We start from the raw sequence: 55,094 nt of genomic DNA, 5'->3' as shown, positions 1-55,094 counted from the left end.
GGCGCCGCGGTCGCGCTCGTCCACGGCGTCACCGCGCTACGCCGACGTGGGACGGGCGGCACGCCGTCGACTGCGGCTGAGGGGCCCATCGGCGAGGATGGGCGCAATGACACTCTCCGACGCTGTGTACCTGGCCGTGGGAATCGGCGCGCTCGGCGCGGCCGTCATCCCCCGGCTCGTCTTCCGGCAACCGCTGTCCATGCCCATGGTCTTCCTCGCCGCGGGCGCCCTGGCGGCCCTCCTGCCGGTGCCGATCGTGGAACCGGGGCGCGATCGGCTCTGGATCGAGCACGCCACCGAACTGTGCGTCATCGTGTCCCTGATGGGAGCCGGACTCGCCCTGAACCGGCCGGTGGGACTGCGCCGCTGGCAGGGCCCGTGGCGGCTCCTCGGTATCAGTCTGCCGCTGACGATCGCCGCGATGACCGCCGCCGCCGCACTGCTGCTCGACTGGCCGCTCGCCCCGGCGCTGCTCCTCGCGGCGATCCTGTCGCCGACGGACCCGGTGCTGGCGGCGGAGGTGCGGGTGGGCGAGCCCACCGACGTGGAGGACGACGAGGACGAGGTCCGCTTCTCGTTGACCGCCGAGGCGGGTCTCAACGACGGGCTCGCCTTCCCCTTCGTACTCGCCGCCCTCGCCATGGCCGCGGCCGGCGGCGCCTCGGGGGCCGGTTGGATCGGGCACTGGTTCCTGGTCGACGTACTCGCCCGCATCGGCATCGGCGTCGCCGTCGGCATCGTCACGGGCCAGCTGCTGGGCAGGATGTTCTTCCGGGCGCGGCCTGACGCACTGCGCCTGTCCGAGCACATGGAGGGGTTCGTCGCCCTCGGCGCCACGTTCGTGGCGTACGGCGCCACAGAGCTGCTCCTGGGCTACGGGTTCCTCGCCGTCTTCGTCACCGCCTGCACGATCCGGGCCGCCGAACGCAACCACGGCTACCACAAGGTGCTGCACGAGTTCACCGAGCAGATCGAACGGTTGCTCACCGTCTTCCTGCTGTTCCTCCTCGGCGCCTACCTCGTCGAACACGGTCTGGCCGCACTGACCTGGCAGGGCGCCCTGGTCGGTGTCCTGCTGGTGCTGGTCGTCCGGCCGCTCGCCGGCTGGGTGGGCCTGCTCGGGGCCGCCACCGGGCCGCGCGAGCGCGTGGTCACGGCCCTGTTCGGCATCCGCGGCATCGGCTCGCTGTTCTACCTGGCCTACGCGCTCGGCCACAGCGACCGCTTCGCCGGCTACGCGGAGCAGCTGTGGTCCGTCGTCGCGTTCACCGTGCTGCTGTCCGTCTTCCTGCACGGCGCCGCCGCCACACCCGTCATCCGCCGCCTGGACCGGATGCGGCGCGACTCGCCCACACCGCCGTGACCGGGCCGGCGAACGGCCCGGCCCGGCCCGCGCGCGCGGGCGCGGGGTCCGTCCGCCGACGGTTCAGCCGCCGGACATCGTCTCCTGGAGCCAGTCGAAGACGACCTCGCAGTGGAGTTGGGGCGCCATCGGCGAACAGTGGAGCTGCGCGCCCTGGGCCGCGGTGAGCTTCACGTAGTCCTTGGGCGAGGTGAGCTTGTCGTACAGCTGTCGTGGCTGGCCGGGGTAGAACTGCTCGCCCTCGTAGTCCAGGACCAGGGTGGGTGTCTTGATCCGGCTGACGACGGAGGTGATGGCCAGTGCCCGGATGCGGGTGGCGGGCGTGTAGAAGTCGGTGAACAGTTTGCCCCGGCGGGCGTCGAGCATCGCCGGGATCGAGAAGGGCTCGAAGCGCTTCTTCATGACGGCGGCGGCGTCCGGCGGGAGTTCGGGGACGACCTCCTTGTTCCAGATGTTGTTCGTCTCCTCCTTGTTCGGTGTGAGGATCTGCCGGATCTCGGGCGGGAAGCCCAGCCAGGGCTCGACGCAGCCGGGCATCGCCACCAGCGCGGCGAGCCGGTTCTCGAAGGCCGCGGCCCGCGGGGCGAGGTCCCCGGCCATGCTGAGGCCCGTCAGGGCGATCCTGTCGCTGTCCACGTCGGGTCGGGCGGACAGCCAGTCGATGAGCGGGCTGACGACCTTCTCCCAGGTGGGGGTGAACACCACTTGGTCGACGAAGAGGAGCTGTCCCTGCCCCGGACCGTCGTAGACGAGCGCGTTCCAGCCGCGTTCGAGTGCGGCGGGGACGCCGTAGGTCCACATGTCGACGTTCTGGCCGTCGCTGCCGTTGGTCAGGATCACGGTGGGGCGCGGGGTGTTCGACGTGTCGGGCCGGAAGAACCACACCGGCAGCGGCGTCGAGCCGTACGGGACGTTGGCCTTGACCGGGGCGGGTTCGCACAGGTCGCAGAAGGTGTCCCAGGCCCTGCGGCCCGATCGGTACAGCTGCTCCTCGCTGCTCGGATCGTCGGATCCGAGGACGAAGAACAGTGCCTGGCCGTAGTACTGGGCGGCGCGCAGCGCCCGGAACCGTTTGGTCCGGTCGTCGGCCGGCGCGCCCGGTGGTGCCTGCAGGAGTTGATCGCCGAGTGTGCGGAAGGTCTCCACGTACGTCTGCGCGGAGAGGCCCGCCCGGTTGATCGTGTTCACCGCGGTGAGGACCTCGCCGACCTCGGCGGAGCCGGCGCCGGAGCCGCCGAGCGCGAGGAGTCCGTTGAAGTTGTAGCCCGGGTCCTTGAACAGCGTCATCGCGCCGGGGGTCAGGTCGGCGCCGGCGGCGGAGGCGGACGCGCTCGGTGTGGGGGTGGCGCGCAGCACGGGTGCGGCGGCGCCGGACGTACCGCCGGGGGCGCACCCCGCGGCGAGGGCGGTGCCCGCGCCGGCGAGGAGGAGGGCGCGGCGGGTGGGACCGGATTCCCGGTCGCCTGATATGGACGTCATACCAACGGAACGTAGCCCCGCCCGGGCCCGCCCACCTCTCACCTTGCTCCGAACGGACGACGAGCCCGCCCGCGCCGGGCCGCCCATCCGCTCGTCCACTTCGAGCTGTACGGCAACGTGACGTACTGGGTCCTGCCCATGTCCACGGTCGGAGCGGTGTTCCGGCGCTCGGGGAAGGCGACACGACCCTGGCCGCCGTCCTGTCGTCCCTCGGTTTGTGGGCCTTCTTGAAGCCGCCGTCGGTACCTGGGGCAAGGTGCTGATCAGCATCGGACTCTTCGTCTCCGTCCCGGGGGTCTACCCCGCCTGGACGTTGATGGCCGCCGAGGTCCTGTTCGTGGCCGCCAAGGACAAGGACATGCCGCGCTTCCTCGGCCGCGCCACCGCCCAGGACGTACTGGTACCGGCCCTCGTGATGACGACCCCGCTGTCGCAGATCGTGCTGATCGTCACCGGTGGCCCGTCGTACGTAGCAGGATGTTCACGAACCGGGTTGCCGAAGCCGCTGGTGCGGGCCCTTCCACTGTGGTTCTCTGAGGCCATGACCGTACTTGTGACCCGCCGCCACGTGGACTACGTGCGTGTCACGACGACGGCCTGTACCGCCGCCCTCTGACGCGGCGCCGCGACCCCGGTCGCCCCTCTCCCCGCACCGTGCGCACCGTGCGCTGATGCCGTCCCGTCACGGCACCGGCTCCCGCCGTGCTGCCCGGCGGTGACCCCTCCCGCGCCGTGGTCACCCGTGCGTACCGGCCGCTCCGTACGTCGGGCTCCCCCGTCATGCCCCGCCACTCATCCGGCACCCCATTGCCCCGCCCCACCCCGCCCCGTCCGGCGGGCTCCGTACGCGTACCGAGGAGAAGCATGAGCCAGCCGATCGACGCCGTCACCGCAGGCCACACCCCCCAGGACGAGGCGGGCGGACCCGACACCTCCGCCTGGTCGTTCGAGACGAAGCAGCTGCACGCGGGGGCCGCCCCCGACCCGACCACGGGCGCCCGGGCGGTGCCGATCTACCAGACCACCTCGTTCGTCTTCCGCGACACCCAGCACGCCTCCGACCTCTTCTCCCTCGCCGAGCCGGGGAACATCTACACCCGCATCCACAACCCCACCCAGGACGTCTTCGAGCAGCGGATCGCCGCACTCGAAGGCGGTGTCGCCGCCGTCGCCGTCGCGTCGGGCCAGGCCGCCGAGGCGCTGGCCCTGCTGAACGTGGCCGGTGCGGGCGACCACATCGTCTCCAGCGCCTCCCTCTACGGAGGCACCTACAACCTCTTCCGGCACACGCTGCCGAAGTTCGGCATCGAGGTGTCCTTCGTCGACGACCCGGACGACCTCGATGCCTGGCGGGCCGCCATCCGGCCCACCACGAAGGCCCTGTTCGCGGAAACCCTCGGCAACCCGCGCGGCAACGTGCTCGACGTCCGCGCCGTCGCCGATGTGGCGCACGGGGCCGGGCTGCCACTGATCGTCGACAACACCGTGCCCACGCCGTTCCTGCTGCGCCCCATCGAGCACGGGGCCGACGTCGTCGTCCACTCGGCGACGAAGTTCCTCGGCGGTCACGGCACGACCCTCGGCGGTGTAGTCGTCGACGCCGGAACCTTCGACTTCGGCGCGCACGCCGAGCGTTTCCCCGACTTCAGCGAGCCGGACCCCAGCTACCACGGCCTGCGCTACTGGCCCGCGCTGGGGCCGGGCGCCTACGCGGTCAAGCTGCGCGTGCAGTTGCTGCGCGACCTCGGCCCGGCCATCGCGCCGCACTCCGCCTTCCTCCTCCTCCAAGGGGTGGAGACGCTGAGCCTGCGCCTGGAGCGCCACACCTCCAACGCCCAAGCCTTGGCCGAGTGGTTGGAGGCGCGCGACGAGGTCGCGGTCGTGCACTACCCCGGCCTGACCTCCAGCCGCTGGTACGGGGCCGGGCGCCGCTACCTGCCGCGCGGCGCCGGCGCCGTGCTCTCCTTCGAGTTGGCGGGTGGCGCCGAGGCGGGCAAGCGCTTCGTGGACGCGGTCGAGCTCTTCAGCCACCTCGCCAACATCGGTGACGTGCGCAGCCTCATCATCCATCCCGCCTCCACCACCCACAGTCAGCTCGACGAGGCGCAGCTCGCCGCCACCGGAACCTCGCCGGGGTTGGTGCGCCTCTCCGTCGGCATCGAGAACCTCGCCGACCTCAAGGCGGACCTGGAGGCCGGCTTCCGGGCGGCGAAGGAGGCGTCCTGAACCCCGGGGGGCCGATCCCGTCGAGGGCGGGCGTCCCGGCGGGTCCCCCTCCGGCGAGCGGCGCGTGGCGGGAGGGGGACCCGCCGGGACGCCGGCAGTGGCACCGCCCGGTACGTGACCTGCCGTTGGAGGCGGGCGGTCGGCTGCCGGGCGTGACCCTGGCGTTCGAGACGTGGGGCCGGCTCGCGGCAGACGCCTCGAACGCGGTCCTCGTACTGCACGCGCTCACCGGCGACAGTCACGTCGCCGGTCCGGCCGGGCCCGGGCACGCCACGCCCGGGTGGTGGGACGGGCTGGTCGGTCCGGGCCTGGCGCTGGACACTGACCGCTGGTTCGTCGTGGCGCCGAACGTCCTCGGGGGCTGCCAGGGCAGCACCGGGCCCGCCTCGCCGCGCCCCGACGGGCGCCGCTGGGCGGGTGCGTTCCCCCGGCTGACGCAGCGCGACCAGGTGCGCGCCGAAGCGGGGCTCGCCGAGGCGTTGGGGATCGACCGGTGGGCACTGGTGGTCGGCGGGTCCATGGGCGGGATGCGCGCCCTGGAGTGGGCCGTGTCGTTCCCTCGGCGGGTGGCGGCGTTGCTGCTGCTCGCCTGCCCCGCGGCGGCGAGCGCCGACCAGATCTCCTGGGCCTCGGCGCAACTCCACGCGATCCGCGCCGACCCCCATTGGCGGGGCGGCGACTACCACGACGCCGGACCGGGGCGCGGACCGCACACCGGTCTCGGCGTCGCCCGCCGCATCGCCCACACCACCTACCGGGCCGCCGGGGAACTCGAAGCCCGTTTCGGCCGGCGCCCGCAGGACGGGGAGGACCCGTGGCTCGGCGGCCGTTACCAGGTGGAGTCGTACCTCGACCACCAGGCGGCGAAGCTGGTCGGGCGCTTCGACGCGGCCAGTTACGTCGTCCTGTGCGAGGCGATGAACGCCCATGACGTGGGCCGCGGCCGGGGCGGTACGCGGGCCGCCCTGGGCCGGGTCGCGGCGCGGACCCTGGTGGCGGGGGTGGACTCCGACCGCCTGTACCCGCTGTCGCAACAGGAGGAGCTGGCGGCGGGAATCCCCTCGGCGGACCGGGCCCGGGTGATCGCCTCCCCGTTCGGCCACGACGGGTTCCTCATAGAGACGGAGCAGGTCGCGGCGCTCGTACGGGAACTCCTCGACGGCGGCGACGCCGCCGGGGAGGTGCCGGACCCGCGGCACGGGCAGGGCTCGCGGGAGCGCCTGAACTCGAACATTTGATCGAACGGATGAGTCGGGTGGGCGGTACTCTGCCGAGCGTGATCGGCAGGGTGCGCGCGGACACCCGACTGGAGGCCGTCCCGGTCGACGTCCACCGCGAGCCGAGGCGCTGACGTACCTGGTCCGTTCAGGAGGGGCGGCGGGAGCCGGCCCTCTTCTTCCACGAGGCGATCAGTAGGGCGACCACGGTGGTCACGGCCAGGCTGCCGATGAGGATCATGCCGACGCCGATCACGAAGAGCCCGCTCCCGTCGTCCGACCAGTCGTAGAAGGCGGCGCCGGCCAACCCCAGGCTCGTGCCGAGCACGGCGGCCGCGATGTACTGACGGGAAGCCGCCCCGTACACAGCCACCAGCAGGGTCAGCACGAGCCCGATCACCTGCCAGGCCTCGTACGGGCCGGTCGTGGAGCCGTCCGCCTGCACGTCACGTTCCTGGTCCCACCCCAGCCACCCCGCCCACGCGGCCACCGCCACCACGACGAGCAGCAGGGTCACCAACAGTTCGTGTGCGGGCTTCCGCATGCCGTTGCTCATGGCCCCAGTCTCGGCTCCCCCGTCCGTCCACGGCAGAGCGGGCGTACTCAGATCCACTTGAGTACCCGCCCGCACCGGGCGGGAGCGGCGAGGACGCCGAGGTGTGCGCGTGTGCGGGTCGGCGGGGATGTCGATATCGTCGATTGTGTGCGATCCGCATCGTCGGTTGTGTGCGATCCGCCCGCGTCTTCGCGGGGAGTCCGCTCGCCGGGCAGCCGTGAATGACGGCAGAGGAACACGATCACATGGCACATCACCACATCCCCCCGAATCGTGCCGGCGTCCGCGTCGGTGCGACCGGCGCGGCCACGCTCCTGGCGCTGATGACCGGGCTCGGCCCGGCGCTCGGCGGGGGTGCGACGGTGCCCGGCGGGGACGGGCAGCAGCATCCGGCCGGGAGCCGCGCGGCCGCCGCCGGCTCGCGGTTCGTGCCCGGGGCCTGCCCCGGGACGAGCGAGCCGGTCGCGGCGCTGGAGAAGGCGCGCTGCGGGTTCCTGGAGGTCCCCGAGAACCGTGCGCGTCCCGACGGCCGGACCATCCGGTTGGCCGTCGCGGTCGTACCGGCCACCTCCGCCACACCGGCGCGGGACCCGGTGGTGTTCATGGCGGGCGGCCCCGGCGGCGACGCGTTCGACGACATCCCCTTCCTGGTCGACGCCGGTCTGAACCGTGACCGGCCGCTGATCGTCATGGCCCAGCGCGGGAACCTCCACTCGCAGCCGAACCTCGCCTGCCCCGAGATCGACCGGTTCGCCGCGCGGGCGGTGGGCCTGCGCTACGACGACCCCGCCACGGAGCGGCTCCAACTGGCCGCCACGCGGGAGTGCCGGGACCGCCTCACCGCCGACGGCACCGACCTGAGCGCCTACAACACCACCGCGAACGCGGCCGACTTCGCCGACCTCCGGACGGCGCTGGGCATCCCCCGGTGGAACGTGTACGCGTACTCGTACGGCACCGACCTGGCCCTCACCTACCTGCGGGAGCACCCCGGGGGCGTCCGCGCGGTGGCGCTGGACTCGGTGACGCCGCCGCAGACCGTCAGCCTTCCGTGGACGTGGAGCAGCGCCCGGGAAGGCTTCGACGCCGTCGTGCGGGCGTGCGCGGCGCAGCCCCGCTGCAAGGAGCGTCACCCGGACCCGTACGGCACGCTCACGGAGCAGGTGCGCGAGCTGGAGGCGCAGCCGCTGACGGTCTACGCCGCTCCCCCGGGCGGCGGGAAGCCCGTCAAGGTCGTCCTCGACGGCGGCGCGCTGGTGAACCTGTTGGTCGGCAACGCCGTACCGGCGGCCGAGGTCCCGGCCGCCCTCGACGAGTTGGCGCGCGGGAATCCGCAACGGTTCGCGCGGGCGCGGGCGGCCGGCGCGCAGCCCGATGTCGGTGCGGTCGCGCACGGGCTGACACAGTCGGTGGCCTGTGCCGAGTGGGTGCCCGGGCACACCCGCTCCGCCGTGTTGGCGGCGGGGCGCGAGGCCTTCCCCGGGTGGCCGGACAGTGTCCTGGCCGAGGCGCCGCAATTGCCGTTCCAACACGAGGCGTGCGGCGTCTGGAAGGTCCCCGACCGGACCGCCGTCCAGCGGGTGCCGACCGTCAGTTCCGTGCCGACGCTCGTCGTCTCGGGGACGTTCGACATGAAGACCGGGGCGAGTTGGGGCGCCCGTACGGCTCGTACGCTGTCCCGTTCGACCATCGTGCGGATCCCGGGGATCGGGCACTTCGTCGTCCCCCAGTCGCCGTGCGCGCAGGAGGTGCTGGCCTCGTTCTTCGCCCGTCCCACGGCGCCCGACACCCGTTGCGTGAAAGGTGTCGAGCCGAAGCCGTTCGCGATCGTCCCGAAGTGAGCGGGAGGCACGATGTCATCGTCCGACGCGCCCCGTCGCACCGTACGCCGCCGGCCCACCGGTGCCACGGCCGTGCGCCGCCGTACCGGCGCCGGCCCTGCCGTAGGTCGCCCGCGTGCCGTGCCCGCCGGATGGGCGGCCGGCCTCCTCCTCGCCGGTCTGATGGCGGCGCCCGCCCAGGCGGCCGGCAGCGGCTCCGGCCCGGGGGCGACCGCCGACGCGGCGATCGGGACGGTCGCGCGGGCCGTCGGCGACGCCCGCTACGATCCCGGCGCCTGCCCGAGGACACCGGAACCGGTGGCCGCCCTCAAGGGGGCCCGGTGCGGCACGCTCAGCGTGCCCGAGGACCGCGCCGAGCCCGACGGCCGGAGGATCGAGCTCGGTGTCGCGATCGTTGCGGCGGAGGCGGAACGGCCGAAGCCCGACCCGATCGTCTGGTTCGCGGGAGGTCCCGGGGACGACGCCGTCGGCGAGGCGCAGATGGCGATCGACGGCGGCCTGAACCGCGACCGCGACGTGATCTTCATGTCGCAGCGCGGTACGTACTCGGCGGACCCGGCACTGACCTGTCCCGTCGTCGACGAGTTCACCGCGCGCTCGGTCGGCCTCGCCTACGACGCGGCGTCCACCGGCCGTCTGCACGTCGACGCCACCCGGACCTGTCGGGAGCAACTCGCCACCCGGGGGGCGCTGCTGAGCGCCTACGACAGCGCCGCGAGTGCCGCCGACTACGCGGACCTGCGGCTCGCGCTGGGCATCGACCGGTGGAACGTGTTCGGCATCTCCTACGGCACCGATCTCGCTCTCATCTACCTGCGCGACCACCCCCGGGGCATCCGGTCCGTCGGCATCGACGGCGTCCTGCCGCCGTCGACGGCCGGGGCGGCCCTGACGTGGGCGAGCGCCCGGCAGGGTTTCGACGGCCTCTTCCAGGCGTGTGCGCGCCAGCCGGCCTGCGACGAGCGGTACCCGAAGCTGTCGGCGACCTTCGACCGCCTCGTCGGAGAACTCGAAGCCCGGCCGGTCACCACCTCCGTGAAGGTGCCCGGGCGCATGGAGCCGGTCGAGGTGGTGCTGGACGGCGGAGCCCTGGTCAACTGGCTCACCTCGGCAACCCATGTGGCGGCCGGTGTGCCCCGCTCCCTCGACGAGCTGGCGCACGGCAAGCCGCAACGGATCGCCGAACAGTGGGCGGCCGGCAAGGTCAGCCCCCAGGCCATCGGCCGCATTGCCCACGGCCTCGCCTACGGCGTCTTCTGCCGCGAGTGGGTGCCCTACGAGAGCCGGGCCGACGCGGTGCGGGCAGGGCAGAAGGCGTTCCCGTCGTTCCCCCGCTCGGTCCTGGCCGAGGCTCCGCAACTCCCGTTCCTGCACGAGGACTGCGCGACCTGGCGGGTGCCGCCGGCGCCGCGCTCGATCCGCGACGTCACCCGGAGCGACGTCCCGACCCTGGTCATGTCGGCCGGATTCGACGCCCAGACCGGAGCGTTCAACGGCCCCTGGGTCGCCCGCACGTTGAGCCGGTCCACCGTCGTCACCATCCCGTACGTGGCCCACGTGGCCTTCGCCGCCTCGCCGTGCGCACAGGAGATCACCCTCTCCTTCTTCGACACCCCGACGGCTCCGAAGACCGGCTGCGTCACGAACCTCAAGCCGCCGCAGTTCGAGATCGGCCCGAAACCCTGACCGCACCGGACCACACCGGACCGCACCGCACCGGACCGGACCGGACCGGACCGGACCGGACCGGACCGGACCGGGCGTCCGCGCGGCCGTAATTGAGGGGCCCTCCGACCACCCCTCGGCCTAGGGTGGCCGGATGAACGTGATGGAGATCGCGCCCGACCGGAGCGCATGGCGAGCCGGGTTCGATGAGCGGGTGCTCGCGGGGTACCGGGCCGCGGGGTGCTCGGAGCCGCTCGCGCGGGCCCTGCTGGAACGAGCCCTGGAGAACGTCGACCGTTGGACGGTGGCCACGGACGGCTCCGAGTGGATCGCCGTCGAAGTCAAACAGGACAACGGCAGCACGGTGGGCCGCATCCACGACCTGACGGCTCCCGAGGGACGCGCCTGGGCCGAGCAGTGGTGCGCCGAGCAGGGCGCGCAACGGGTGGAGGTCCGCCTCACCGGAGGAGCCGCAGGGTTCGCCGACTACCCCGTACGCCAGCAGATACGGATGCGCGCCTCGGCCGAGCGGCCGGAGCTGCCCGCCGGCCTGACGGTGCGTCCGCTCTCCGAGGAGGAGTACCCGGCCTGGTACGCCGGCGAGGAGGCCGGGTACATCGCGGACATCGTCCGGGCCGGCGTCCTGACGCCGGAACAGGCCAAGGAGAAGTCCGACCGCGACTTCGCCCTCCACCTCCCGCAGGGGTACCGGACCCCCGGTCACGCCTTCTACGCGTTGGAGGCCGAGGGACAGGTGGTCGGCACCGGCTGGGTGCGGCACGGATACCTGCCGGGGGTGACCTTCGGCTTCTCCTTGGAGGTGTACGAGGAGCACCGCGGCAAGGGCTACGGCAGGGCCGCGATGGCCGTCGGCGAATGGGCGTCCCGGCACGGCGGCGACGAGGCGATGATGTTCAACGTATTCGGCGGCAACGAGGTCGCCATGAGCCTGTACGACAGCACCGGTTACGCCGTACTGGACGAGTACCGATCACTCAACGTCCAGGCATCGAACGACTTCTAGCATGCCGGCACAGGCACCCCGCGCCCTGCCGACGGGCGACCCCACCCCGCCTCCCTGCCCTCATCGGGCAGCGGCGAGGATGCCCCTGTGGCGACAAACCTTGAACTCTTCGCGGACTACCACCAGATTCACGTCATGGACGAGGAAGGCGAAGGCGACTTCGGCGATGCGTGGACCGACCAAGCCGTCCAGGACGGGCTCTGTGTCACCGACGGCGGCTTGGCCGTCGGTACCGCCGTCAACGTCACCGTGGCGGTCAGCGTGCACATCCTCGGTGAACGGCCCGCGGATGACAGGGAGGACTTCGACCACGTCGTCGAGGCCGGTCTCCACCTGGCTTCGGGACGCCTCGTCGTGATGGGCTGCAGCGAATACTTCCCCGACTCGGCACGCTTCGACATGCCTGCCGACTGGGTTCGAGTACGAGCTTCTCGGCGGAACCTCGCTGCCGCCGTCCATGCGGACATCGACTCGTACGAGTCACCGGAGACCACCGAGCACCTTCGACTGCAAGCCTGGCCGGCCCCGTTCTCCGCGCCGGACATCATCAAGCGGTGGGTACAGCCCGAGACGTAGTCGCCCGTCGCGCGTCGGCTCTTCATGCTCACCGTGTCGTGATGGGGTGGCACAGGTTCCCGGCCGTGAACACGGGGAACTGCGGGCGCGGTACGACGCCTGTGCGTGTTCCGGGCGCTCCTCGCGTCGTCGAGGCCGAGTCGACCGGTCCGCCGGGTGCTCCGCTCAGAGGTCGGGACGGAAGCTGAGGGGCGGGAGGGGCCGGGCATGGGGCGCCGTATCCGCTGCGTACGATGGGGGCAGGGGGCGGAGGCGTAGCGCAGAGGTCGTCGCGCGCGGTCTCCAAAACCGTGAGGACGCCGGTTCGAATCCGGCCGGCTCCGCCTCTCCCCCTGCCGCGGACCCCCGCTCCGTCGGGCGCGGACCGGGCTCAGGCGTCGTTCGTGGGGGCGGACCGGCGTGCCCGGAACAGGGCCGGAAAGGCGACGCCGATCCCGCTGCCGATCGCCAGGCCGAGGGCCAGGCCGAGTCCGATGTTGTCGAACACGAAGAGTCCCAGGAGCAGTCCGACGGAAACGCCGAACGATACGCCCGCCGCCAGTCCCCTGGCGGCGGCCGGGTCCTGGGGCACGACGGGCGCGGACGCGGACGCCGGCGCCGGAGTCGACTCCGGCGCCGACTCCGGGCCCTCGGAACCCGGAATGGCAGGCTCCGGATGCCCGGGCCCCTGCGTCGTCGACTGCCCTTCCACGGAACGGTGTTCATGTGTCATGCACACAGTCTGGCAGACCCCGGCTCCCGACCCGCCGCCGGCCGGCCCGCCGCAGGTCATCCCTGGTCGAGGACCTCACGGAGGGTCGCCGCGAAGGCCTCCGGCTCACCCTGCTGACCGTACTCGCCGCCGAGGAAGCCCCCGTGGTGGCTGGGGAAGAGGAGCGTTCCGCCGCCCAGCGCCTCGGCGGCGCCGGCCGCGGCGCGCGCGGGGAACTGGCCCTGCGACTCCTTGCCCTCCCCGATGACGATCCTCGTCCCCGCGGCCCGGAGCGCGGCGAAGTCGGGCCGGTGGGCGGTGCAGCCGCGCATGTTCTGCCCCAGCAGGGGGTCGCCGCGCGTGCCGTCGTCCTCGGCGGGCAGGCCGAAGGCGGCCGGGTCCGGCGCGGGCTCGTCCCGCCAGTTCGCCGGGATCGCTCCCGTCCGGGTCGCCATGACCAGGAACTTCGCCATGGCAGGGCCCATCCCCTCGCGCAGGTACGTCGCATGGATGTCGGCGCACACCTCCAGGGCCGCCGCCCGGTCGGGCAGCACCTGCGCCAGCGGCGGCTCGTGCGCGACGAGGGTGCGGACCAGGTCCGGGTGGCGGGCCACCAGGGCCAGCCCGTTGACGGCGCCGCCGCTGCTGGCGAACACGTCGACGGCGCCGACGCCGGCCGCCTCGATCACCCGTCGCAGGTCCTCGGCGTGCTCGTCGGGCATCGTCTCGGCGGCGCCGTCCGTGCGGGTGCTGCGGCCCGTGCCCCGAGGGTCGTACGTGATCACGGTCCGGTCGGTGAAGTGCGCGGCCAGGCTCACGAACCCGGCGGCGTCCATCGGGGAGCCGATCAGGAACAGGGCCGGTCCGGTCCCGCCCCCGGTACGGTCGTCCGCGCCGTGGACGTCGTACGTGACGGTGGCGCCCGTGGATTCCAGCGTGCGGGTGACGGTCGAGGTCATGGGTTCCTCCTGCGGGTGAGTGCTGCCGAAGGGTTTGACCGTCGGCGGCGTCGGAACTCATCGCTCTGCGGCGCACGAGTTCCGGCAGCGCCGCGAAACACCGAAACACCGGAGCCCACCCCACCGCGAGGGCGGTGGGGTGGGCTCCGGAAGGGTCGAACCGTGCGGTCGGTCAGCCCGCCGCGGCGGCCAGCAGGACGTCGACGAGCCGCTCGGCGGCGTCGGGCCGCCCGTGCGCCCGGGCGCGCTCCGCCATGCCGTGGCGGAGGGCCGGGTCGGTGAGGAGCGGACCGAGGGCGTTCCAGAGGGTCTCCGGGGTGACGTCGCCCAGCAGGGCGACGGCCGCGCCCGCGTCGGCGAGGTGCTTCGCGTTGTGGGCCTGCTCGTTGCCGGCGGAGGTGGCGAGCGGCACGAACACGGCCGGCTTGCCCAGCGCGGTGAGCTCGGCCAGCGTGCCGGCGCCACTGCGGGACACGACGACGTCGGCCAGGGCGAGGACGTCGGGCAGTTCCGGTCCGACGAAGCCGGTGAGGTGGTAGCGGCCGGCGAGGACGGGGTCCAGGCCGGCGGCGGCCGCGCGGAGCTCGTCCACGTTGGCCGGGCCGCACTGGTGGATCACGTTCGCGTGGCCGAGGAGCCACGGCAGGACGTCCCGGACGACCCCGTTGATCTGCTGCGCGCCCTGGGCGCCGCCGGTGACGTAGACGGTCGGCAGCCGCCGGTCGAAGCCGACGAGGTTGAGCGCGTGCACCGCCTTGTCGGGGTGCCCGGTGAGCACCTCCGGCCGGACGGGGTTGCCGGTGACGACGGCGGCACCGCGCAGCTCGGCGGGGAGCAGGTCCAGCGAGGAGTCGGAGGACAGGGCGATCCGGGTGGCGGAGCTCGCCAGCTTCCGGTTGGCCAGTCCGAGGCGGACGGTCTGCTCGTGGAGGACGAGCGGGCGGCGGCACAGGCGCGCGGCGAGGCCGGCCGGTACGGCGACGTAGCCACCGGTGGCCAGGACGACGTCGGGCTCGAACTCGGACACGATGGAACGGGCCTGGGCGACGCCCAGGGGCACGCGCGCCATGTCCTTGACGTTCGCCGCGGACAGCATCTTGAGGGGGTTGGCCGAGCGGCGGATCTTGCCCGTGGCCACCGTCTTGAACGCGATGCCCTCGGCGGGCGCGACGCGCGCTTCGAGACCGTCGGCGGTGCCGATCCACAGGACGTCGAGCGTGCTGCCCTGGGCCGCGAGGCGACCTTGCAGTGTCCGGATCGCCGTCAGGGCGGGATACGTGTGACCGCCGGTCCCTCCGCCCGTCACGAGCAACCGGAAGGAACGCGGGAGTGCGGAAGTGTTCACCCTGCACACCCTACTGGCCTCGTACGCGCGTCCTACGATCGCGGGTCGGCGCGGGGTACCGGAGCCGATCGAAGCCCGCCGCGGAGACCGCTGCGAGGGTCGCCGCGGAGACCGCTGCGAGGGTCGCTGCGGAGACCGCTGCGGGGGCCGCACAACGCGAAGGTCCCGACCCCCTCGGGGGGCCGGGACCTTCGTTTCGGAGCGCTGGGCAAGCCTTGCACTTGCATTTCCCCACGGGAAGTGGGGCGTCTTTCCTTGGACCACCAACGCGCGGGCCGCTGCCGTGATCACGGCGGCAAGCTCAAGATCGACTGTAGCGCATCCGGCGGGCTACTCGCAAAGACGCCCGAGGTGGGCGTGGAGGACGTCCTGCGCCGCCTGCCGGCTGAGGTGGCCGATGAGGACGTGGGTGGTGAGCCCGTCGGCGAGGGCGAGGAGCGTGCGGGCCTCGCGGTGCGCGTCGAGGAACTCCACCGGCCGGCCGCCCCCCGCGCCGCCCTCCACCGCCGCGCCGGTGGCCGGACCCGCGTCCGCGTGCGCCTCCGCGATCAGGCGGGCGAACGCCTCCTGGAGCTCGGCGTAGTTCGCCCTCAGCGGTGTGGCGAGCGCCTCGCTCACGGCGGCCTGCGCGACGAACGCGAGCCAGACCCTGGCTTCGGCCCGGTGTTCCTCGCGCAGCAGCGCGACCTCGGTGGCCGCGTGCCCCAGCGCCGTACGGGCCGACTGGGCCGGGCTCCTGACGAGGCGGGCCTGGACGCGTTCGCCGATCACCTCCCCGATGTGCCCGAGCGCGAACACGAGCATCTCCTCCTTGGTGCGGAAGCACCGCTGGACGGCGCCCATCGACACCTGCGCGCGGGCGGCGACGTCGCGCAGCGACACGCCCTCCAGCCCGTGCTCGTCGGCGAGCTCGCAGACGGCCTCGGCGATGAGCCGCCGCCGGCCCGCGTGATCCACCTGTCGGGGCATGTCCGGCCGCCTCCTGTTCCCGGGTGTCCGTCGTACCGCGCGCTCCGCACGACGCGCGCGCTCCGCTCGCCAGGCTACAAGTTCCGATGCGTTCGCATTGCTTGCGGGCGGCGGTGCGGACCACTGGCGCTGTTCCCGGTCGTCCGCGGGGCCGGCTTCGGCGACGATCACGGCATGACGATGCGAAAGGGCGTACTGCGCCCGGGCCCATGAGGCCCGAAACGCCGGTCCTCCACGGTCCGGCCGATGCCGATCCGCCCGCCCGGCCCGAGGTGTCCTCCCTGGTGGTGCTCGCCGCGCTGTACCGGGGTCGGGACCCGTACGCGGTCGCCGAGGAGTTCGGCGACGGCGGGACAGCGGCCCTGGAGCGGGTGGTCACCGAGGCGCTCAACGCGCACCTGGCTCCGCTCAGGGCCCGCCGGGCCGCGTACGAAGAGGATCGGGCGTATGTGCGGGAGGTGCGGCGGGCTGGCAACGAGGGGGCCGAAGCGGTGGCCGGAACCACCTCGGACCGGGTGCGCGAGGCGATGGGAACCCGGTACCGACCTGCCGCCCGCTCCCCCGGGCCCGCCGGTCGACGGCGCCCCCGACGCACGGAAGAGCGGACCCGTGGGCACGGGTCCGGCCCGCCCGGTCGGGCGTCCACCGGGGTCAGACGCGGTCGGCCGCGATCAGCACGTACTGGAAGGAACCGTCCTTGTACGAGTTGATGAACGCCTCCTCGATGCCGGTGACCAGGGAGGACGTGGCCCGCAGTTCCCAGTAGGGCAGGGTCGCCGGGGTCAGGTCGATGACGGCCTGCGGTACGAGGCGGTTGTCGGCCAGCGCCCTCATGTACTCGCGCCGGGAGTGGATGTTGCACTCGAAGTGCGCGTTGATCTGTGAGACCCACTTCGAGGGCTGGCCGTAACGGGGGTTCCAGCAACCGGTGATGGTCACGTAGCGGCCGCCGACGGCGAGCACCCGGGAGTGCTCGGCGAACAGGTCGTGGAGGTCGACGTACATGCTCGACTCGTTGTTCCACGAGCCCGCGGCCTGCCCCGTCGCGAAGGGCATGTCGAGCATGTTGCAGACGCGGGCGCGGACGGAGTCGGCGATGCCCAGTTCGTGGGCGCGTTGGTTCGCGAACTCGGCCTGCTTGGCCGACAGGGTGACGCCCTCCACCGTGCAGCCGAAGCGCTGGTGGGCCATGACGGACGATCCGCCGCGGCCGCAACCGGCGTCCACGAGGGTGTCCTCGCGGCCGATCGTCCCGAGGTAGTCGAGCAGGACGTCGGCCTGGGCCGACTCCAGGCGGTGCAGCTCGGCGATCAGCTTCTTCTCGTACTCGCTGTCGGCGGTGTCCCCGAGCGCGGCGTGGTCGACGTCGCCGATGCCGTAGTGGTGGTGGTAGAGCCCGTCGACGTCGCCGAGACGCAGATTCACCGGCCGGGCCTCGTGGTCCCAGTAGCGGGCGATGTCACCTTGGTAGGGCGTCGCCGGGGTGGGGATGAAAGCCGAGGGGGTCGCGGTGGTGAGCTCGGTGTTGGTCACAGATGTGTCCGTCCTTACCAGAAGTCGGGGAGGCTGTAGCGGTAGGTGTTGGTCTGGTGCCAGTGGTGGTTGCCGTCGACCCACGCGGCCACGCCCTTGAGGAAGCGCAGTACGTTCGGGACGGGGCAGGCCGCCGCCAGGTCGGCGGCCGCGGCCTCGAAGGCGTGCATGAGTTCGTTGTGGACCTCGACGCCCTTGAGGTACGCGTCGCGGACGGAGCAGTCCTCGCGTGCGGCGATCACCACGGGCAGGTTCAGGTGCGTGCCGGGACTCGCCAGCTCCTTGGTGTAGGAGTACAGGTCGTTGACGATGGTGGTGGCGTTCCCGGCGAGCGCGAGGACGCGTTGCATCGCCGGTTGGGCGTGCAGGTCCGCCGGCAGTTCGTAGCCGCCGACGGTGTCGGTGATGGTGGGACACGGGCGGAAGTTGTTGAACTGCCGCATCGAGAGGTACTCCCACACCTCCGGGACGTACTCGGTTTCCGCCCAGGAGGCCTCGGCGAGGTAGCCGAGGTGCAGGCGGGCCATGTCGTGCCGGTACCGGTCGGCCTGGGAAGGGGTGGCCTCCTGGAGGAAGTACTCCATGGCCGATCGGTAGGCGCGGCGGGGTGCGTCGGAGTGCAGCGACCGGGCCCAGTCGGGCTGGTACTCGGCCGTCGTGTGGAGGGGGTCGAGCGCGGTGTGCGCCAACAGGAGGCGCCCGCCGAGGCCGATGGGCGAGCCGCCGTGGTCCTCGCAGTAGTAGTCGTCGACGGCGTTCTCGGCGGCCATCAGCCGGGTGGCGATCATCAGGTGCTCGATGGTGGGGGCGTCCGGATGGCAGCCGACCATGTACCGGCCGAGGGAGAAGCCGTCGAACTGGTCCTCCCAGTCCGGGGGGAACAGCTCGACCTCGTCGACCGCCCAGTCCTTGATGCGGCGGCTGATCTCCTCCGCCCGTACGGGGTCGGGTTCCGCCACCGGGTGGTGGTAGAGGCCCGGGATCGGGTTGCCGACCGGCGGCGTGGACGGGTCCACGGGTACGAGGGGTTCCTCGCGCGGCCGGGTCAGGTAGAGGCCCGCCGTGCCCAGTCCGCTCGGACCGCGCAGGATCCGCTCCAGGGCGGGACTGGACGCGGCCGCCGCGGCGGGGGCCGGGGCGTCGGGCGGAGCGGGTACCCCGACGGGCAGCGGCACCACCGGCGCCAGGGGGGCCACCGGCGGCACGGGGAGCGCGGGCGGGGCGGGGGTCTCGGACGGGGCGGGGACGGCCGGCGCCGCCGCCCCGGGGGGCGGGGCCGGCGGGGTCGGGCGTACGCCGCCGAAGGCGTCGATGCCCCGGTGGTGGCCGTGGGCCCCGAAGCGGGCCGCCGCGCCGGGCAGGCTCGACTGCAGGGGGGAAAGCCCGGGATCGGGCATCCGTGGCTCCTTGCTGGGTGGTTGGGCCGTCCCGGATCCCGGGCGTGGTGGGCGGGCCCGGGCGACTCCCGGGGCGGTGCGGCCCGTCCGGCCGGACCGGCCGGTGCGGCGGATGGGACCGGTGCGGCGGATGTGCCGGGTCGCGGGACCCGGCACGGACGACCTGCCTAGTCGGGCCGGCGGGCGATCTGCACGTTCTCCAGCACCCCGAGCGCGTCGGGCACCAGGATTGCGGCGGAGTAGTAGGTGGTGACCAGGTAGGAGATGATCGAGCGCTCGTCGATGCCCATGAACCGCACCGACAGGCCCGGCTCGTACTCCTCCGGCAGGCCGGTCTGGCGCAGGCCGATGACGCCCTGCTTGTCCTCGCCCGTGCGCATCACCAGGATCGAGCTGGTGTTGTCCTTGTTGATGGGGATCTTGCCGCAGGGCAGGATCGGGACTCCGCGCCAGGCCGGGACCTGCTGGCCGCCGAGGTCGACGTGGTCCGGGTAGAGGCCGCGGGCGTTGAACTCGCGCCCGATGGCCGCGATCGTCTTGGGGTGGGCCAGGAAGAAGCGTGAGCCGCGCCGGCGGCAGAGCAGTTCGTCGAGGTCGTCCGGGGTGGGCGGGCCGGAATGGGTCTGGATCCGCTGCTTGAACGCGGCGTTGTGCAGGAGCCCGAACTCCCTGTTGTTGATCAGCTCGTACTCCTGGCGCTCGCGCAGCGCCTCGATGGTGAGCCTGAGCTGCTCCTCGGTCTGGTTCATCGGCTGGTTGTAGAGGTCGGCGACCCTTGAGTGGACGCGCAGCACCGTCTGGGCGATGGAGAGTTCGTACTCGCGCGGGTTCAGCTCGTAGTCGACGAACGCGCCGGGCAGTTCCGCTTCGCCTGTGTGGCCGGCGGACATCGCGATCTCGGCCTCGCCGTGGCGGTTCTGCCGTTGCAGCGGGAGGGTGCCGAACCGCTCGACGTGGGCCCGGAGGTTGGGCGCCGTGGACAGGACGGCCTCGAACTCGGCGCGGGTGAGGGTGAGGAGGGTGCCGGAGGTGGCGGCGGTGGCGGTGTGGTCCCACGTCGCGTCGGTGTCCAGCAGGGCGTTCTCGCCGAAGCGGTCGCCTTCGGCGAGGACGGCGACGGCGACTTCGTCACCGTACTTGCCGACGGAGGTCTGGTTGATCCGGCCGTGGGCGATCAGGTGGATCCGCTCGGCGGGCGTGCCCCGTTCGACCAGCACCTCGCCGGCGCGGAAGTCGCGCTGCACGCACCGGTCGGCCAGCGCGGTCAGCACGCCGACGTCGTCGAAGCCGCGCAGCAGGGCGAGTTCGCCGAGTTCGCGGGGGATGACCCGGACGCGGGCGCCGTCCTGGACGAACTCGACGCGCCCGTCGCCGACGGTGTAGCTGAGCCGACGGTTCACCCGGTACGTGCCGCCCTGGGTCTCCACCCAGGGGAGCATCTTCAGCAGCCAGCGGGAGCTGATCTCCTGCATCTGCGGGGCGGACTTCGTCGTGGTGGCGAGGTTCCGGGCAGCGGCCGTGCCGAGGCTGCGCTGCGGGGGCGGTTCCAGCTGCGCCTCGGGGCTGGTGTCCACGGTCATCGGACAGGTTCTCCTTCGTAGCGGTGGTGATCGGCGCACGTGTACGCCCCCCGTGGGAAACGAGGGGGCGAATATCCGGGCAATCCGTCCAGATCCGGAAGCACACTAACCACGGCGAAGGACGGTCGGCCCCACGATCCCGGGGCCATTACCTCAATGCGGTGATCTTGTCGGTTGGGGTGTTTGAAGCCCGTTCAGACGATATTCGGACACGCCAAATACCCTTTGCCGCAATTGACTTGGGACACTTCGACAGCAGGAACGATTAACCCGGGCCCTCCCGGGTGACGGTCCAACACATCCGTCCCGTCGCACCGGCCGGGTGCCCTCGTCCTCGGTTCCTGATCGAACTCACCGCCGAGGACGGGCTGTGCGTCGTCACGGCCCCGAGCACCGCCGCCCCGCCGCTCCGCCGGGCTGGCGCCCGCCCGGCGTCCGACGCCGTGACCGGCGCGGAGTTCCGCCGTCAGGTGATCCGAGCGTGGCCCATGCAGGACTTCCCGGCCGACGGCAACGGGAACCCCCCGCTCCGCCCGTGACCAGAGCGGGCGGGGCCGCCACCACCGGCCCCCTCCGTCTGGCGCCCGCCGCGAGCCTCCCGCAGCATCGGATCATGGCCGACGGTGACGAGTGGGCGGGCCAGGTCGGACGGGAGGCCGCCGCCCGGCAGCTGCGCCGGGGCGTGGACGTCGTCCAGGACGTGAGCAGGCGCGGCGCCGAGCTGCCGTGGCGAACCCTGGTGATCTTCCTGGTGGTCGTCGCGGTGGTGTGCGGCGCGGGGATCGCCCTGTACTTCGACGAGCGCAACACCCGTCAGCAGACCGTGGTCGTCGGCCCCCAGCAGGCCGCGGACCGGATCGACGTCCACGCCGACGTCCAGCGCACCGACCCGGTGCTGCGCCAGATCACCCTGCGGGTCACCCTCACCCCGTTCGGCCGGTACGAGGGTCCCGACGGCTACCCCACCCAGGACCTCACCCTGTACGCCAACACCACCGGTGAGCAGGAACTCCAGTTCCCGGCGGGCAGCGGGCTCCGGGTGCGGGACATCCAGGTACCGCTCTCGAACGGCGCGTCCTCGGACTACCCGTTCGACAAGTACACGGCCGACTTCGCGTTCGCCGCGACGGCAGGCTCCCTGGACACCCGGGTGCCGGTCGTCCTGCGCCTGCACGACCAGGACCCGAACTTCGCGTACAAGAACGGCGACGGCTCCTACGAGGGGCAGGCGGTGTACCTGACCAGTGAGGTCAAACGTTCGCGCAGCACCTTCATCCTCGCCTGGTTCATGATCGCCGCCATGTGGGCGGTCGCCCTCGCGATCGTCACCGCCTGCTGGCTGGTGGTCGGCCAGCGGCGCGGGCTGCTCTGGCCGGCGCTCGGCTGGATGGCCGCCAGCCTCTTCGCCCTCGTCGGCCTGCGCAACGCGGCGCCGGGCTCGCCGCCCAACGGCTGTCTGCTCGACTACCTCGCGTTCTACTGGGCCGAGGCGCTGATCGTCCTCAGCCTCACGGTGCTCGTCTTCCACGGCATCCGCATCGAGCACGGCCTCGGCGGCCCGGTCACCGACCCCGGGCGGGCGGCGGTGTCCCGCCGGCGCCGGCCGCCCCGCAGGCGTACCGTCCCGGCGGGCCACCGCCGCCGCCGCTCCTGACGTCCGCGCCGCCCGGTGGTACGGGAGCGGACGCCGATGTCGACGGCCGGCACATGAGCACCCTGTTGCTCACCTTCCTGTTCCGCTGCATGCGGCCCCTCATCGAGGCCGGGCACGTGTACCTGTCCCGCCCCCCTCTACAAGATCAAGTGGAGTCGGGACGACATCCGGTACGCGTATTCCGACGGACACCGCGACAGCCTGCTGGACGACGGCCGGCAACACGGCGAGCGACTGCGCGACGACACCGTCCAGCGTTTCAAGGGGCCAACTGCTGCTGTGCCCGATGCGCCCCGAGCCGTGTCGCGCTCGGCGTGTTCAGCTGCCGAGGACCTCGCGGATGACGTGGCGGGCGTTGGCCGAGATGGTCGGATTGGTCGTCCGGTAGTACGGCAGCTGGATGACCGCCATGGACAGCGCCCAGCCCCGGCCGCGCGCCCACGTCGCGTCGTCCGCGTCCACCGCCTCGCGGTAGGCGCGGCGCGCCGGGGCGGGCAGCAGGTTCCAGGCGGGGATGAGGTCGGTGGCCGGCTCGCCCAGGCCCACGGTGCCGAAGTCGATGACGGCCGAGAGCCGGTCGCCCGCGAGCAGCAGGTTGCTCGGCATCAGGTCGGAGTGCGTCCAGCAGGCCGGACCCGTCCAGGGTGGTGCGGCGAGCGCGTCCTCCCAGGCCTCGGTGATCTCGTCGGCGTCGAAGGGTTCGTCGGTGCGCCGCAGGGCTTCGATCGCGGCCCGGACTTCCTCGTCCTCGGTGATCAGCGGCGCCCCCCGGTGCGCGGGTGGGCCATCGGGAAGGCCGACCTCGCGGAAGGCGACGGCGAACTCCGCGAGGTCACGGGCCACGGGGTCGGGCGCCGCCAGGTCGCCCTCGACGGGGTGGTGGCCGTCGATCCACCGGTACACGGCCCACGGCAGCGGATACCCCTCCCCAGGGGCGCCGGTCACCACCACCTCCGGGATCGGCAGCGGCAGCAGCGGCGCCAGCCGGGGCAACAGTCGCGCCTCCGTGGCGATGGCTTCGGCGCCGCCGGGACGCAGCGGCAGCCGGACGGTCAGGTCGTCGCCGAGCCGGTAGATCGCGTTGACGGTACCTGCGGAGGCGATCCGGGTGACCGAAAGGTCCGCCCACCGGGGGAACTGGGCGCGCAACAGCCGCCGGACCAGGTCTGCGTCGATATCCGCTTCGTCTGCGTGCATCCTGCTCATGCGCGACCCCCGCCCGCCCGTCGATCCCGTTCCTGCTGTGATCGTCGCACGGGCGCGGCGGGGCCCGGAACGGGTTTTCCCCGTAGCCGGTGCTTACGTGGGGCCGGCCGAGCCGCGGTCGCCGGTCCGACCGGGCGGCGAGGGGCATCGCGTTCGCTCGTCGGCGGAGCTCGCCGTCCGGCTCGGACGGTGGCGTGGGAGGAACTGGCCGAGCCCTTCACGTTCGTCATCGACGCCGGCGGCGTACTGCGACCAGTCCGCCGACTACTGCCCGGACGTCGGCTCCTGGCGTGCCGTCGCACAGGCCCTGGACTCCGCGGAATCGAGCACCCGTCCGGGTTCACCCATACCGTGGTGTTCCGTCGCTGTACGGTCTGCGGCCGGATCGGCATCGTGCGGGAGGACCACGTCGTCCGCGTCTTCTGCGACGCGGCGCTTCCCCACCAGTGGACCATCGAGACGGAGAACTCCCCATGGAACGCGTGATCATCGCCGGGATCTCGGGATCCGGCAAGACCACGACGGCGACGGCGCTCGCCGGTCGCCTCGGGTTGCCGCGAACCGAACTGGACGGCCTGTACCACGGTCCGAAGTGGGTGAAGCGTCCAGAGTTCGAGGACGACGTGGCCCGGTTCACCGCGGAGCCCCGTTGGGTGTGCGAGGAACAGTACTTCTCCACGCTCGGCGGCCTGTTGTGGGACCGAGCGGACACCCTGGTCTGGCTCGACCTGCCCCGACGGACGGTGATGTGGCGGGTCGTCCGCCGATCGGTCCTCCGGGTGGTCACCCGACGTCGACTGTGGAACGGTAACCGCGAGACGCTCCGGGAGTTCCTGTTCGACCCCGAACATCCGATGCGCTGGGCCTGGACCCGGCATGCGGTGAGGCGTGCGGCCATCGGCGAACGACTCGCGGCCCATCCCCACCTCGTCTCCGTCCGACTGCGCAACCCCCGCGAGGTACCCCGCTGGCTCCGCGCCCTCTAGCCCGGCTCCGCACGATCGGTCGGTTCCCGGCCGAGGGCGGCGGGCCGGTCCGCACCGTGTCCCGCTGCTGGGGACCTACCGCGGGCCGCTCCCACCGGAGCGACGGCGTCGGTACCGGATGCCGACGAACAGGCTGACAAGCGGCATCGAGGATCAGCACACTGACGGCATGCGATACGAGGAGAAGGCGAAGCTCACCCTGGTGAGAGCCCTGGTTCCGGTGGCCGTCGTGGCCGCCTCCCCCGTGCTGCTGACAGCCGGAGCCCCGATCCGCCGCCGCTACCTCCGCCACGTCTACCGCGATGAAGCCCCGCCCCTCCTGGACAAGGAGCGGGGGCGCATCAGCGTCCACTGGTTCGTGGTCAACAGCCTGCTCTTCGCGTTTCTCTGCCGGCCCACGGAGGCACTCTCCCGACTCATCGCCCGTTGAACGGCATGCCGAGGTCGTTCCGGCCGTGGGGGGAGGCGCCGTCGGCGGCGGGCGGCGGTCACGGCGTCGGGAGCCAGCAGCCGTGCAGGCCGAGCGGGACGCGTACGGGGATGCGGGCGCGGGCCACCGGGCCGGAGGCGGGGTCCTCGGCGGGGATGACCAGGAACCAGCTCGACCCGTCGGTGCGGTCGGTGGCGAAGGCCAGCCAGTAGCCGTGCCCGTCGGAATCCTGGCTGGTGGGATCGTGACCGGTGGGATCGTGACCGGGGTCGGGGGCGAAGACCGGCTCGCCCACGGACAGGTTCCCGGCCGACCAGACGCGGGAGGTGCCGGTCTCGGTGTCGTACCAGCGCACGGCGTCGTACTCGCCGGTCAGCAGGTCGGTCCGACCGGTGCCGGTCGCCAGTGCGACGTGCCGGTGGCGACGTCCGATGCGGCGGTCGTCGATCCGGGGGAACTCCACCCGTGTGTCGTCCAGCATGGTGCGGGCCATGCTGCCCGCGGCCGGGTCGATGCGCGCCCGTACGAGTCCCCCGCTCACGGGGTCCGACGCGTCCTCGGGGCCACCGCCGAGGAGCAGCCGGCTCCACTGCACGTAGTCGAGGATCACGGCGGCGTCCGCGTCCGGGCCGTCGTCGTAGGCGTTCACGGTGTGCCAGAGCCAGAAGGCCTCGTCGGTGGCCCAGCGCGGGGGTCCGCCGTCTCGGGGGATCAAGGCCACGCGGGTGCCCCGCTCCGGCCGCCAGGCCAGGAGGGAGCCGCCCGACAGGGCGGCTCCCAGGTCGAAGAAGGCGGGGGCGAGGACGAGGACGGCGTAGCGGGCGGTGAGGGCCATGTCGTGGATCATCATCGGTTCGTCCACCCCGTCGATCGGGGTGGGGCCACGGGTGACCGTCCCCTCACGGTCGATGACCGACCAGGTCAGGTAGGGCGGCTCCAGGCCGTAGCAGAAGACGACCATCTCGCCCGAGACCGGGTCGATCTTCGGGTGCGCGGTGATGCCGGCGGGCAGTGCCCCGGCGAAGTCCTCCTTGCCGAGCGTCTCCAGCTCCGTCCCCACCCGGTAGGGGCAGGCCGACTCGGCGAGCGCCAGCAGGCGTCCGCCGTGCCGGACGACGTTGATGTCGGGGAGGTCCCGGAAGGTACCGGCGAGTTCCGGGCCGACCTGGTCGACGTCCGGCGTGATCATCGATTCGAGGCCGCCCCACAGGGCGCGGCCCGCCCGCTCCTCGGCGAGCAGCGCCGGGGTGCGCACGAAGCGGTTCCGGTAGCGGGCCCTGCCTCCGGAGAGCCGGATGCCGTGCAGCATGCCGTCCCCGTCGATGGGATAGAGGTAGGAGCCGATCGGCGTGAACCGCGGATTGGGCCCGTTGCGCAGGTAGAGGCCGTCCAGGGCGGCCGGCAGTTCCCCGGTCACCTCCAGGTCGGCGACCTCGACCTCCTCGGTCACCGGCGTGAACGAACCCTGCAGGTGGGGCACCCGGGTGGGGTCGAAGCGGGGTGGTGTGTGCGTGTTCACGGGACCTCCCGGCATGCGCTCGTGGCCGGAGGGCTCCCTGCCCGCGGTGAGCCCTCCGCGGGCACGCTTGTGCGGCACCTTCCAGTGAAACGCCGGCCCGGCGCGGGCGCCACGCGACCGGACGCCGCGTCGGGGGCGGGAACGGCTCCGCTGCTCACGGGGTGGGGGAGCCCCGGGGAGGTGTGCCACGGCGGGCGACAAGTACGGTGAACTGTTCGGGCGTCATGTCCGGCCCCACGTAGGTACGGAGATCTTGCGCGGGCACGGAGCAACTCGTGCCCGAGCGGAGCACCTCGTGCGCGTACGGGCCGTCCGTCCGGGCGACCCGTCCCCCCACCAGGCCCATACGACCGAAGCGACCGAAGCGACCGAAGCGACCGAAGCGACTCATGACTGTGAACGACATGGACCGAGCCCCCATCGACGACACGCGCTTCGGCGCCGTCACCGTCCGCCAGGACGGTCAGGACCGCATCGAGGTCGCGGGCGACGTGATCCCCCGAGCGGTCCTGGAGCGTTCCCCCGCGAAGGATTCTCCCGCGACGGAGGCCGACCCCCAGATCGCGATCGGCACCCGGGACCCGGCTCTCCTCACCCTGCGCGTCGACGGCCGCGAAGCCGAGCTGAGGCCGGCGAAGGGCGGACTGAGCCGGCGTTCGTACCGGGTGGACGTGACGTACGCCGGGGCCGTCTACCGGCTGGTCCCGGACTCCGTGCCCAGTAGCAGGCTGACCCGTGACGGCACGCACATCGGCGACTTCTCCTGCGACGGTGACGAGCTGGTCATCGCGGAATGGCAGGAGGGCGCCGAGGTCCGGCCGGTCGACGCCTCGATCGGCTACGTGCTGGCGTCGGCGTTCGGTACGGGCGGTCAGCCGATGTGGATGATGATCGTCGACGGGGTCACCGACGCGCTCCCGTAGCCCGCGCCCGGGCCGGGAAGCGGCAGCAGCCGCAGCGGTTCAGTCCCCGTGGATGCTCGGGGTGCGCAGTGGGCCCGTCGGCGTGTCGGTCGGCTCCACCTGGCGGAGTTCCTGGAGGAGTTCGTACTGGCCGGCCAGGAGTTCGGTCAGGATGCGGCGTGCCGCGCGCAGCAGGTCGGCGACGTCCCCGCCCGCCAGCGCATAACTGACCGTGGCTCCGTCCCGTATGGAGACGACGATGCCGGACCGCCGCAGCACGGCCAACTGCTGGGAGAGGTTGGACGGTTCGATGTCGATCTCGGCGAGGAGTTCCCGTACGGGGACGGGACCGTTCTGCAGCAGTTCCAGCACACGGATGCGGACGGGGTGGCCCAGCATTCGGAAGAACTCGGCCTTCGCCTGGTACAGGGGTACCTGCATTCCCACGCATGCTCCCGCCGTGTGCGTGGAACGGTTCGTGCCGTTCCGGGGGTTCGGGGTCGGACAGCTGTCGGAACCCATCTTCCCGTTCCGTGGGCCCACGCATGTCTGAGGTTGACCGGTTTCAGATGTGTCGAGTTGAAGAATCTTGCAACTCGTGGGCATGCGTGGGCCCGTGAATCCGGGCTACAGCTCCAGCGCGGCCTCGATGCGCTTCAACTGGTGCCGGGCCATGGCGAGGTTGGAATTGCCCTTGTCCAGCACGACGTACAGGAAGAGGCCGTCCGTCCCCCGCCCCCTGAGCAGCCGGATCAAGTGGTACTGGCTGCCCAGCGTGATCAGCAGGTCCTCGATCTCGTCGCGGAGCCCCAGCATCTCCAGCGTGCGGACCTTCGCCCGGATCACATCGGTGTTGCCCGCCGCGGCAACGACCAGGTCAAGGTCCTTGCCGCCGCCGAGAGTTCCGAGTGCCATGCCGCTGGTGTAATCCACCAGCGCCGCCCCCAGCGCCCCTTCGATCGAGGTCATCGTCTCCTTCAAGGACACTTCCACGTTCGCCATCGGTCCAGCTCCCTCACGTGCCGTTCACCACCGGGGCCCGACACCCGCGTGCGCGAAGTCGGACCGATTTCGAAGGTCACGCTACTGAGGACGCCCGACGGTGGGCGGGGAATGACGAACATGGCGGAAACCGCTCCCCCTGCGGATCGGCTGCCCCATGTCCCCGTCGAGCGCGGCCCGTCGTCGGCGCGGAAGACCCGCAAGTCCCCGATCGAGTGCTTCGGGGAGCCGTCCACTCGAACGTGTGAGTTCGGAATCCGGCGGTCCCGAGACGACCGCCCGGCGCCACACTTGCGCAATTCCGTTCGAAAAACTCGCCGCCGAGGGCCCGTTACGGTGCCCTGTGGTGAGGGGTCGTTCGAGTGCCGCTCGGTTCCGCGTCAGCCAGGGAGGACCCATGCAGACAGCGTTCAGCCGCCGCCCCAGGGGTGGGGGAACCGCACAGGATGCCGCCGCACCCGCCTCCACCGACCCCGGGACCGGACGGTGAGCGGCCGTGAGCGCTACGCGCTGACGGTCGACGTCCATCTGATCCTGGCCCGCGACGCAGCGACCGGTCCGGAAGTGCTGCTGTCCCGGCGGGCCGGCCCGGTGTACGCCTCCGGGTTGTGGCACCTGCCGTCGGGGCATCTGGACGGGCCGCACGAGGACGTGGTCGAAGGCGTCGTCCGGGAGGCCGCCGAGGAGACGGGCGTCGTCATCGACCGGCAGGACGTGGCCCTCGCCGCCACGGTGCACCACCGGAGCCCGCACGGCCGCGCCCGGATCGGGTTCTTCTTCGAGGTCCGGAACTTCACGGGCGAGCCGGCCATCATGGAGCCCGCCCTCTGCGACGCGATGGGCTGGTACTCCCTCGGCGCGCTGCCCGCGCCGATGGTGGCGTACTGCCGCGCCGGGCTGGACGCCTATCGCGACGGCCGTCCGGGCGCCGTCCACTTCCAGCGACCCGGCGACCCGGTCCCCCACGACGGCGACGGTCCGGTACGCACCCGGCTCCTGAAGGGACCCCGCGCACGAGCAGTCACCGACCCCGCCCGGACAGCGCGCAGCGGCTTCCCCGGGGGTCGGTAGCGTGGCCCGCGGGCTCGTGGGAAGCGCGGAGACCCGGCTCGTGGTCGTGCGGGGGAACTCGGCCTCGGGCAAATCCTCGGTGGCGGCCGGAATCCGCGACCGGTTCGGCCGTGGTGTGGCCCTCGTCGGCCAGGACAACCTGCGGCGGATCGTGCTGAAGGAGCGCGACGTGCCCGGCGGCGCCAACATCGGGCTGATCGACACGGTCGCCCGCTACGCGCTGGACGCGGGCTACCACGTGGTGATCGAGGGCATCCTGTACGCCGACCGGTACGGCGACGTGCTGACCGACCTGCTCGACGACCATCGCGGGCTCTCGCGCTGCTACTACCTCGACATCCCGATCGAGGAGACGCTGACCCGACACGGTACGAAGGTCGACCTCGCCTACCGGGCCCAGGTCACCGAGCGCGAGCTGCGCAGCTGGTACCGCGAGCGCGACCTGCTCCCGGGCGCTCCGGAAACCGTCATCGGAACGGACAGCGCCCTCTCCGACACGATCGACCGCATCATGAACGACACCGGGCTCGCTGCCCCTTGGTGCCCGGTACCACTCGCGCACGGCGGCCCCGACGCGGGTTCCGACGCCGGTTCCGGTTCGGCCGCGGTGGCGCCCACGGCGATCCCGCACCTGCCCGTTCCGCTCCCGAGGAATCGAGAGGACCCGTCCGCCGTGCCCTGCCCCGATGTCCTCGCGGTGTACGCCCATCCCGACGACGAGTCCCTGTCCGCCGGCGGGATCCTCGCCCGGCACGCCGCGGCGGGAGCCCGTACCGGCGTCGTGACGGCCACCTGGGCCCCCGACAGCCACCGCGCCGCTGAACTCGCCGACGCGTTGCGCCTCCTCGGGGCCGGGGAGCCCCGCATGCTCGGCTACGCCGACCACCGGGTCCCGGAGTCCGCCCCCGGGCGACCACGCTGGTGCGACGCGCCGCTCGACGAGGCGGTCGGGCGGGTCGTCGCCCACGTACGCGCCTTCCGGCCGGGCATCGTGGTCACCCACGACGCCCACGGTTCCTCCGGCCACCCGGACCACGTCCACACCCACCGCGTGACCCTGCTGGCCGTGCACGCCGCCGGACTCGAAGGGTTCCTGCCCGAGGCCGGTCCCCCGTGGCGGCCGAGCGCCCTTTACCTCTCCTCGCATCCCCGCTCGGCCTCGGGCGAACTGGCCGAACTGCTCGGCGGGGCCGGCAAGCGGCTGCACACCGTGCCGGACGACACGCTCGACGCGAGCGTCGACGTCCGGCCGTGGGTCGAGCAGAAGTGGGCCGCGATCCGGGCGCACCGCTCCGAGGCGGCCCGGGCGGGCTCGCTGCCCGCGCTCCTGTCCGCGGTGCCGGAGGCGACGCGGGAACGGATCCTGGGGACGGAGTGGTTCCTCCGGCTCGACCTCACCGCCCGCTCCGGCGATCCGAAGGCGCTGAACGGCTGAGCGCCCGGCTCCGTACCCGGTACCGGGACCCGGGCCGTGGAGCCCGACCCCGAGCTACACGGCCTCGCCACCGGCTCGGATCGCCCCCCGTTCCGAGCCCCGGATCGGGCCCGATCCGCGTCCGTCCGAGATGCGGTTTTGCATGACCATGCATTATTGCGCATACTCTTCCCATGTCTAAGGTTCTCACCTCCCTTCCCGCCGGCGAGCGCGTCGGCATCGCCTTCTCCGGCGGCCTCGACACCTCCGTCGCGGTCGCTTGGATGCGCGACAAGGGCGCCATCCCGTGCACCTACACCGCCGACATCGGCCAGTACGACGAGCCCGACATCGCCTCGGTGCCCGGCCGCGCGCAGACCTACGGCGCCGAGGTCGCGCGCCTGGTCGACTGCCGGGCGGCGCTCGTGGAAGAGGGGCTGGCCGCGCTGACGTGCGGAGCGTTCCACATCCGCTCGGGCGGGCGCGCCTACTTCAACACCACGCCGCTGGGCCGCGCCGTCACGGGGACCCTCCTCGTCCGGGCGATGCTCGAGGACGACGTCCAGATCTGGGGCGACGGCTCGACCTTCAAGGGCAACGACATCGAGCGGTTCTACCGCTACGGCCTGCTCGCCAACCCGCACCTGCGCATCTACAAGCCGTGGCTCGACGCCGACTTCGTGACCGAGCTCGGTGGCCGCAAGGAGATGTCGGAGTGGCTGCTGGCCCACGACCTCCCCTACCGCGACAGCGCGGAGAAGGCGTACTCCACCGACGCCAACATCTGGGGAGCCACCCACGAGGCCAAGACCCTCGAACACCTGGACACCGGCGTGGAGACCGTCCAGCCGATCATGGGCGTCCGGTTCTGGGACCCCTCGGTCGAGATCGCCACCGAGGACGTGACCATCGGCTTCAACCAGGGCCGTCCGGTGACGATCAACGGCAAGACCTTCGGCTCGCCCGTCGACCTGGTGATGGAAGCGAACGCCATCGGCGGCCGGCACGGCATGGGCATGTCGGACCAGATCGAGAACCGGATCATCGAGGCCAAGAGCCGGGGCATCTACGAGGCCCCCGGCATGGCCCTGCTGCACACGGCGTACGAGCGTCTCGTCAACGCGATCCACAACGAGGACACCCTCGCCCAGTACTACAACGAGGGCCGGCGCCTCGGTCGCCTCATGTACGAGGGCCGCTGGCTGGACCCGCAGGCGCTGATGGTCCGCGAGTCGCTGCAGCGCTGGGTCGGCGCGGCCGTCACCGGCGAGGTCACGCTGCGGCTGCGGCGCGGTGAGGACTACTCGCTGCTCGACACCACGGGCCCGGCCTTCAGCTACCACCCGGACAAGCTGTCCATGGAGCGCACCGAGGACTCGGCGTTCGGCCCGGTGGACCGGATCGGCCAGCTCACCATGCGCAACCTCGACATCGCGGACTCGCGCGCCAAGCTGGAGCAGTACGCCGTCCTTGGCCTGATCGGCAGCGACAACCCGGCGATCGGCGCCGCCCAGGCGGCCGCGACCGGGCTCATCGGCAGCCTCCAGGAGGGCGGCGCCGAGGCGATCGCCTCGCGCGGCGAGGTGTCGGCCGACGAGGAAGTGCTGGACCGCGCCGCGATGGAGTCCGGCACGGACTAGCCCGGAACACCGGGCGAACGGCTCGGTACTCCCAGGGACGCACCACAGGAGGGGCCGTCCCGGCGTCCACGGCGTCGGGAGGGCCCTTCCTGTCGTACGGAGCCCGGCGGCCAGGGGGCGGCCCGGGGTGCGATCAACCCCGGGCGGGGGTGCGATGGAAGCCCGGCGCCGAACCGTCGCCCCCGATCGGCGGTCCGCGACCGGCCGGCGATCGGCGACCTCCGGTCGCCGGAGATCGGCGGTGATCACCGTGTACGAGTCCTCCGGAGCCCTCCACCGACGTCCCGCGCGCCGTCGCCGGGGCACGCGGCGGCGGGCGGGGCCGATGCGCGATCCCGGCGCCGCGTGGCCGGGCCTCGTCCTCGCCTTCGCCCTGGCCCTGGCCCTCGCACTCGCCCCCGCGAGCCTGGCGGCCCCCGCCGACCGGTGCAGCCCCGGCTGGGTCTGCGGTTGGACGGATCCCGGCTGGACGGGTGTGGTGAGCCTCGTGGCGAACGACATGCGGCGCTACCCCGAGACGACCGCGTACGTGGGGTTCAACGGCGGCTCGTCGGTGTGGAACGGCGGCAGGACGTGGCGTGCCGACGGCCGGCTCTGGGGGCGCTGCGTCACCGTGTACAGCGGCGTCGACTACTCGGGTCGGCACCTGACCATCCGTCCCGGTCAGGGGGTGTCCCAGCTCCCGGCGGACTTCGGAAACATCCGTTCCGGCCGGTTCCAGGTCTGCCGGATGTCCTGAACCCCGCCCACGCCCGGCACCGGCCGGCCGGCCCCGCCGCTACCGGACCGGGAAGGTGAAGTGGTAGCCCTGGGCGGAGAGCCAGGGGAGGTACTGGCGCAGGGCGGCGACGGTTTCGCTGCGGTCCCCGCCCCCGTCGTGGAACAGCACGGTGGGCTGGGCGGGCAGGCCCTCCTCCACGGCCGCGACGATGGCGTCGAGGCCGGGCTTGCTCCAGTCCTTGGGGTCGACGGTCCAGCCGAGGGGCCGCATGCCGTTCGCGGCGGCGATCGCCCGGCTCTGGGGGGTGAAGGCTCCGCCCGGCGCCCGGTAGTAGTCGACCGAGGCCCCGGGAGCCGCCGTCTCGATCATCTTCTTGCCGTCGAGGATCTGGCGGCTCTGATAGTCGACGGGCTTGTGGTCCATCGTCACGTCGTGGTCCACGGAGTGGTCGCAGAGCCGGTGCCCGGCGGCGGCGACCTGCCGGACCAGGTCGGGGTGCGCCCGGGCCTGCGTACCGATCATGCAGAAGGTGGCCTTGACGTTGTTCTCCTTCAGCACCTCCAGCACTTGCGGGGTCCAGCGCGGGTCCGGGCCGTCGTCGATCGTGATCGCGATGTCACGGCCGGCTCCCTCGGCGAGCCGGGATATCCCGGCCGGCGTCTGCGCGGGCTCCGCCCCGGGTGCCTGCGGCTGCGCCTGTACGGAACCGGAACCGGGTGCCTCCGGTGCCTGGTCCGGGGTGCCGGTGCCGGCGGCGAGGGCCGGTGCGCCGGCCGCGGCCAACAGGCCGAGGACGGCTGCCGTCACGGTGATGCCCGTACGACGGCGACGGCTTCCGGAGGTGGTGCTGCCCATGGATGTGCTCTTCCCTTGCACTCGGCCCCCCTGGACTCGCGTTGCCCGTCCAGGCTAGGCGGGCGGTACGCCGGCGCCCATGGGCCGAACGGCCCGTGCCGGCCGTCCGGGACGTGACAACGCCCACTCGGAACCCGGGAATGGCCGTGGCCGACCGGGCGGTCTCCGCGTATCGGTGCCGGCCGGCGCTCCCCCTCCCCGCGCGCCCCGGGCGGCGGCCAGTCGGGTCGATTCGGGAGGCCGTCCGTGGGCGGGCCGGGCGGTAGGAGCATTTTTTCGGCGCCTGCGGGCATCCGGACCGTCATGACCGTCTACGTCGTCACCGTTCCCGGGACCCTGCTGACCGAGCTCACGCCGGACGCCCGCGCCGTGCTGCTCCGATCCCTCCGTCCGGCCGACCCGCGCACCACGGACGTCGGCGTGGAGGAGGACCTGCACCTCCTCTCGCTCTATCCGGACTCACCCGGATTCGCCCTTCACCTGGAAGTGGAGGCCGCCGACACCCGCGGCGCCGAGCAGAAGGCGCGCGAGCTGGCCACGGAAGCGCTGGGGCGCGCCGGGCTGGGCGGGGACGGGGCCCGGCTGGGCGATCCCGTCATCACGGGCATCGCCACCGAGTAGGCCGGCCCGGGCGGGCGCCACCGCGCTTCCTGCCGGCGACGTATCCGCGTACTGCTCAGGTCGGAGCGCTCCGCTTCGCAAATCATCATCCAGGCGCATCGGTTGGCGGTTCGCCACCGTCATGATTCGAGCATGGATCAAGAACTCGCTGCCCTGGGCACCCTGGCCCAACAGACCGCCGACCGGCTCGGACAGCAGCGCGTGGGCGTGGTGGTGGCCGCCGTCTCCGGGGACCGCGTGGAGATCAGGGGCGCCGGCAGCACCGGCGGCGACCTCGGCCGCACCCCGGGGCCGGACACCCTGTTCGAGATCGGTTCGGTGACGAAGTCACTGACGGCCCTGGCCCTGGCCCGCATGGCGGTGCTCGGCTCGGTGGATCTGGACGAGCCGCTGCGCGACCTCCTGCCGGGCGGGGTGGTGGTGCCGTCCCGCGGGGGCGAACAGATCTCGCTGCGGCATCTCGCGCACCACACGTCCGGCCTGCCGCGCCTGCCCCGCGGCATGCTCCTCCAGGCCCTGCTGCACCCGTCGAAGCCGGATCCGTACGCCGACTGCACCGCCGACGTCCTCCTGGCCGGGCTCGGTCGGACCCGGCTGCGGGCCACCCCGGGGCAGAAGTTCCACTACTCGAACCTCGGAGCCGGACTGCTGGGTCTGGCCCTCGCCCGCCGGGCCGGTACGGGCTACGAGGACCTCGTCACCCGGGAGGTCTGCGCGCCGCTCGGCATGCGCGACACCTCGGTGACGGTGGACAGCGCCCGGGCGGACCGTTGCGCCCGGGGGCACGGCCGGCGCGGGCGCCCCGTACCGCCCTGGCACCTCGCCGACCTGGCGGGGGCGGGTGGACTCCGGTCGACCGCGAGCGACATGGTCGCCTTCGTCCGGGCCCAGCTCGACGGCGGACCCGAGGAACTCGCCGAGGCGATCGTCCTGACCCGCGCCGATGAGCACCGTACGAGCCCCTTCGGCTGGGTGCACCTCGGCTGGACGGCCCACCGTCTGCACGCCAAGCAGGGCTCCCACCTGCAGATCTGGCACAACGGGGGAACCGGCGGCTTCTCCTCCTTCGTCGGCTTCGATCCAGAGACGCGGTGCGGCGTCGTCGCTCTCGCCAACACCGCGCGTCCGGTGGACCGTCCCGCCTTCGACCTGCTGCGCACCTTGCAGTCGCAGGCCGCCGGGAGTGCGCCGGGGCGGTGACGACACCTCGGCAGCTCTCGCACACCGGTCGGGCCCGGGGCGGGCCTGCGCGTCCCTGTCCTTCGGCACCTTCGCTCCGGAGGAGGCCGTGATCGAGGACTCTTGGCCGACGGCAGCTTCGCGGCTTTCACCGACGCGGTCGCGCCGCGCGTCGTCTCCGCCCAGGACGACATCGTCCTCGGCCACGCCCTGGTCCGGCGGTTCATGGTGGGCGAGGGGCGCCGGCCGGAGGAAGCCTGAAGGGTCCCCCGCCGGCGGCCGGGCAGCGGTCCACCGCGTCCGGGCGGGCGTTCGGATTTCCGTGCGGGGGTTCGGACTGTACCGCGCACGGGCGGTTCGCCGTACGGGAATCGGCGGATCCTGAGCGCCGCCCCGGCCGGCGGCGCCAGGATGGGGGGATGGACCCTGGGAATGTGGAGCCGGGCGGATCACGGCCGATCGTGGTGCGGGTGCCGGTGGAACCGGTGGAGGCCGTGGTGGAGGCCGACGCGGTCGACGCCGTGGCCCGTGCGGGTACTCCGGTGGTGCGCGGCCCCCTCTTCGGGGTGGCGGAGCAGCGGGCGGGGGACGCGCCGCGGTGGCGGGTGGTGATCGAGGTGACGTCCAGCTGTCCGCAGCAGGCCCGTGACGGGTTGAACTCCTGGCTGTGGTTCCGCGCGAAGGACCACGCACAGGACCGGGCGGAACGCCGGGCCCTGCTGGCGGCGGTCTCCCGGCTGGAGACCGAGCGGGTCGACGAGCTCTCCGTCGCCGGGGTCCGGTACCGGATCGTGCGCGCCGAGGAGTCCGCCGGTGCGGGCCCGGACGGCGTCGAACAGCCCCGGCCGACCGACCCGGAGCCCTTGGTCCCCGACTGGGACCGTACGGCCAAGGTGCCGGGGATCGACGAGGGACTGGTCGTGGACCCGGACGCGCCGGTCACCCCGACGCAGGCGGTGGAGCAGCTGGCGATGCGTGGGCTGTGCTACACCGGTGCGCGGTTCCCCGACGACGTGCGCGCCGATGCGCGGCGGGCCCTGGAAACGCATCCGGACGTACTGCTGTTGCCGGCGACGTTCACCGTCGCGGAGCGGAGCGGGACGGGCTGGAGCCCGGTCAGCGGTCCGCACGCCACCGCCCACGAGGCCCGCAAGTCACTGGACTTCGCCCTGACCTGGATGTGGCCGCGCATGCACGGCCTGATCCCGCCCGGCGCAGGCCCGCACGTCGACGCCCGTACGGGGACGTCGTCCTCCGACCGGTCCGAGCGGGCCGGGCGGTTGGCCGCGTACGCGGGGGCCGCCGACAGCCTTCGGGTGGGGCGCGTGAACGAGCTGAAACTGGACGGCTCCGTCTACCAGATCGTACGCACCCGCCGCCTGCTGCGCTCGGGGCCCGACGGGCCCGAGGGCCCGCGCCCCTCCGACGTCAACACCCAGGAACCGACGCGGATCCCCGTCGGGCTCGACGAGGACGGCAACGTCCTGCCGCCGGATTGAGGTCCCGGGCGTCCCGGGCGTCCCGGGACGGCTGCGAGCATGATCCGATGGAATCCATCGGACGAACCGTCGGCTCCGCGTCCCCGTTGGCACCGCGGATCGGCTTTTCGCGGGCGGTCCGGGTCGGGCACGACGTGGCGGTGGCCGGGACCGCCCCGATCGGCGTCACCCGGCTCCGCGGCGGGGCGGGGTGACGTCCACGTCCAGACGGTACGGGTCGACGGCGCCACGGGCCCGGTTGACCGGGCGCCGCGGGCCACGCCGGTGAATCTGCGCGTGATCGTGCGCGGTTCGGCGGCCGGACCCGCGAGAATCACCGGGTGAGCACACCATCCCAGTCCCAGCGCGGCGTCGGACGCGGCGTCAGCACCCTCATCCCGCAGAGCGCGACCGACCAGGCCATGGCCGCGCTCACGGGACTCGAAACGGTGCCCGTCCACGTCGGCCTCCTCCAAGCGGCGACCCTCCTGCTGGAGGAAGCCGCCCGCACCGCCTCCGACGAGGCGACGAAGGCGGCCATGGCCAGAACGGCGGGCCTCCTCCGCGCGGCCATGTGAGCCCGGGCAGGGGCGGGTGCGCCCGGGTGGATCAGACGCCGCCGCGCCAGATGTTGTCGAAGGCCGCCTCGTCGATGGCGCGGCGTTGGCGCACGGAGGCCAGTTCCACCACCGCGTCGCCGATGGCGGCCAGAACGGTGGCCACGGCTTCGTCGGCGACGTCCGGGGTGTCCCCGGTCCGGTCGCCGTGGACGCCGACCGTTTCCGCGAGGTTGGCGAGGACGGGGTCCTGCGACTTCCAGCGGTCCACGGCCCTGCGGCGGGCGGGCGATTCGACGAGTTCGGGGGCGCCGGCCCGGAAGGAGAGTCCGCGGCGGCGTTGCCGGGCGAGGAGGCCCTCCTCCACCAGCGCGGCCTCGTAGACGGCGGACAGGCCGCGGCCCCGGCGCCACAGCCAGTCGGTGACCGACTCGTAGGGCTCTTCCCGGACGATCGAGGAGGCCGCCTCCGCCATCAGTCGGTCGGTCGGTGCCGGGCGCTCGTCGTCCGGGACGATCCGGTCGCCGTCCAGCCGGATGGTACGGGTGCCGAGGAGGTCGATCGCTTCGGCGCCCGCGAGGGCGAGCGAGAGGTCGCCCTTCTCGGCCGGGTGACCGTCTGCCGTGTCCATGGTGACGATCAACAAGTCACGCGGTGTGGTCATTTGGGGCTCCACGTCCGATGCGTCCGCTGGTGAGTGCGTACCTGAACGGCTGGTCCGGCACGGTCCGACAGGGGCAGGCTACCCGCGTCGCCGGTTCGGCGGACGTCGACCGGGCCGCCCGGTGATCGCGCCCGACGGCCCGCCGTACGCGCCCCGCCGGCCGCGAGTTCACCCACATCCTGCGGGCCGGGCAGGGCACAACCCCCGGTCGCCCCGGTCGGGTTCGCCGCAGGGCGAGGCGAGCGTGGGGGCGCGAGGGGAACCCATCCGGCGATCAACCGGCGTGACCCCGGGGAGGAGGGGGCGGGGGGTCAGGTCATGTTGCGCAGGGCCGGGAGGAGGGTGGATTCGGCCCAGTCGATGAACGTGTGCTGGTGGGATCCGCCGACCTGGACCAGGGCGATCTCGGTGAAGCCGGCGTCCACGTACGGGCGGACTGCGTCGACGAAGGTCGCGACGTCGTCGCCGCAGGGGATCGACTTCGCGATGTCCTCGGGGCGGACGTACTGCGAGGCCTGCTCGAAGGCGGCCGGGCCGGGGAGCTCCGCGTTGACCTGCCAGCCGCCCGCCGACCACCGGAACTGGTCGTGGGCGCGCTGAACGGCCGCGTCGCGGTCGGTGTCGTAGCAGACCGCCAGTTGGCCGACCCGCGGCTTGCCCACGCCGCCCGCTCGGTCAAAGGACTCCAGGAGTTCCCGTTCCGGATCGATGGCGATCACCAAGTCCGCGTACCGGCCCGCCAGTTCGCACGACCGCTTGCCGGACACCGCGATGCCGATGGGCGGCGGCCGGTCCGGCAGGTCCCACAGCTTGGCGTTCTCCACGTCGAAGTACTGTCCGTGGTGGTTCACGGAGCCGCCGTCGAAGAGGTCGCGGATGATCTGCACGGCTTCTTCCAGCATCTCCAGTCGCACGTGCGCGGCGGGCCAGCCCGGTCCGACCACGTGCTCGTTCAGGTTCTCGCCGGAGCCCAGCCCCAGCCGGAACCGGCCCTCGGACAGCAGTTGCATCGTCGCCGCCTTCTGGGCAACGACCGCCGGGTGGTAGCGGACCGTCGGGCACGTCACGTAGGTCATGAGGGGGATGGTGGACGTGGCCTGCGCGGCCGCTCCCAGGACGCTCCACGCGTACGGGGCGTGCCCCTGGGAGGCGAGCCACGGGAAGTAGTGGTCCGAGGTGACGGAGAAGTCGAAACCGGCCCGCTCGGCGGCGGCGACGTGCTCCACCAGTTCCCGGGGGCCGGCCTGCTCGGTCATCATCGTGTATCCGAATCGCACCATGTGCTGCGCCTTACCGGTCTCCCCCGCGTGAAACCTGCCGGGGGCCGGGTTCAGGCCGCCGCCGGCGTGTCGTCCTCCTCGGCGAGGGACGGACCGTCGGCGAGGGGCGAGCCGTCGGTCGGGGACGGGCAGTCGATGAGGGGCGGGGCCGCGCGGGAGGTCGTCGTCCCGAAGGAGGCCCCCGCGGCCCGGCACAGCCGCTCGGCGCGCAGGACGGCACTGACGACCGCGGCGCGCCCCGCGCACCACGGGAGCTCCATCACGACGGTGCGGGGGCGGTAACTCCTGAGGAGGAACTCGAACTCCGAGACGACGGTGCCGCGTGTGCCGACGTCGAGGTCGTCGGGGAGCCGGACGATCAGGACGCCACCGTCGAACAGGTGAGTGAGCAACGCGGCCACCCCTTCCCCCGGCATGGCCGATGCGCCATGTTCACCATGGAAATGCCCGGTGCGCTTGCCGTTACACATAACAAAACTCACCTGATGGGCAAAGAATCCTTGGGATGCGTGCCCACAGGTGTGCCGGCCTCGAACTCCCCGGCCCCTCAGCCCGGCCAGCTGCCCGAAACCCGTCGTACGGCGACGGCTCCGGAGCGCTCGACGGCCGCCTTGACGATGGCGAAGATCGCCCCTTGGATCGCCGCCGCGAGCAGGATCTCCCGCCAGTGCCGTCCTTCGTCCATGGCGTCCGGGGCGTCGTCGTCGTGCCCCGCCAGTTTCCAGACCTGCTTGAACAGCGCCCCGGCCACGATCCCGGCCCCTGCGCCGAACGCCAGGCCGACCGGCTTGTAGGCCATCTTCGATGCCTTCATGTCCCTGCGCCTGCCCACCACGGCGCTTCCGATACCCGCAGGGAAGCATGACGAACAGGTCAAGGAGGCGCAACGCCGACAGAGCGCGCTCATGAGCCCCCGGCAGAGGTGCCGGGGGCCCACGGGTGTTTGCGGGTGTCACATCTTGCTGCGCTTGCCCTTCATCGCTTCCTTCGCGTCCCCGACGGCTCCCTTGGCCTTGCCCTTGGCCTGGTCGGCCTTGCCCTCGGCTGCCATCCGGTCGTTTCCGGTGACCTTGCCCGCGGCCTCCTTGGCCTTGCCCTTCGCCTTGTCCATTGCGCCCTTGTCGGCCATGGTGATCTCCGATCCGGTCGAATTGGGTACGGGGCTCACGACGGTGGACCACCACGCCGTTCACTCCTCCGTGGGCACGCCTGCCCCGTTGTTCCCGCGATAAGCCCCCGCCGTCGAATCCCTTTCCCCCCGCGGAGATCACCTCCCGGCATCGCGTGCGCGCTCCGCGTGTTCTCGCGCCGTGCCCTGCGTGTTCTCGCGGCCGTGCGGTCCGTGGTGCGCGAACATACGAGCGCCGACCCCCGGCACCCTTTCCGGCGTCGTAAAGAGCCGGCAGCAGGAAACATCGAGACAGGAAAGAAGGGCGGACGTGTCCGGCAGCGAAAGTGAGAACCCGGCAATCCCCTCCCCGACCGCCACTGCGACGCGCCCCAGGACGAACCGGGACTGGTGGCCGAACCAGCTGGACCTGCAGGTCCTCCACCAGCACTCGCCCCTCTCCAATCCGATGGCGGACGACTTCGACTACGCGAAGGAATTCGCCGGTCTCGATGTCGACGCGCTCAAGCGGGACGTCTTCGACGTCATGACGGCCTCCCAGGAGTGGTGGCCGGCCGATTACGGCCATTACGGGCCGCTCTTCATCCGCATGAGCTGGCACGCCGCGGGGACGTACCGGATCTCCGACGGTCGGGGCGGCGGCGGCTCGGGCGCCCAGCGCTTCGCGCCCCTCAACAGCTGGCCGGACAATGCGAGCCTCGACAAGGCGCGCCGCCTGCTGTGGCCGGTCAAGCAGAAGTACGGCCGTCGCATCTCCTGGGCGGACCTGCTGGTGTTCGCCGGAAACTGCGCGATGGAATCCATGGGGTTCAAGACGTTCGGGTTCGGTTTCGGCCGGGAGGACATCTGGGAGCCGGAGGAAATCTTCTGGGGGCCCGAGGACACCTGGCTCGGGGACGAGCGCTACAGCGGCGACAGGGAACTCACCGGTCCTTTCGGCGCCGTGCAGATGGGTTTGATCTACGTCAATCCGGAGGGGCCGAACGGAAACCCGGATCCGGTGGCGGCGGCCCGGGACATTCGTGAGACGTTCGCCCGCATGGCGATGAACGACGAGGAGACGCTGGCCCTCATCGTCGGCGGCCACACGTTCGGCAAGTGCCACGGCGCCGTCGATCCCGACTGCATCGGACCGGAGCCCGAAGCCGCACCGATCGAGCAGCAGGGCTTCGGCTGGCGGAACACGTGCGGCAGCGGGACGGGCGTCGACGCGCTCACCAGCGGCCTCGAAGGCGCGTGGACCTCGGAGCCGACGAAGTGGGACAACGGCTACCTGGACAACCTGTTCCGCTACGACTGGGAGCTGACGACGAGCCCCGCCGGGGCCAAGCAGTGGACCCCGAAGGATCCCGCCGCCCGCGACACCGTGCCCGACGCGCACGATCCGTCGAGGCGGCACGCGCCGATGATGCTCACGACGGACCTCGCCCTGAAGGTGGATCCGATCTACGCGCCGATCGCGAAGCGCTTCCACGAGAACCCGGACCAGCTCGCACGGGCCTTCGCCAAGGCCTGGTACAAGCTGCTGCACCGCGACATGGGGCCGATCTCGCGCTACCTCGGCCCCTGGATCCCCGAGCCGCAGCTGTGGCAGGACCCCGTCCCCGCGGCCGATCACGCACCGGTCTCGGACGCGGACGTCGCGGACCTGAAGGGCAGGATCCTCGCCTCGGGGTTGTCGGTCCCGCAACTGGTCACCACCGCTTGGGCGTCGGCGGCGAGCTTCCGCGGCACCGACAAGCGCGGCGGGGCGAACGGGGCCCGGATCCGGCTCGCGCCGCAGCGCGACTGGGAGCTCAACGACCTGCCAGAGGTCACCGAGACGGTCCGGACCCTCGAAGGGATCCAGCAGGAGTTCAACGCCTCGGCGGACGGCAAGAGGGTTTCGCTCGCCGACCTGATCGTCCTGGGCGGGTGCGCGGCCGTGGAGCAGGCCGCGAAGAGTGCCGGGCACACCGTGACGGTCCCGTTCGCGCCGGGGCGCACGGACGCCTCGCAGGAGCAGACCGACGTGGAGTCGTTCGCCGTGCTCGAACCGCGGGCCGACGGGTTCCGCAACTACCTCCACGAGGGCGAGAAGTTGTCCCCGGAGACCCTCCTGTTGGACCGGGCCAACATGCTGACCCTCACGGCTCCCGAGATGACGGTGCTGATCGGCGGCATGCGGGCGCTGAACACCGGCTTCAAGGGAGGTACGCACGGCGTCCTCACCCAGCGGCCCGGGCTGTTGACCAACGACTTCTTCGTCAACCTGCTCGACATGGGCACGCAGTGGAAGGCGTCGGAGTCGACGGAGAACGTGTTCGAGGGCCGGGACGGGGCGACGGGTGCGGTCAAGTGGACCGCGACCGCCGTCGACCTCGTCTTCGGTTCGCATTCCCAACTGCGGGCCCTGGCCGAGGTCTACGCCTGCGAGGACGCACGCGAGACGTTCGTACGCGACTTCGTGGCCGCGTGGAACAAGGTCATGAACCTCGACCGGTTCGACCTGGCCTGAGCCCGCCGGGTGTCCCGGCGGCCCGGCGGCCGGTCGACGGTCGGCCGGGACACCGGGCTCCGGGCCATCTGGGGACGGTGAGGTCAGGACGTACGGGAGGGGCGGGGGATGACGGCAGGGGCGTCGGGGGTGATCGGGGCGGCCATCGGCTCGTGGCCGGGGACGGCCGAGCCGTCGGGGTCGATGAGCCGGCGCGGCAGGCGGGCGGGGGGTCGGCGGCCTGGGCCCATGGGCGCGTTCCTCACTTCGCGGGTCCGGCCCGGCGGGCGTTCCCTCGCCCCGGCGAGCCGGTATTGAACACGTTCAAGCCAACAGTTTCCGGGCCTCGACGACAGGGGCGGCTCAGGGGCCACCGTCCTCGACCTCCGCGCCGGCCCGGGCCAACGCGAACACGCCGGCGCAGATCAGGGCGAGGCCCAGCAGCTGGGGTAGCAGCCACCAGTGGGCCCGTAGGTGTTCCTCGTACAGCAGCACCCCGAGGGCGACGCTGACGCCCGCGTCGCCGAGGGTCAGCGCGGGCTGGGAGGCGACGAGCGGGCCGCCCTGCATGGCGTGTTCGAGGAGCAGCAGTGCGCAGACGCCGCAGGCGGCGAAGGCGTACGTCTGCCAGGCGGCGAGGAAGGCGCCGAGGCCGCCCTCGGCGAGCACGTGCATGGAGGACTTCATGAGGGCGGCGGTGAGCGCGTAGCAGACGGCGGTGGCCGCGCCGAGGCAACCGGCCCGCATCCGGCCGGGCGGTCTGCGCAGTCCGGTCACGGCCAGTGCCGCCACGGCCGCCGCGCAGGCGGCCAGGGCGAGCAGCCAGCGGTCGGTGGGGACGTGCGTGCGGTTGCCCGCCGGCGAGGCGGCGACCAACACGATCCCGAGCCCGGCGACCACGCCGGCGACGGCGAGCCACACCGCCCCCGGCAGCCGGTTCCGCGTCACCAGCGAGCCGATCAGCAGCGCGAGCGGGAGTTCCAGTACGAACAGGGGCTGTACGAGGGCCAGCGCGCCCGTCGCCAGCGCGACGGCCTGTCCGACGCCGGCGGCGATGACCGCCAGGATCCCGGCGACCCACACCGGGCGCTTCAGCAGGTCCAGGACGAGCCCGAACCGGAATCCGTCGCTCTGCGGCACGGTGAGGGCGGCCCGCCGCTGGAGCACGGTCGCGAGGGCGTTGCTGAGCGCCGCGAACAGCGCGAAGAGGACCGGCAGTACGAAGCCCATGCCCCGATCCTCACCGCATCCGACGGGGCTCCCCGCCACGACACCGCGCGGGGCCCGCCCGACTCCGGCCGTTCCCCCGTCCAGTCCAGACCCATGCGCCCGACCCCGCGGGGGCGGGGTCAGCCCACCGCCTGACGCAGGCCGTCGAGGAGGTCGCGTACGGCGGGGCGGGCGAGCGAGACCTCGCGGACGGCCACGTGGATCCGCCGGAGCGGCCGGGGGTTGCGCACCGGGCGTACGAGGACTCCCGGGCGGGCGCCGCCCAGCGCCATCCGCGGCATCAGGGCGACGCCCAGACCGGCCGCCACGAAGCCCTGCGCGGTGGCGTAGTCCTCGCTCTCGACGGCGAAGCCGGGGCTGAACCCGGCCGCCGCGCACGCCGTGAGGACGGCGTCCAGGCAGGGGCCGGGCGGTTCGCTGCCGACCCAGGGTTCCCCGGCGAGGTCGATCAGGTCGACCTCCTCCCGTTCGGCGAGGGGGTGGTGCGTCGGCAGGACCACGTCGTACGGGTCGTCGTGCAGGTGGATCAGGCGCACGCCCTCGTACGGTCGGGGGTCCGGCCCGACGGCGAGCGCGAGGTCCGCCCGGCCCTGCTCGACCTCGTGGAGCGGGGCGACCGGGTCGGCGAGTTTCAGGTCGATCCGCACCCGGGGGTGGGCGCGGCGCAGGCCCACCAGGGCGGGTGCGACGAGCGCGGCGCCCGCGGAGGCGAAGTAGCGGACGACGAGCCGTCCGGTGTGCCCTTCCCGCAGGTCGGCCAGGGCTGCCTCGGCCGCCGCGAGGTCCCGGCTGATGACCTCCGCGTGCTCCGCGAGCAACCGGCCGGCGGCGGTGGGCCGCACGCCGCGGCCGACCCGTTCGAGCAGGGCGGTCCCGGCCTGTTTCTCCAGGGCGGCCACCTGCTGGCTCACCGCCGAGGGGGTGTAGCCGAGGTGGGCGGCGGCGGCCGTGACCGAGCCGCTGGTGATGACCGCTCTGAGGACCTGCATCCGTCGCACATCAAGCATGTAGTACAGCTTAACGGTAGGTGCATGATCCTTTGCTTGTCCTGTCGAATCGACTGGGGCACCGTTCTCAGGAGGAACAACCGGCCGAGGGAGACAAAGGAATGACCAGTGCCGTACGGGTGGCCGTGCTGTCTCTGTTGTGGGGATCGACCTTCCTGTGGATCGATCTGGCCCTGGAGGCCTTCACCCCGGTCCAGGTCACCTTCATCCGTTGCGCGCTCGGCTCGGCCCTGTTGCTGATCCTGTGCCGGGTGAAGGGACACCGACTCCCGCGGGAGCGGGGCGTGTGGGGCCGCGTCCTGGTGGCCGCGTTCTTCTGCAACGCCCTGCCGTTCGCCCTGTTCAGCGTCGGCCAGCAGACGGTGGACTCCGGGGCGGCCGGGGTGCTGAACGCGACGACGCCCTTGTGGTCGCTGTTGCTCGGCCTGCTCCTGGGCGGCGAACGGCCCCTGCGCGCGGTGCGCGTGGTCGGCCTGTCGGCCGGGTTCGCGGGTACGGCCCTGATCTTCGCGCCCTGGGAGCAGTCGACCCCGATGGGCTGGGGCGCACTCGCGATCGTGGGGGCCGCCGGCAGCTACGCGGTCGCCTTCGTCCTCATGGGCCGGCACCTGGTGGGGCGCGGCGTCCCCACCCTGCCGCTCGCCGCGTCCCAGCTGATCGCCGCGACGGCGCTGACCGCGCCGACCCTGCCCTTCGGGGGCTTCACCCCGGTGCGCGACGAACCGCGCACCCTGCTCGCCGTGGCCGCAGTCGTCGTACTGGGACTGTTCGCCACGGGTCTCACCTTCTACTTGACGTACAGGATCATCGCGGACGAAGGGGCGACCCACGCGGCGACGGTGGGCTACCTGCTGCCGGTGGTCTCCGTGGTCCTCGGAGCGGTCGTCCTCGGCGAGGAGATCGGCGCGCGGGTCGTGGCCGGCATGGCGGTCGTCCTACTGGGCGTCGCCATGACGCGCCGTCGCGTACGGCCCCCGTCGGAAGCGGGTGCCGCGGCGATCGGACCTGCGGGGATACTGGCAGCGGGCCCGGGCGAGCGGCCCGTACCGATGCGAGGGATGACAAAGCGATGACCCTGACAGAAGGCCGGCGGGTACGGCTGGCGGACGACACGACGCTGATCGATTCGCTCGCGCCGGCGGACGACTCCCCGATGCCGCCGGGCGCCTTCTCCGGGTCCCTGCTGCTCGCGGCGGGGACCGAGGGGACCGTCGAGGAGGTGGTGGAGCACCTGGACGAGAGCGTGGGCGTGCGCGAGTACCGGCGCCTCACCTCGCTCCTCGACTCCTTCGGCCACGACATGCCCACGGAGAGCAAGCGGCGACTGGAGGAGCAGATCGTCGACCTGGAGCCGGAGTGGACCGCCCACCAGCGCCGCGGTCCCCTCGTCACGGTCCGCGTGCGCTTCGACAACGGGTTCGTCCTGGACGGCGTGCGACAGGAGCTGTTCACGTCCGACTGATGCGTCCGCCGGCCTCCGGAGGGTGTGCGGGGCGGACCGCCCGTGGCGGCCGCGTACGGCGGATGAGGGGTTCGACGATCACGAGCTGGGCTGCCGCGAGGGCGAGGCAGAGGGCCGCGGTGGCGGTCCACAGCGCGGCGACACCGGCGTGTTCGAGGGCCTGGGTGGATGTGACGGGGGCCGCGACCGTGGCGACGCCCCAACTGACGCCGTACGCGGCGAGGTACCGGTCGGCGGCGCCGGGCGGGGCCAACTCCGCCACCACGCCCAGGGCCCGGCCCAGCAGGGGTACGTCGCCCAGGCTCCACAGCACGGTGGCGGCGGTGAACGCGGGCAGCGTGTGCGCGACGGCGTACCCTGCCAGGCCCAGTGCCATCAGGACGTAACCCAGGGCCAGGGCCACGGAGTCGGGGAGCACGGCGAGGCGGCGCAGGTGCAGCGCGGGCTGCGCGGCGACCACGGTCAGGGCCGAGGCGGTGAACAACAGCCCGGCGTCGGCGGGTTGCAGGCCCCGGCGGTCCAGGCTGAGCGGCAGCGCGATCATGATCTGCATCGTGACAAGGGCGAAGACGGTCCCGGCCCCGAACATGGCGCACAGCGCCCGGTCCCGCCAAGGACTCGCCCCGTCCCGGCGGCCGCCCGGGGCGAGCGGCGCCTTCGGTCGGAGGTGGTCGGCGGGCAGGACCAGGTGGAGGACCAGGGCACAGACGAGGCAGGTCAGCGCGTCGACGACGAACAGCCACCGCAGGTCCCACCGGCCGAGGCCCGCCGCGATCAGCCCGGCTCCCGTGCCGCCGATGGCGAGCGCGGTGTTCATCAGGCCGTACGCGCGCACCCGGTCGGCGGAGCCGACGGCGTCGGCGATCATCCCCTGGCTGGGCGGTTCGTACAGTTCGAAGGCCAGGCCCAGCAGGACCGCGAAGAGTGCCACGGCGGCCAGTGAACCGGCGGCCGCGATGCCCAATTGGGCCAGGGCGCACCCGGTGAGCCCGAGCACCATGGTGCGGCGGCGTCCGAGGCGGACGGCGAGGCGGCCTCCGGCCAGCCGGGAGGGGATCGTCGCGAGGCCGAAGGCGGCCGAGAGGGCGCCGGCGGTCGTGGCGCTCGCGCCGAATTCGGTACTGATCAGAACGGTCAGGAAGGGCAGGGAGAAGGCACCGAGCCGGTTGATCGCCCGCGCTCCCACCAGCAGCCATACGGTCCGCGGCACGGACACCCCCTCGCGTAACTGTCGAATCGACTATCGTCAGTCACCTAACGCTAGCCACGGAAGGAGTGACTGGTCAAGTGATGTTCGACAGTCACGTCGGTGTTCTGCTGGAGCAGGCCGTATCGCTCGTGAACACGTTGACCGACGGGGAGGCGCACGGCCGGCCCTACATCGCGCCGCGCGGGGCGGCGCTGCCCGCCGCCGTCGACGCCGCGGTGTCGCGGACCGCCGCGTCCCTGCCGCGCGAGATCAATGACGCGCAGGCGGAGTACCTCGTCGGCGCGGCGACCCGGATGCGCGAGGTCTTCCGAGCCGTGCAGGACGACAGGCTGGACGACGCGGCCGCCACCGTGAACGCCCTGCTGCGCGACACCGGCGCCCGACCACGGCTGGACCGGGGCGAGGACGAGCCCTGGCAGGTGCACTTCCACGGCGCCGGCGACTCGTTCGCGGCCGGGAGCAGCGCCAGTTGCGCCACCGCGCTCGCGCTGGCCGTGGGCGGCGGCCTCGCCGGTCGACTCGGCGTGTGCCGGGCCGAGCGCTGCGACCGGGTGTACGTCGACACCTCGCGCAACGGCACCCGTCAGTTCTGTTCCACCGCCTGCCAGAACCGTACGAAGGCCGCTGCCTTCCGCGCCCGCAAGGAGGCCGGGTGAGCGGGCGCCCGCGGTCGGTGCGTGGCGCCCCGCACGGGGCCGAAGGTGACGTGGTGGGGCCTCGCACGGTACGAAGTGCAATGTGAACGCACAGACCCAGCCCGCCACCGTTCGGATATTCGTCGCCCTCGCCCCGCCCGACGAGGCGAAGGACGAGCTCGCGCGGGCATTGTGCCCCGCCTACGAGGCGTACCCGCGCGTGCGGTGGAACCGGATCGAGGACTGGCACGTCACGCTCGCGTTCCTCGGGGAACTCCCGGTCACCGCGGTCCCCCTGTTGCGGCCGCCACTGGCCGAGCTCGCCGCGCGGCGCGCCCCCGTACGGTTGGCCCTGCGCGGCGGCGGCCACTTCGACGACCGGGTGCTGTGGAGCGGGATCGACGGGGACCTCGACGGCCTGCACCTGCTGGCGAGCGAGGTCCGGGCCGTGGTCAAGGAGTGCGGGATCCCCTTCGCGGACCGGCCCCTGCGCCCGCACCTGACGCTGGCCCGCGCCCGCCGCACCGAGACCTCTTTCGCGGCGGAGGCCGCCGCCGGACTCGCCGGTTTCACCGGCCGCACCTGGCCGGCCGCGCACCTGCACCTGGTCGGCAGCAACATCGGGCGCGGCCCGGGCCCGATCCACTACCGGGACATCGAGGCCTGGACCTTCGACGGCGGGAGCTGACGGCGACCGCACCCGGGCCGACGTCCCCGGCCGGGGCTCCGGAGGTGACGACAGCGGTGGGCGCTACGGCGCCGGCCGGGGCCGTAGGGCCCACCGATCAAGGGCCTTCGTCCGGTTGAGCGGGCGGGCGGGCTGACCTGCCAGTCCGTCCCGACGGCCGGTCTCGTCCTGGACGCCCGACCGGTCCGGGCTCCGCGCCGGCGACCCACGGCCCGGCTCAGCGGCGGCCCTTCGACAGGTTGAAGGCCAGGACGAGGAGGGCCGCCGCCATCACCGCCACGTGGACCCAGCCGGGCATCATGCCGACCTCCGGCCGGCGGGCCCGGTCTTCGGGACGGGCCGGCGGTTGCGCAGGACCGAGGTGAGCACCGCTCCCTGGAACGCGGGGAGCGTCCGCCCGAGTCGCGCGTCGATTTCCTCCAACGAGATCCGCTTCCGTTTCCTCATGTCCCCGCGTGTGCCCCCGGACGGCCCGCTGATGCGTACGGACCGGGTGGCCGCTCCGGCCGGCGCCCGGGGCGCGGCACGCGCGAACGATGCGATCGGGCAACCGTTTCATTTCACCAACCCGCCTTATGTGTACGGCGGATGAAATTGAGACAGGTATTCCTGCGCCTCGATATCGAAGGCCATTGACACCCCTTCTCGGGGCCACCCGGCTACGGCCGGTACGCGCAGCTCCCCTCCACCTGGAACCTCTCGAACGAGGCGGTGCCGGTGTCGGAGGTCGACCCGCCCGGCCTGCCCACGACGAACGCCTGAACCCGGACCGGGCGTTCGCGGTCTGCGGATTCGTCGGGGGTGCGGGAGCTGGATTGTTCGGGGTCGGGCTGTTCGGGGGTCGGGGTGCTCGGGGTGTCACATCGCCGCCAAGCTCTTGTCACAGAGCGGCAATTGCATGCTCCCTCCATGGGTCGTAGCGTTTCGGGAGAAGCTGCCGACGAGCCGAATTCGCGACCCCGGACCCTCCATTCCCGCACGCCGATCAGGAAGGCGCCCGAAGACGTGTCCGCATTCCCGCCACGTTCCGTTACCACCGCCTTCGGGCCCCTGCACCTCGCCGTCGCGCTCGACGGCGCCGGCCGGCATCCCGGCGCCTGGCGCGAGCCGGGGGCGCGTCCGGAGGCCCTCTTCACGGCCCGGTACTGGGCCGAGGTGGTCGCCGAGGCCGAGGCCGGGCTGCTGGACTTCGTCACGTTCGAGGACGGGTTCGCGCTCCAGACCTCCGCGTCCGACGGCCCGGACGGTCGTACGGACCGGGTCCGAGGGCGGCTCGACGCCGTACTGACCGCGGCCCGCGTCGCCCCGCTGACCCGGCACCTGGGCCTGGTGCCGGCCGTCACGACCACCCACACCGAGCCGTTCCACGTCTCCAAGGCCGTCGCCACCCTCGACCACGTCAGCCGGGGGCGGGCGGGTGTGCACGTCCAGGTGTCCGGACTGCCCCACGAGGAGCGGCACTTCGGGCGGCGCGCGACACCGCTGTCCGGGGCGGAGCCGTACGAGGAGGCCGCCGACCACGTGGAGGTCGTCCGGCGGCTGTGGGACAGCTGGGAGGACGACGCGGAGATCCGCGACGTGGCCACCGGTCGCTTCGTGGACCGCGCCAAGCTGCACCACATCGACTTCGAAGGGCGCTACTTCCGCGTCCGGGGCCCCTCGATCACCCCGCGCCCGCCGCAGGGCCGGCCCGTGGTGAGCGCGGCCGTGGCGCCGGGCGATTGCGACGCCGCGTACCGTCTCGTGGCCCGGTCCGCGGACCTCGGATTCCTGGCCGCGCGCGGCTTGCAGGAGTCCGTGGCCGGCGTGGAGGCTGTGCGCCGGGCCCGGGAGCCGGCGGGGCCCGGCGACGAGTCCCCGCACCTGTTCGGTGAACTGATCGTCTTCCTGGACGAGGACGGCCCCGCGGCGGCCGGCCGCCGGGAACGTCTCGACGCACTCGCGGGCGGCCCGTACGACGGGGACGCCGAGGTGTTCGCCGGGAGCCCGGGCGCGCTGGCCGACCTGCTGGAGGAACGGCGCACGGCGGGCCTGTCGGGCTTCCGGCTCCACCCGGCCGCCATCGCGCACGACCTGCCCGCCATCACCCGGGGGCTGGTGCCCGAGCTCCAGCGACGCGGCCTCTTCCGCACCACGTACGGGGCGGACACCCTGCGCGGGTTGCTCGGCCTGGACCCGCACCCGGCCAACCGCTACGCCCCCGCCCCCGCCGCCGTCGGCCGTCCGGCCCGGCCCCGCCGCTTGACGCGAACGATCCGGAAGGACGAACCATGAGCACCGAGCCGCTCAAGCAGATCCACCTCGCGGCCCACTTCCCGGGCGTCAACAACACCACCGTCTGGAGCGACCCGGCGGCGGGCAGCCACATCGACTTCGCCTCGTTCGTCCACTTCGCCCGGACCGCCGAGCGCGCCAAGTTCGACTTCCTCTTCCTGGCGGAGGGGCTGCGGCTGCGTGAACAGGGCGGCGACATATACGACTTGGACGTGGTGGGCCGGCCGGACACCTTCACCGTGCTGGCCGCCCTCGCGGCCGTCACCGAGCGGCTCGGGCTGACCGGGACGATCAACTCGACGTTCAACGAGCCGTACGAGGTGGCCCGTCAGTTCGCCTCCCTCGACCACCTCTCCGAGGGGCGTGCCGCGTGGAACGTGGTCACCTCGTGGGACGCCTTCACCGGGGAGAACTTCCGGCGCGGCGGGTTCCTGCCGCGCGAGGAACGCTATTCGCGTGCCCGGGAGTTCCTCTCGACGGCGATCGAACTCTTCGACTCCTGGGACGGTTCGGAGATCGTCGCCGACCCGGCGACGGGCACCTTCCTGCGGGACGCCCGCGCCGGGGCCTTCGCCCACCGGGGACAGCACTTCGACATCGAGGGCCGGTTCAACGTGCCGCGCGGTCCGCAGGGCCGGCCCGTGGTGTTCCAGGCCGGCGACTCCGAGGAGGGACGGGAGTTCGCGGCCTCCGGCGCCGATGCCGTCTTCGGTCGGTACGGGACCCTGGACGAGGGCCGGGCGTTCTACGCGGACGTCAAGGGTCGGCTGGCCAAGTACGGGCGCACGCACGACCAGTTGAAGATCCTGCCGGCCGCCGGCTTCGTGCTCGGCGACACCGATGCCGAGGCCCACGAGAGCGCCCATGAGATCCGTCGGCTCCAGGTCAGCGGGCAGACCGCGATCAAGTACCTGGAGCACGTGTGGAACCGGGACCTGTCCGGCTACGACCCCGACGGACCACTGCCCGACATCGACCCGGAGACCGGTGAGAACACCATCGCGCCGGGGCGGGCCAGCGTGCGGCAGTTCCGTGACCCCCTCGCCACCGCACGCCAGTGGCGGGAGCTGGCCGAGGCGAAGAACCTCTCGATCCGCGAACTCGTGATCGCGACCACCGCCCGCCAGACGTTCGTCGGCTCCCCCGCCACGGTCGCCGAGCAGATCAACTCCCTCGTGCAGCAGGACGCGGCCGACGGATTCATCCTGGTCCCGCACATCACCCCGGGGGGCCTCGACGTGTTCGCCGACACGGTCGTCCCGCTGCTCCAGGAGCGCGGCGTCTTCCGCTCCGAGTACGCGTGCAGGACCCTGCGCGACCACCTGGGCATCTCCGTACCCGACGCACGGCAGCCGACCGGCCGGCGCGAAGCCGGGCAGGCGGCCGGCGCCTCGTGAAGTTCCTGGCCATCACCCTGATCGCCGACTCCCCCGACCCGGTGACGGGGGCCGCGACCCGCACACGGGAGCGGTTCCGTCAGGTCGTCTCCGCCGCCCTGCCGGCGGAGGAACTCGGATTCGACGGGTTCGGGGTGGGCGAGCGCCACGAGCGGCCGTTCCTGTCCTCCTCCCCGCCCGTGGTGCTCGCGCACATCGCCGCGCTGACCCGCGAGATCCGGCCGTACACGGCGGTGACCACCCTGAGCCTGCTCGATCCGGTACGGGCGTACGAGGACTACGCGACGCTCGACCACCTCAGCGACGGCCGGCTACCGGCCGGCGTTCGCACGGTACCTGGCGGCCCACCGGGCGCAGGGCGTGGAGCCGGTCTTCCCGACCCTGGAGGACTTCGTCGCGCGCGGTTCGGCCCTGATCGGCAGCCGGCAGCAGGTGATCGAGAAGGTGCACCGCTACCACGAGGAGTTCGGCCACACGGTGCTGCACCTGCAGGCCGAACCCGGCGGGCTCACCGACGCGGAGCACCGGGCGTCCCTCGAACTGTTCCAGGCCGAGGTCGCGCCGGTACTGCGCCGCTCGATCCCCGATCCGGCCTTCGCGGAGGCGGTTACTGGCCTCCCCGCCCAGGCCCTCCCGCTTCTCCCGCCCAGGCCCTCCCCGCTTCTCCCGCCCAGGCCCTCCCCGCTTCTCCCGCCCAGGCCCTCCCCGCTTCCCCCGACCCATAAGGAGCACGGCCATGCCCGGCATCCCCCTCGGGGTCCTGGACCTCGTCCCGATCGTCTCCGGTTCGAACGCGGCCGAGGCCCTGCACCGCAGCGTCGACCTCGCCCGGCAGACGGGACGGTTCGGGTACGCCCGCTACTGGTTCGCCGAACACCACCTCAACCCCGGGGTGGCCGGCACCTCCCCGGCCGTGCTGCTCGCGCTGACCGCCTCCGCGACGACGAGGATCCGCATCGGTTCCGGCGCCGTCCAACTGGGGCACCGCACCGCCCTGTCCACGGTCGAGGAGTTCGGCCTGATCGACGCCCTGCACCCGGGCCGCCTCGACCTGGGCCTGGGACGTTCGGCCGGTCGGCCGCCGCAGCCCGCCCCGGACGCCGCGCCGCCCTTCGAGGGGCTGACGGCGAACGGCCTGCTGATCCCGCCCCGGTTCTCCTTCGCGCACCTGCTCGGGCACCCCCGGGTGGCCCTCCAGCAGCGGCTGCTGAACCTGCCCGGAGCCCACCCGCAGGACTATGCCGAGCAGGTGGCCGACGTATTGGCGCTGCTGCGCGGCGAGTACCGCTCCCCGGAGGGCGTGGCGGCGCACGCCGTGCCGGGCGAGGGGGCGGACGTACAGGTGTGGATCCTGGGCAGCAGCGGCGGCGTCAGTGCCGAGACGGCCGGACGTGGCGGGTTGCGCTTCGCGGCGAACTACCACGTCAGTCCGGCCTCGGTGCTGGAGGCGGCGGAGGGTTACCGGGCCGCCTTCAAGCCCTCGGACGAGCTGGACCGGCCGTACCTGACCGTGTCCGCCGACGTGGTGGTGGCCCCCGACGACGCGCGGGCGCGGGAACTGGCCGCCGGCTACGGGCCCTGGGTGCGCAGCATCCGTACCGCCGAGGGCGCGATCCGCTATCCGACGCCGCAGGAGGCGCGGCGGCTGCCCTGGACGGACGCCGACGGGGACCTCGTGGCGGACCGGGTGGACACGCGGTTCGTGGGTTCGGCGCGGACGGTCGCCGACCGCCTGGAGCGGCTCCAGGAGGCCACCGGGGCCGACGAACTGCTGATCACCACGATCACGCACGGGCACGCGGAGCGGGTCGACTCCTACCGGCTGCTGGCCGAGGAGTGGGCCCGTCGCGGCTGACCCGTCCGGGCCGGCCACGACGAGCGGGGCGGGGCGCTAGGTTCTGTTTCTTGGATCAGCTGCGGAGCCAGATGATGAGGGTCGCGAGGGTGACGGTCCCGAGGTAGACGTAGGCACGTTTGTCGTAGCGG

53 protein-coding genes, 1 tRNA gene and 4 pseudogenes are annotated in these 55,094 nt (G+C 72.6%); 35 read left to right on the top strand and 23 right to left on the bottom strand.

Annotated elements, in window-relative coordinates:
- Positions 1–106: 106 nt before the first annotated feature.
- Positions 107–1,363, top strand: coding sequence for a cation:proton antiporter (locus tag AB0D46_RS27225; RefSeq protein ID WP_362881197.1), 1,257 nt, complete (start codon positions 107–109; stop codon positions 1,361–1,363).
- A gap of 63 nt (positions 1,364–1,426) precedes the next feature.
- Here AB0D46_RS27225 and AB0D46_RS27220 read toward each other — a convergent pair whose 3' ends face one another.
- Entirely contained in the window at positions 1,427–2,842 is a 1,416-nt protein-coding gene (locus AB0D46_RS27220; protein WP_362881196.1) for an alpha/beta hydrolase, read from the bottom strand.
- Positions 2,843–2,941: 99 nt separating this feature from the next.
- Here AB0D46_RS27220 and AB0D46_RS27215 point away from each other — a divergent pair.
- The 3 genes and pseudogenes from AB0D46_RS27215 to AB0D46_RS27205 form a co-directional block, all read left to right on the top strand.
- Positions 2,942–3,296 (top strand): annotated as a pseudogene (locus tag AB0D46_RS27215) (amino acid permease); the annotation flags it as partial.
- A 410-nt stretch (positions 3,297–3,706) separates the two neighbouring features.
- Positions 3,707–5,068, top strand: coding sequence for a bifunctional o-acetylhomoserine/o-acetylserine sulfhydrylase (locus AB0D46_RS27210; RefSeq protein ID WP_362881194.1), 1,362 nt, complete (start codon positions 3,707–3,709; stop codon positions 5,066–5,068).
- Positions 5,069–5,082: 14 nt separating this feature from the next.
- Positions 5,083–6,306 (top strand): homoserine O-acetyltransferase, encoded by a 1,224-nt coding sequence (locus AB0D46_RS27205; protein WP_362881233.1) that lies wholly within the window; start codon positions 5,083–5,085, stop codon positions 6,304–6,306.
- A gap of 127 nt (positions 6,307–6,433) precedes the next feature.
- Here the strand turns inward: AB0D46_RS27205 and AB0D46_RS27200 are convergent, their stop codons facing one another.
- The gene (locus AB0D46_RS27200; RefSeq protein WP_362881192.1) at positions 6,434–6,841 is read right to left on the bottom strand and encodes a hypothetical protein; all 408 of its coding nucleotides are present in this window, start codon (positions 6,839–6,841) and stop codon (positions 6,434–6,436) included.
- Between the two features lie 245 nt (positions 6,842–7,086).
- Here AB0D46_RS27200 and AB0D46_RS27195 point away from each other — a divergent pair, with 245 nt between their 5' ends.
- From AB0D46_RS27195 to AB0D46_RS27175, 5 genes are all read left to right on the top strand, one after another.
- Complete coding sequence (locus AB0D46_RS27195) at positions 7,087–8,682, top strand: alpha/beta fold hydrolase (RefSeq protein ID WP_362881191.1); 1,596 nt, start codon at positions 7,087–7,089, stop codon at positions 8,680–8,682.
- A 162-nt stretch (positions 8,683–8,844) separates the two neighbouring features.
- Positions 8,845–10,368, top strand: a complete 1,524-nt coding sequence (locus AB0D46_RS27190) for an alpha/beta hydrolase (RefSeq protein WP_362881231.1) — start codon at positions 8,845–8,847, stop codon at positions 10,366–10,368.
- Between the two features lie 133 nt (positions 10,369–10,501).
- Positions 10,502–11,371 carry a GNAT family N-acetyltransferase gene (locus tag AB0D46_RS27185; RefSeq protein WP_362881189.1) on the top strand — a complete coding sequence of 290 codons (870 nt, stop codon included), beginning with the start codon at positions 10,502–10,504 and terminating at the stop codon, positions 11,369–11,371.
- Positions 11,372–11,458: 87 nt separating this feature from the next.
- Positions 11,459–11,947 carry a hypothetical protein gene (locus AB0D46_RS27180; protein ID WP_362881188.1) on the top strand — a complete coding sequence of 163 codons (489 nt, stop codon included), beginning with the start codon at positions 11,459–11,461 and terminating at the stop codon, positions 11,945–11,947.
- A 248-nt stretch (positions 11,948–12,195) separates the two neighbouring features.
- Positions 12,196–12,270 (top strand) — tRNA-Trp (locus AB0D46_RS27175).
- Positions 12,271–12,317: 47 nt separating this feature from the next.
- Here AB0D46_RS27175 and AB0D46_RS27170 read toward each other — a convergent pair.
- The 4 genes from AB0D46_RS27170 to AB0D46_RS27155 form a co-directional block, all read right to left on the bottom strand.
- Complete coding sequence (locus tag AB0D46_RS27170) at positions 12,318–12,659, bottom strand: hypothetical protein (protein ID WP_362881186.1); 342 nt, start codon at positions 12,657–12,659, stop codon at positions 12,318–12,320.
- Positions 12,660–12,715: 56 nt separating this feature from the next.
- Complete coding sequence (locus AB0D46_RS27165; protein WP_362881184.1) at positions 12,716–13,597, bottom strand: alpha/beta hydrolase; 882 nt, start codon at positions 13,595–13,597, stop codon at positions 12,716–12,718.
- Positions 13,598–13,769: 172 nt separating this feature from the next.
- Positions 13,770–14,942, bottom strand: a complete 1,173-nt coding sequence (locus AB0D46_RS27160) for a UDP-N-acetylglucosamine--N-acetylmuramyl-(pentapeptide) pyrophosphoryl-undecaprenol N-acetylglucosamine transferase (protein WP_362881183.1) — start codon at positions 14,940–14,942, stop codon at positions 13,770–13,772.
- 330 nt (positions 14,943–15,272) lie between these two features.
- Positions 15,273–15,911: a TetR/AcrR family transcriptional regulator gene (locus AB0D46_RS27155; RefSeq protein WP_362881181.1), complete on the bottom strand. Its 639-nt coding sequence runs from the start codon at positions 15,909–15,911 to the stop codon at positions 15,273–15,275.
- 251 nt (positions 15,912–16,162) lie between these two features.
- Between AB0D46_RS27155 and AB0D46_RS27150 the strand changes: the two are divergent.
- Positions 16,163–16,456 (top strand): annotated as a pseudogene (locus AB0D46_RS27150) (tryptophan--tRNA ligase); the annotation flags it as partial.
- Positions 16,457–16,562: 106 nt separating this feature from the next.
- On the opposite strand, the gene AB0D46_RS27145 reads toward AB0D46_RS27150, so the two are convergent.
- The 3 genes from AB0D46_RS27145 to AB0D46_RS27135 all read right to left on the bottom strand — a co-directional run bounded on the left by AB0D46_RS27145 (position 16,563) and on the right by AB0D46_RS27135 (position 20,421).
- Entirely contained in the window at positions 16,563–17,444 is an 882-nt protein-coding gene (locus tag AB0D46_RS27145; protein WP_362881180.1) for a geranyl diphosphate 2-C-methyltransferase, read from the bottom strand.
- A 14-nt stretch (positions 17,445–17,458) separates the two neighbouring features.
- Positions 17,459–18,841, bottom strand: coding sequence for a family 2 encapsulin nanocompartment cargo protein terpene cyclase (locus AB0D46_RS27140; RefSeq protein WP_362881178.1), 1,383 nt, complete (start codon positions 18,839–18,841; stop codon positions 17,459–17,461).
- Positions 18,842–19,008: 167 nt separating this feature from the next.
- Positions 19,009–20,421 (bottom strand): family 2B encapsulin nanocompartment shell protein, encoded by a 1,413-nt coding sequence (locus AB0D46_RS27135; protein WP_362881176.1) that lies wholly within the window; start codon positions 20,419–20,421, stop codon positions 19,009–19,011.
- Positions 20,422–21,034: 613 nt separating this feature from the next.
- Here AB0D46_RS27135 and AB0D46_RS27130 point away from each other — a divergent pair.
- Both AB0D46_RS27130 and AB0D46_RS27125 read left to right on the top strand, forming a co-directional pair.
- Positions 21,035–22,075 (top strand): DUF4436 family protein, encoded by a 1,041-nt coding sequence (locus tag AB0D46_RS27130; protein ID WP_362881175.1) that lies wholly within the window; start codon positions 21,035–21,037, stop codon positions 22,073–22,075.
- Positions 22,076–22,101: 26 nt separating this feature from the next.
- Positions 22,102–22,342: pseudogene (locus AB0D46_RS27125) on the top strand (DNA topoisomerase IV subunit B); the annotation flags it as partial.
- A 51-nt stretch (positions 22,343–22,393) separates the two neighbouring features.
- Here AB0D46_RS27125 and AB0D46_RS27120 read toward each other — a convergent pair.
- Positions 22,394–23,272: an aminoglycoside phosphotransferase family protein gene (locus tag AB0D46_RS27120; RefSeq protein WP_362881229.1), complete on the bottom strand. Its 879-nt coding sequence runs from the start codon at positions 23,270–23,272 to the stop codon at positions 22,394–22,396.
- Between the two features lie 360 nt (positions 23,273–23,632).
- Here AB0D46_RS27120 and AB0D46_RS27115 point away from each other — a divergent pair, with 360 nt between their 5' ends.
- The 3 genes from AB0D46_RS27115 to AB0D46_RS27105 all read left to right on the top strand — a co-directional run bounded on the left by AB0D46_RS27115 (position 23,633) and on the right by AB0D46_RS27105 (position 24,697).
- A complete protein-coding gene (locus tag AB0D46_RS27115; protein WP_362881235.1) occupies positions 23,633–23,767 on the top strand; it encodes a hypothetical protein in 135 nt (44 codons plus the stop codon).
- Positions 23,755–24,267, top strand: coding sequence for an adenylate kinase (locus AB0D46_RS27110; RefSeq protein WP_362881173.1), 513 nt, complete (start codon positions 23,755–23,757; stop codon positions 24,265–24,267). The genes AB0D46_RS27115 and AB0D46_RS27110 overlap by 13 nt, the downstream gene beginning before the upstream one ends.
- A gap of 169 nt (positions 24,268–24,436) precedes the next feature.
- A complete protein-coding gene (locus tag AB0D46_RS27105) occupies positions 24,437–24,697 on the top strand; it encodes a hypothetical protein (protein ID WP_362881171.1) in 261 nt (86 codons plus the stop codon).
- Between the two features lie 58 nt (positions 24,698–24,755).
- Here AB0D46_RS27105 and AB0D46_RS27100 read toward each other — a convergent pair whose 3' ends face one another.
- The gene (locus AB0D46_RS27100; RefSeq protein ID WP_362881169.1) at positions 24,756–26,216 is read right to left on the bottom strand and encodes a carotenoid oxygenase family protein; all 1,461 of its coding nucleotides are present in this window, start codon (positions 26,214–26,216) and stop codon (positions 24,756–24,758) included.
- A gap of 404 nt (positions 26,217–26,620) precedes the next feature.
- Here AB0D46_RS27100 and AB0D46_RS27095 point away from each other — a divergent pair, with 404 nt between their 5' ends.
- Positions 26,621–27,139, top strand: a complete 519-nt coding sequence (locus AB0D46_RS27095) for a hypothetical protein (RefSeq protein ID WP_362881168.1) — start codon at positions 26,621–26,623, stop codon at positions 27,137–27,139.
- Between the two features lie 39 nt (positions 27,140–27,178).
- On the opposite strand, the gene AB0D46_RS27090 is transcribed toward AB0D46_RS27095, so the two are convergent.
- Positions 27,179–27,559 carry a metalloregulator ArsR/SmtB family transcription factor gene (locus tag AB0D46_RS27090; RefSeq protein WP_362881166.1) on the bottom strand — a complete coding sequence of 127 codons (381 nt, stop codon included), beginning with the start codon at positions 27,557–27,559 and terminating at the stop codon, positions 27,179–27,181.
- A gap of 186 nt (positions 27,560–27,745) precedes the next feature.
- Positions 27,746–28,120, bottom strand: coding sequence for a hypothetical protein (locus tag AB0D46_RS27085; RefSeq protein WP_362881164.1), 375 nt, complete (start codon positions 28,118–28,120; stop codon positions 27,746–27,748).
- Between the two features lie 486 nt (positions 28,121–28,606).
- On the opposite strand from AB0D46_RS27085, the gene AB0D46_RS27080 reads away from it, so the two are divergent.
- The 5 genes and pseudogenes from AB0D46_RS27080 to AB0D46_RS27060 all read left to right on the top strand — a co-directional run bounded on the left by AB0D46_RS27080 (position 28,607) and on the right by AB0D46_RS27060 (position 32,984).
- Positions 28,607–29,191: an NUDIX domain-containing protein gene (locus AB0D46_RS27080; RefSeq protein WP_362881163.1), complete on the top strand. Its 585-nt coding sequence runs from the start codon at positions 28,607–28,609 to the stop codon at positions 29,189–29,191.
- A 1-nt stretch (position 29,192) separates the two neighbouring features.
- Positions 29,193–29,723, top strand: a pseudogene (locus AB0D46_RS27075) (AAA family ATPase); the annotation flags it as partial.
- Between the two features lie 141 nt (positions 29,724–29,864).
- Positions 29,865–30,626, top strand: a complete 762-nt coding sequence (locus AB0D46_RS27070) for a PIG-L family deacetylase (RefSeq protein WP_362881228.1) — start codon at positions 29,865–29,867, stop codon at positions 30,624–30,626.
- A gap of 173 nt (positions 30,627–30,799) precedes the next feature.
- Positions 30,800–32,245 (top strand): argininosuccinate synthase, encoded by a 1,446-nt coding sequence (gene argG / locus AB0D46_RS27065; RefSeq protein ID WP_362881161.1) that lies wholly within the window; start codon positions 30,800–30,802, stop codon positions 32,243–32,245.
- A gap of 325 nt (positions 32,246–32,570) precedes the next feature.
- A complete protein-coding gene (locus AB0D46_RS27060) occupies positions 32,571–32,984 on the top strand; it encodes a peptidase inhibitor family I36 protein (protein WP_362881159.1) in 414 nt (137 codons plus the stop codon).
- Between the two features lie 39 nt (positions 32,985–33,023).
- Here the strand turns inward: AB0D46_RS27060 and AB0D46_RS27055 are convergent, their stop codons facing one another.
- Positions 33,024–33,821, bottom strand: a complete 798-nt coding sequence (locus AB0D46_RS27055) for a polysaccharide deacetylase family protein (protein WP_362881157.1) — start codon at positions 33,819–33,821, stop codon at positions 33,024–33,026.
- A 303-nt stretch (positions 33,822–34,124) separates the two neighbouring features.
- On the opposite strand from AB0D46_RS27055, the gene AB0D46_RS27050 reads away from it, so the two are divergent.
- The 5 genes from AB0D46_RS27050 (at position 34,125) to AB0D46_RS27030 (ending at position 37,677) form a co-directional block, all read left to right on the top strand.
- The gene (locus tag AB0D46_RS27050; RefSeq protein WP_362881155.1) at positions 34,125–34,442 is read left to right on the top strand and encodes a hypothetical protein; all 318 of its coding nucleotides are present in this window, start codon (positions 34,125–34,127) and stop codon (positions 34,440–34,442) included.
- Between the two features lie 132 nt (positions 34,443–34,574).
- Complete coding sequence (locus AB0D46_RS27045) at positions 34,575–35,642, top strand: serine hydrolase domain-containing protein (protein WP_362881153.1); 1,068 nt, start codon at positions 34,575–34,577, stop codon at positions 35,640–35,642.
- A 102-nt stretch (positions 35,643–35,744) separates the two neighbouring features.
- A complete protein-coding gene (locus AB0D46_RS27040) occupies positions 35,745–35,882 on the top strand; it encodes a hypothetical protein (RefSeq protein ID WP_362881152.1) in 138 nt (45 codons plus the stop codon).
- Between the two features lie 158 nt (positions 35,883–36,040).
- Complete coding sequence (locus tag AB0D46_RS27035) at positions 36,041–37,120, top strand: DUF5954 family protein (protein ID WP_362881150.1); 1,080 nt, start codon at positions 36,041–36,043, stop codon at positions 37,118–37,120.
- A gap of 320 nt (positions 37,121–37,440) precedes the next feature.
- Positions 37,441–37,677 carry a hypothetical protein gene (locus tag AB0D46_RS27030; protein WP_362881149.1) on the top strand — a complete coding sequence of 79 codons (237 nt, stop codon included), beginning with the start codon at positions 37,441–37,443 and terminating at the stop codon, positions 37,675–37,677.
- Between the two features lie 31 nt (positions 37,678–37,708).
- Here the strand turns inward: AB0D46_RS27030 and AB0D46_RS27025 are convergent, their stop codons facing one another.
- From AB0D46_RS27025 to AB0D46_RS27005, 5 genes are all read right to left on the bottom strand, one after another.
- The gene (locus AB0D46_RS27025) at positions 37,709–38,320 is read right to left on the bottom strand and encodes a GPP34 family phosphoprotein (RefSeq protein WP_362881147.1); all 612 of its coding nucleotides are present in this window, start codon (positions 38,318–38,320) and stop codon (positions 37,709–37,711) included.
- Positions 38,321–38,631: 311 nt separating this feature from the next.
- Positions 38,632–39,600 carry an LLM class F420-dependent oxidoreductase gene (locus AB0D46_RS27020; RefSeq protein WP_362881145.1) on the bottom strand — a complete coding sequence of 323 codons (969 nt, stop codon included), beginning with the start codon at positions 39,598–39,600 and terminating at the stop codon, positions 38,632–38,634.
- 50 nt (positions 39,601–39,650) lie between these two features.
- Positions 39,651–39,992, bottom strand: coding sequence for a hypothetical protein (locus tag AB0D46_RS27015; RefSeq protein ID WP_362881144.1), 342 nt, complete (start codon positions 39,990–39,992; stop codon positions 39,651–39,653).
- 155 nt (positions 39,993–40,147) lie between these two features.
- Positions 40,148–40,414, bottom strand: coding sequence for a DUF4235 domain-containing protein (locus AB0D46_RS27010; protein ID WP_362881142.1), 267 nt, complete (start codon positions 40,412–40,414; stop codon positions 40,148–40,150).
- 138 nt (positions 40,415–40,552) lie between these two features.
- Positions 40,553–40,729 carry a CsbD family protein gene (locus AB0D46_RS27005; protein ID WP_362881227.1) on the bottom strand — a complete coding sequence of 59 codons (177 nt, stop codon included), beginning with the start codon at positions 40,727–40,729 and terminating at the stop codon, positions 40,553–40,555.
- Between the two features lie 310 nt (positions 40,730–41,039).
- On the opposite strand from AB0D46_RS27005, the gene katG reads away from it, so the two are divergent.
- Positions 41,040–43,226, top strand: coding sequence for a catalase/peroxidase HPI (gene katG / locus AB0D46_RS27000; RefSeq protein ID WP_362881140.1), 2,187 nt, complete (start codon positions 41,040–41,042; stop codon positions 43,224–43,226).
- A gap of 83 nt (positions 43,227–43,309) precedes the next feature.
- Here katG and AB0D46_RS26995 read toward each other — a convergent pair whose 3' ends face one another.
- The 3 genes from AB0D46_RS26995 to AB0D46_RS26985 form a co-directional block, all read right to left on the bottom strand.
- Positions 43,310–43,456 carry a hypothetical protein gene (locus tag AB0D46_RS26995; protein WP_362881139.1) on the bottom strand — a complete coding sequence of 49 codons (147 nt, stop codon included), beginning with the start codon at positions 43,454–43,456 and terminating at the stop codon, positions 43,310–43,312.
- A 112-nt stretch (positions 43,457–43,568) separates the two neighbouring features.
- Positions 43,569–44,435 (bottom strand): DMT family transporter, encoded by an 867-nt coding sequence (locus AB0D46_RS26990; RefSeq protein WP_362881137.1) that lies wholly within the window; start codon positions 44,433–44,435, stop codon positions 43,569–43,571.
- A 119-nt stretch (positions 44,436–44,554) separates the two neighbouring features.
- Complete coding sequence (locus AB0D46_RS26985; RefSeq protein ID WP_362881135.1) at positions 44,555–45,442, bottom strand: LysR family transcriptional regulator; 888 nt, start codon at positions 45,440–45,442, stop codon at positions 44,555–44,557.
- A gap of 101 nt (positions 45,443–45,543) precedes the next feature.
- Between AB0D46_RS26985 and AB0D46_RS26980 the strand changes: the two genes are divergently transcribed.
- Positions 45,544–46,515 (top strand): DMT family transporter, encoded by a 972-nt coding sequence (locus AB0D46_RS26980; RefSeq protein WP_362881133.1) that lies wholly within the window; start codon positions 45,544–45,546, stop codon positions 46,513–46,515.
- Positions 46,512–46,904 carry a hypothetical protein gene (locus AB0D46_RS26975; protein WP_362881132.1) on the top strand — a complete coding sequence of 131 codons (393 nt, stop codon included), beginning with the start codon at positions 46,512–46,514 and terminating at the stop codon, positions 46,902–46,904. Before AB0D46_RS26980 ends, AB0D46_RS26975 begins: the two co-directional genes overlap by 4 nt.
- Here the strand turns inward: AB0D46_RS26975 and AB0D46_RS26970 are convergent.
- Complete coding sequence (locus AB0D46_RS26970; protein ID WP_362881131.1) at positions 46,891–48,114, bottom strand: MFS transporter; 1,224 nt, start codon at positions 48,112–48,114, stop codon at positions 46,891–46,893. The genes AB0D46_RS26975 and AB0D46_RS26970 overlap by 14 nt on opposite strands.
- 80 nt (positions 48,115–48,194) lie before the next feature.
- Here AB0D46_RS26970 and AB0D46_RS26965 point away from each other — a divergent pair, with 80 nt between their 5' ends.
- The 6 genes from AB0D46_RS26965 (at position 48,195) to AB0D46_RS26940 (ending at position 54,963) form a co-directional block, all read left to right on the top strand.
- The gene (locus AB0D46_RS26965; protein ID WP_362881226.1) at positions 48,195–48,770 is read left to right on the top strand and encodes a CGNR zinc finger domain-containing protein; all 576 of its coding nucleotides are present in this window, start codon (positions 48,195–48,197) and stop codon (positions 48,768–48,770) included.
- 82 nt (positions 48,771–48,852) lie between these two features.
- Positions 48,853–49,437: an RNA 2',3'-cyclic phosphodiesterase gene (thpR, locus tag AB0D46_RS26960; RefSeq protein ID WP_362881129.1), complete on the top strand. Its 585-nt coding sequence runs from the start codon at positions 48,853–48,855 to the stop codon at positions 49,435–49,437.
- Between the two features lie 1,005 nt (positions 49,438–50,442).
- Positions 50,443–51,711, top strand: a complete 1,269-nt coding sequence (locus AB0D46_RS26955; RefSeq protein ID WP_362881128.1) for an LLM class flavin-dependent oxidoreductase — start codon at positions 50,443–50,445, stop codon at positions 51,709–51,711.
- Positions 51,708–53,108, top strand: a complete 1,401-nt coding sequence (locus tag AB0D46_RS26950) for an NtaA/DmoA family FMN-dependent monooxygenase (protein ID WP_362881126.1) — start codon at positions 51,708–51,710, stop codon at positions 53,106–53,108. The genes AB0D46_RS26955 and AB0D46_RS26950 overlap by 4 nt, the downstream gene beginning before the upstream one ends.
- Positions 53,012–53,833, top strand: coding sequence for an LLM class flavin-dependent oxidoreductase (locus AB0D46_RS26945; protein ID WP_362881125.1), 822 nt, complete (start codon positions 53,012–53,014; stop codon positions 53,831–53,833). The genes AB0D46_RS26950 and AB0D46_RS26945 overlap by 97 nt, the downstream gene beginning before the upstream one ends.
- Before the next feature lie 11 nt (positions 53,834–53,844).
- Positions 53,845–54,963 carry an LLM class flavin-dependent oxidoreductase gene (locus AB0D46_RS26940; protein ID WP_362881123.1) on the top strand — a complete coding sequence of 373 codons (1,119 nt, stop codon included), beginning with the start codon at positions 53,845–53,847 and terminating at the stop codon, positions 54,961–54,963.
- Positions 54,964–55,094: the final 131 nt, after the last annotated feature.

The organism is Streptomyces sp. NPDC048383, assembly GCF_040651775.1.
Lineage (GTDB): Bacteria > Actinomycetota > Actinomycetes > Streptomycetales > Streptomycetaceae > Streptomyces.
Note: the sequence above shows the minus strand (reverse complement) of the source record. Positions and strands in the feature narration are given on the sequence as shown.

Excerpts from the sequence above, each read along its gene's own strand:
- AB0D46_RS27225 (WP_362881197.1), top strand. The coding sequence starts at position 107 with ATGACACTCTCCGACGCTGTGTACCTGGCCGTGGGAATCGGCGCGCTC.
- AB0D46_RS27220 (WP_362881196.1), bottom strand. The coding sequence starts at position 2,842 with ATGACGTCCATATCAGGCGACCGGGAATCCGGTCCCACCCGCCGCGCC.
- AB0D46_RS27210 (WP_362881194.1), top strand. The coding sequence starts at position 3,707 with ATGAGCCAGCCGATCGACGCCGTCACCGCAGGCCACACCCCCCAGGAC.
- AB0D46_RS27200 (WP_362881192.1), bottom strand. The coding sequence starts at position 6,841 with ATGAGCAACGGCATGCGGAAGCCCGCACACGAACTGTTGGTGACCCTG.
- AB0D46_RS27195 (WP_362881191.1), top strand. The coding sequence starts at position 7,087 with ATGGCACATCACCACATCCCCCCGAATCGTGCCGGCGTCCGCGTCGGT.
- AB0D46_RS27190 (WP_362881231.1), top strand. The coding sequence starts at position 8,845 with ATGGCGGCGCCCGCCCAGGCGGCCGGCAGCGGCTCCGGCCCGGGGGCG.
- AB0D46_RS27185 (WP_362881189.1), top strand. The coding sequence starts at position 10,502 with ATGAACGTGATGGAGATCGCGCCCGACCGGAGCGCATGGCGAGCCGGG.
- AB0D46_RS27170 (WP_362881186.1), bottom strand. The coding sequence starts at position 12,659 with ATGACACATGAACACCGTTCCGTGGAAGGGCAGTCGACGACGCAGGGG.
- AB0D46_RS27165 (WP_362881184.1), bottom strand. The coding sequence starts at position 13,597 with ATGACCTCGACCGTCACCCGCACGCTGGAATCCACGGGCGCCACCGTC.
- AB0D46_RS27155 (WP_362881181.1), bottom strand. The coding sequence starts at position 15,911 with ATGCCCCGACAGGTGGATCACGCGGGCCGGCGGCGGCTCATCGCCGAG.
- AB0D46_RS27140 (WP_362881178.1), bottom strand. The coding sequence starts at position 18,841 with ATGCCCGATCCCGGGCTTTCCCCCCTGCAGTCGAGCCTGCCCGGCGCG.
- AB0D46_RS27135 (WP_362881176.1), bottom strand. The coding sequence starts at position 20,421 with ATGACCGTGGACACCAGCCCCGAGGCGCAGCTGGAACCGCCCCCGCAG.
- AB0D46_RS27130 (WP_362881175.1), top strand. The coding sequence starts at position 21,035 with ATGGCCGACGGTGACGAGTGGGCGGGCCAGGTCGGACGGGAGGCCGCC.
- AB0D46_RS27120 (WP_362881229.1), bottom strand. The coding sequence starts at position 23,272 with ATGCACGCAGACGAAGCGGATATCGACGCAGACCTGGTCCGGCGGCTG.
- AB0D46_RS27110 (WP_362881173.1), top strand. The coding sequence starts at position 23,755 with ATGGAACGCGTGATCATCGCCGGGATCTCGGGATCCGGCAAGACCACG.
- AB0D46_RS27105 (WP_362881171.1), top strand. The coding sequence starts at position 24,437 with ATGCGATACGAGGAGAAGGCGAAGCTCACCCTGGTGAGAGCCCTGGTT.
- AB0D46_RS27095 (WP_362881168.1), top strand. The coding sequence starts at position 26,621 with ATGGACCGAGCCCCCATCGACGACACGCGCTTCGGCGCCGTCACCGTC.
- AB0D46_RS27090 (WP_362881166.1), bottom strand. The coding sequence starts at position 27,559 with ATGCAGGTACCCCTGTACCAGGCGAAGGCCGAGTTCTTCCGAATGCTG.
- AB0D46_RS27085 (WP_362881164.1), bottom strand. The coding sequence starts at position 28,120 with ATGGCGAACGTGGAAGTGTCCTTGAAGGAGACGATGACCTCGATCGAA.
- argG (WP_362881161.1), top strand. The coding sequence starts at position 30,800 with ATGTCTAAGGTTCTCACCTCCCTTCCCGCCGGCGAGCGCGTCGGCATC.
- AB0D46_RS27060 (WP_362881159.1), top strand. The coding sequence starts at position 32,571 with ATGCGCGATCCCGGCGCCGCGTGGCCGGGCCTCGTCCTCGCCTTCGCC.
- AB0D46_RS27055 (WP_362881157.1), bottom strand. The coding sequence starts at position 33,821 with ATGGGCAGCACCACCTCCGGAAGCCGTCGCCGTCGTACGGGCATCACC.
- AB0D46_RS27050 (WP_362881155.1), top strand. The coding sequence starts at position 34,125 with ATGACCGTCTACGTCGTCACCGTTCCCGGGACCCTGCTGACCGAGCTC.
- AB0D46_RS27045 (WP_362881153.1), top strand. The coding sequence starts at position 34,575 with ATGGATCAAGAACTCGCTGCCCTGGGCACCCTGGCCCAACAGACCGCC.
- AB0D46_RS27035 (WP_362881150.1), top strand. The coding sequence starts at position 36,041 with ATGGACCCTGGGAATGTGGAGCCGGGCGGATCACGGCCGATCGTGGTG.
- AB0D46_RS27025 (WP_362881147.1), bottom strand. The coding sequence starts at position 38,320 with ATGACCACACCGCGTGACTTGTTGATCGTCACCATGGACACGGCAGAC.
- AB0D46_RS27020 (WP_362881145.1), bottom strand. The coding sequence starts at position 39,600 with ATGGTGCGATTCGGATACACGATGATGACCGAGCAGGCCGGCCCCCGG.
- AB0D46_RS27010 (WP_362881142.1), bottom strand. The coding sequence starts at position 40,414 with ATGAAGGCATCGAAGATGGCCTACAAGCCGGTCGGCCTGGCGTTCGGC.
- AB0D46_RS27005 (WP_362881227.1), bottom strand. The coding sequence starts at position 40,729 with ATGGCCGACAAGGGCGCAATGGACAAGGCGAAGGGCAAGGCCAAGGAG.
- AB0D46_RS26995 (WP_362881139.1), bottom strand. The coding sequence starts at position 43,456 with ATGGGCCCAGGCCGCCGACCCCCCGCCCGCCTGCCGCGCCGGCTCATC.
- AB0D46_RS26990 (WP_362881137.1), bottom strand. The coding sequence starts at position 44,435 with ATGGGCTTCGTACTGCCGGTCCTCTTCGCGCTGTTCGCGGCGCTCAGC.
- AB0D46_RS26985 (WP_362881135.1), bottom strand. The coding sequence starts at position 45,442 with ATGCTTGATGTGCGACGGATGCAGGTCCTCAGAGCGGTCATCACCAGC.
- AB0D46_RS26980 (WP_362881133.1), top strand. The coding sequence starts at position 45,544 with ATGACCAGTGCCGTACGGGTGGCCGTGCTGTCTCTGTTGTGGGGATCG.
- AB0D46_RS26975 (WP_362881132.1), top strand. The coding sequence starts at position 46,512 with ATGACCCTGACAGAAGGCCGGCGGGTACGGCTGGCGGACGACACGACG.
- AB0D46_RS26965 (WP_362881226.1), top strand. The coding sequence starts at position 48,195 with ATGTTCGACAGTCACGTCGGTGTTCTGCTGGAGCAGGCCGTATCGCTC.
- AB0D46_RS26950 (WP_362881126.1), top strand. The coding sequence starts at position 51,708 with ATGAGCACCGAGCCGCTCAAGCAGATCCACCTCGCGGCCCACTTCCCG.
- AB0D46_RS26940 (WP_362881123.1), top strand. The coding sequence starts at position 53,845 with ATGCCCGGCATCCCCCTCGGGGTCCTGGACCTCGTCCCGATCGTCTCC.